Consider the following 48,836-nt stretch of genomic DNA (forward strand, 5'->3'; position numbering starts at 1 on the left):
AGATAACTCCAAATTAATTTTATATTGATTTGGAGTTTAGTTTTTTTATTAACCTTATTCCATTGACTAAATCGATAAGATATTAAAATATTTTGAATTAAATTAATTGGATATTCATTTTTTTTGCTTTTCTTTATAAATCATCATCTACGTTTATTGTGATCTCTATTTAAAATTATAAATGACCTTTTTTAGCTTTTACTGCGTTTGTCTTGCGAGTTGATATTATTTATAAAATACATTTGTTATGATGAGCATATTGAAAATAAATCGCTTCTAACGATTAAATTTTTCGTTAAGTTATATTATAGATTTGTCACTTTAGAATAAGGTGTTATTCATGAAACAAATAAACAAAAAATGGATTGTTATTGCAGTTGTGGTTGTTGTTATTGGTTTTATTTTGTGGCAGCAATTTAAGCCTGATGGCTATGGTGCTGATTTTACTAGTGGCAACGGACGTATTGAAGCTACTGAAATTAATATCTCTACCAAATTAGCCGGTAGAATTGAAAAGATTAATGTTGAAGAGGGCGATTTTGTCACTGCTGGCCAACCGCTAGTCATTATGCAAACTGATACGTTACAAGCGCAATTAAATGAAGCCCAAGCTCAACATCGACAAGCTATGAGTAATGAAGCGACATCAAAAGCACAAGTAGCTTTAAAAATGAGTGATAAAGTTGCTGCTTTAGCCGGTGTTACACAAAGAGAAAGTGACTTAGATATAGCCAATAAGCATTTACAACGTACTGCTGCACTTTATCAAAAAGGAGCGATTTCAGTACAACAATTTGATGATGATACGGCTAAAGTAAATAGTGCCAAAGCTGCATTAGATTCAGCTAAATCACAAGTTACCGCTGCTGATGCAGCGATTGAAGCTGCTCAAGCTGGCGTAGAAAGTGCTAAATCAGCGATAAATGTAGCGTTAGCGAATATTAATCAAATTCAAGCTGATATTAATGATAGTACCTTAACCGCTCCTGTTGATGGCCGTATTCAATATCGTATAGCCCAACCAGGTGAAGTTTTATCTTCAGGTGGAAAAGTATTAAATCTAGTCAATCTATCCGATGTTTATTTGACTTTCTTTTTACCAGAAACAATTGCGGGGAAAGTGGGTATTGGTGATGAAGTTAGACTTGTGTTGGATGCTCTTCCAGATAAAGCTATTTCAGCCAAAGTTTCGTTTGTATCTAGTGTGGCACAATTTACGCCTAAAACAGTTGAAACCAAAGATGAACGTCAAAAGTTGATGTTTAGAGTTAAAGCACAATTAAGTCCAGAATTGTTAAGATGTTATATTACTCATGTTAAAACCGGTCTTCCAGGCGTTGCATGGGTTAGACTTGATCCTAATACGGAGTGGCCTTCAGGTTTATCTGATGTTGCAAAATGCCAAACAAAATAATTGGAGATAGCATATGTCAGAATCGGATGTAAAGGATTTGAGGTTACTTGCTGAAGGTAAAACCATTGAAGATGCAGTTGTCAATGTCAGTAATGTAACATTACATTATAAAAAAACTTGTGCACTCAATGATGTCAGTATTGCTATTCCACCAAGATGTATGGTGGGATTGATCGGTCCCGATGGGGTGGGTAAATCGAGCCTATTGTCTTTGATCGCCGGCGCGCATGTTATCCAAGAGGGATTAGTTTACGTTTTAGATGGGGATATGAAAGATAAAACCCATCGTCAAAACGTATGTACCCGTATTGCTTATATGCCACAAGGATTAGGCAAAAATCTTTATCCAACACTGTCAGTCGAAGAAAATTTACAATTTTTTGCCCGTTTATTTGGTAATGATGCTGCCGAAAGACGGCGACGTATCGATGAGTTAACCAAAAGTACCGGCTTATATCCTTTCTTATCTCGGCCTGCAGGTCGTCTTTCTGGTGGGATGAAACAAAAGGTAAGTTTATGTTCGGCTTTAATTCATGACCCCGATTTACTGATCCTTGATGAACCAACAACCGGTGTTGATCCACTTTCTCGTGCACAATTTTGGCAACTCATTAATAAAATCCGTGAGCAACGTCCACAAATGAGTGTCATTGTTGCTACCGCGTATATGGATGAGGCACAAAACTTTGATTGGTTAGTGGCAATGTATGGCGGTAAGATCCTCGAAACAGGTACACCGCAAGCGTTGTTAGCCAAAACAGCAAAAGATAATTTAGATGATGCTTTTATTCAATTAATGCCTGAAGATGCTAGAGAAGGTTATCAGGCCGTTGAAATCCCTCCATTAGATTTAAATCAAGATTTAAAAGTAGCAATCGAAGCAAAAGGATTAACTAAGCAATTTGGCGATTTTATTGCGGTTGATCATGTTAATTTCTCCATAAAACAAGGTGAGATTTTTGGCTTTTTAGGATCAAATGGTTGCGGTAAATCAACCACCATGAAGATGTTAACTGGTCTATTACCAATTTCGTCAGGTGAAGCGTGGTTATTTGGTAAACCGGTTGATGCCAGTGATATTAATGTAAGACGCCATTTAGGTTATATGTCGCAGGCGTTCTCACTTTACAGTGAATTGACGGTTGAACAGAACCTTGTATTACATGCTCGTTTATTTGGTATTGAAGAAAGTAAAATACCGGCAAGAGTTGAGGAGTTAGTTAAGCGTTTTGGTCTGGAAAATGAATTGAAAAGTTTGCCAGATAGTCTACCGTTAGGCGTTAAGCAAAGACTTTCTTTATCGGTTGCTGTGGTGCATAATCCTGAAATTCTTATTCTCGATGAACCTACCTCTGGGGTCGATCCGATTGCTCGTGATGACTTTTGGCGTTTAATTATTGAACTTTCTCGAAAAGATAAAGTCACCGTATTTATCACTACCCACTTTATGAATGAAGCGGCGCGTTGTGATAGGATTTCATTAATGCATGCTGGTAAGGTTTTAGCTAGTGATACGCCAGATAATATCATTCATTCTAAAGATGCGAAAACCCTTGAAGAGGCCTTTATTCGATATTTAGTTGATGCCGGAGCAGATGATACTCATAGCGATGAAAAAATCAGTGAAGAGCCGAAAACTGTTCCGAATAAACCAGTTCAGACAGGTAATCAACATCTACAAGGATTTAGTCTAACTCGTTTGATTGGTTGTCTATGGCGTGAAACACTTGAGTTATCCCGCGATCCATTGCGCGCTTTATTGGCACTGTTAGGTTCAGCGATATTAATGTTGGTGATGGGCTATGGTATCACGATGGATGTTGAGGACTTAAATTTTGCAGTATTAGATCGTGATCAAACGATCACCAGTCAAAACTATATTACTAATTTATCTGGCTCCAAGCGTTATTTTATCGAGAAACCGCCAATCACAGATTATGATGATATGGACCATAGGATGAGAAGTAATGAGATAGCGTTGGCGATTGAAATTCCCCCTAATTTTGGCCGTGATATTCAACGCGGTGATCCAGTTAATATCGGTATCTGGATTGATGGCGCCATGCCGTTACGTGCCGACACGATTAAAGGATATGTACAAGGTATGCACCTTGCGTGGTTAAGTGACAAAATAAAAACCACTACCGGCACCGCATCTAGCTCATTGGCAAATATTGAGACCCGCTATCGTTATAATCCGGATATTAAAAGTTTGCAAGCGATGGTGCCAGCGGTCATTCCTATTTTACTCTTAATGATTCCGTCAATGTTAGCAGCATTATCCGTAGTGCGTGAAAAAGAGATGGGATCAATAATTAACTTATATGTAACGCCTGTTACTCGAACTGAGTTTTTATTAGGTAAACAGGTTCCTTATATTGTTATTTCCATGCTTAGCTTTTTATTGCTGTTGCTTATGGCGGTTACTATATTTGGTGTACCGATAAAAGGCAGTTTGCTAACTTTATGTTTAGCCGGATTAGCTTATTGTATTATTGCTACTGGTTTTGGTTTACTTGCTTCGACAGTAACACGTAGCCAAATTGCGGTTATCTTTTTAACCTGTGTTGGTACCATGTTACCGGCGATACAATTTTCGGGATTACTCAATCCAGTAGCATCATTAGAAGGGAGTGGGCGATATATTGGTGAAGTCTATCCAACTACCCATATGCTTATTATTGCTCGGGGTGTTTTCAATAAGGCATTAGGATTTTTTGATTTACATAACTCGATATTTACCTTACTGATTACTATTCCGATTATACTTGGTGCAAGTATATTCCTCCTCAAGAAACAAGAAGGATAGATATTATGCAAAGTTTTATTAATATTTATCGCTTAGGTATTAAAGAGTTATGGGGATTGATTCGTGATCCAATCATGTTATTGTTAATCGCCTACTGCTTTACGCTGGATATTTATACCGCAGCTACCGCAACTTCAGACTCACTTCATCATGCTTCAATTGCGGTGGTTGATGAAGATGATTCGCCTTTATCAAGGCAAATTATCGCAGCGCTTTATCCGCCAATGTTTAATAAACCAGTTAAATTAAATTCAATGGATGAAGTTGATCGCGGAATGGATACTGATAGTTATACTTTTGCATTAAATATACCACCTAATTTTCAACGTGATGTGTTAAATAACCAAAGTCCAGAAATTCAACTGAATATTGATGCAACCCGAATGGGGCAGGCTTTTGTAGGTAATGGTTATATTACGCAAATTGTCACCAGCGAAATAACTAAATACTTTAATCAAATTGATAAACCAACCAGTTTGCCGGTCAATATTGAGGTTCATGCAGCCTTTAATCCTAATTTAACCCGTTCTTGGTTTGGTTCTGTCATGGAGATTATTAATATAGTTACCACATTGTCGATTATTTTAACCGGTGCAGCGTTAATGAAAGAGCGCGAGCATGGTACTATCGATCACTTGCTATCAATGCCTGTGACACCATTTCAAATTATGATCTCAAAAGTTTGGTCAATGGGGTTGGTGGTACTAGTTTCGACTTGGGGTGCATTGTTAGTCGTTGTTCATGGTTGGTTAAATGTGCCAATTGAGGGCTCGATTACCTTATTTTTAGTTGGTGCTGCTTTGCATTTATTCGTGACAACGTCACTCGGTATCTTTATGGCGACGGTGGCTAAATCAACCGCACAATTTGCGATGCTATTTATTTTGATTCTTTTACCGTTACAGATGCTTTCTGGTGGTAGTACGCCAAGAGAAAGTATGCCTGAAGTGGTGCAAAATATTATGTTATTTGCGCCAACTACTCATTTTGTCGAATTAGGACAGGCAATTTTATATCGTGGAGCTGGTTTAAGTGTGGTTTGGACCTCGTATGCGTGGTTATTAGGAATCGGTAGTGTGTTTTTCCTTATTGCACTGAAACGCTTTCGTAGTTCAATTGTTAATATGGGCTCTTAATTTTATTAATAATAATGTGCAAAAATTAACTTTATTTGTACTTAACAATTTAGATTATTGAAGTTTTTTATGAAAAAGATTCATTTACAAAAATATATTATCGCAATTTTAGCTGTTATTGCTATTCCTTTTGCAATGGCTGAGTCTTCAGATAATGTTGATAGTAATACAACTGAAGCTATTCCTGTCTATGATTCAAGAACTGAATTTTTAGATATCAATAACAAGGCAACTGAATTTATTACCGTTTATAACAAAGAACATCATACTAATTTACATACTGTCGAAGTAAATGGAAAATATTATTTACCTCGTTGCCTTGTACCGTTAAAAGCTGGTTGGAAGAAAGCTGAAGTTCATGGTGGTAAAATTCCTTTTCGATATGTTATTTCTATTTCTTGTGAAAAATCGAAGGATGATAGATATAGAAAAAAATGGGATATTGATGTGTATGTTCGCAATGAACAAGGTAATTCAATTCAATCAATTGATTAAATTATTATCTTAGCGGTTAATCGGTTATCTATTTTACAAAAGGTAATTCATCCCAACGAGTCGTATATCGTTGGCTAAGTCGCTCTCGCTTGATTTGCCATGCAGCAGTTTGTCTGATACCACCTAAGTGAATAGTGTTTTTTCCCATTTTCTGATTAATGTAATCCATGGTTTTCATTAATTGTTCACTTTTGTGTTTTTCAGTTGCTGATGTTTCAGTGGTAAATAAATCCGATTGGTAATAATTATCTTTAGTTTTTAAATCAAGTAACATCACACCTGATTTCATAAATAAAAAACCTGGTTTATAAATGGATCGTAATCCTTTTTGGGCCGCATGAATAATAACTCTTGAATCATCGCTCGCCGACAATAATGGCACCACAACTGACGGATTATATTGCGCTAATTCAGGTCGAAATCGATTAGTTTTTAAAAACACTAGTACGGCATTGGCAACGGATTTTTGCTTTCTCAATTTTTCTGCGCCACGGCTTGCATGCACACGAATTGCTTCTTGTATATCAAATAGATCATTGGTTAAATGGCCAAAACTACGTGATGTCATAATATTTTTTTTAGCTGTATGCAGATCATCTAATTCAATACAATTTATACCACGTAGCTCAAGTACGGTACGCTCAAGGACAACTGAAAATGACTGCCTAATTTGTTTTATATCTGCTTGATATAAATCCCAAGCGGTATGAATGCCTAGTTCTTTTAATCTTTGCGCAATTCGCCAACCAACGCCCCATATATCTGCAACTGAGAATTGTTTTAAGATAGTTATTTTTTCTTCCTGAGCCGTCGGAAAACAATAAACACCTTGATGAATAGGGTGTTTTTTGGCGATATGATTAGCTAACTTTGCTAGCGTGCGAGTTGCGGCAATCCCGATACTGACTGGGATACCTGTATCACGTTTTACTATTGCTTTTAAATTTTGACAATGATTTAAAGCATGGCTAAACCCGTTTAGATGAATGAAAGCTTCATCGATCGAATAGAGTTCGATATCCGCAGTATAATGACGAACGGTATCAAATACTCGCTGACTCATATCACCATAAAGTTCATAATTAGAGCTTAATAAGGTAATTTTTTTTTGAATATGGGAGGGGATTTGATAGGCCGGCATGCCCATAGCAACTAACGGTTTGAGTTCATTAGAGCGTGCTATTACACAACCATCATTATTTGAAAGAATACCAATTGGTTTTCCTTCTAATTTTGGATTAAATACCCGCTCACAAGATGCGTAAAAATTATTACAATCAATTAAGCCAATCATGAGTGTCCCCGTTTACGTAGGGAATGAATGGTATGTATTACCACTCCCCAAATATGCACGTCTTTGCCGACTAATGAAATCGGTGGGTAAAGTTTATTGCCAGACAATAAATGATGTTCGCCGTTAATAAAACTTAAACATTTGCAGGTTAATTCACCGTCCACAGCAGCAACAACAATATCATCTATTTTCGGTTGTAAAGAACGGTCGACAACAAGGAGATCACCACTATAAATACCATAATCAATCATTGAGTCACCAATCGCTTTAATATAGTAAGTTGCACTAGGATGCTTCACTAAATGACTAGTTAGATCTAGTTTTGTTTCTAAATAATCATCAGCAGGAGATGGAAATCCAGCTCTTACTGGTGTATCAACTAAAGGTAAATAAACAGTGAGCGAACTATTAGCTTGCCCAAGGACAACACAATATTTATTCAAGAAAAGACTCCGAAAAATTAATAAAAACGAATAGTGCTGGATAATTCGTATTAAAAAACAATATATGTATAAATATACAGTATAAAATTCTTAATTCAATAAAAATGAGTGTAAAAAAATAAAAATAGATGATTAAAATAGGTATTAAATTACTATCAATAAGTAATATTCACTGATAAAAATAATCATGATTAATGTTGTTATTTATACGGCTAATGACTAGTATTAATAATAATTAGTTTTGGAAATTATATTTTTTGAGGATAGGAAAGAGGATATGATGAAATACAGTTTATTATTTTTATCGGTGTTAAGTTGTTTAGCATCTTCTGCTTATGCGAATTCAGAGAAAGCTAATGTCGAAGAGCGTTGTCACGCATTGGCAAATTTGGAATTAGATAATGCTAAAGTAGTAAATAGCGAAATAATTGCCGATCGTTTCTCACCAAGTTCTAAATTGGCTGATACTTTAAGAGGCGCTAAAGCTAAAGAAATTATGGATTTACCGCAGATTTGTCGCGTCGAATTATCCATTGAACCGGCTATTAATGTCGAAGTTTGGTTGCCTACTAATTGGAATCAGCGATTACAAGCAATAGGTGGTGGTGGATATGCAGGATTTATACCATTTGATAAATTAGCCGTAGCGGCTAAAAATGGTTATGTTGCAGCCGCTACAGATACTGGACATACAGGTAATTTAGTGGAAGGCAAATTTGTCTTTAAAGATGGTAAATTACAGGACGATTCGATAACTGATTTTGCTTATCGTAGTGTACATGAGATGACAGTAAAAACCAAACAAGTCATCGCCTCATATTATGGTCAAGCTGCTAATTATGCATATTGGAATGGTTGTTCAACTGGTGGAAGACAAGGGCTAATGGAAGCACAAAGGTATCCGGCTGATTATGATGGTTTGTATATTGCAGCACCAGCAATCCATTGGGATAAATTTGTACCAGCAGAAATATGGCCACAAGTTGTTATGCAACAAGAGCTAGGTAAACCGATCGATAGTGATAAACTGGAAAAAGTTAGAAAAGCGATTATTGAACTGGCTGATGAAAAAGATGGTATTAAAGATGGCTTAGTTAGTGATCCAGCAGCAGTAGAAATCAGTGATGAATTGCTAAATAAAGCAGGACTTGATAAGGACGAAGTTCGCACATTAAGAAAAATTTGGCAAGGACCAACAGATCAAAATGGCAAATCTTTATGGTTTAGCATTGAACCGACTGCACCACTTGATGTTTTAGCTAGTAATAAAGGGCCTTTTCCTATTCCAGAGGATTATTTAAAGTATTGGATTAAACAAGATCCTAATTTTGACTGGAAAACATTAGGTTACAGCGGTTTTGATAACTATTTTAATGAATCAGTAGAGTTATTCCGTCCAATAATGGGAACTGATAATGCCGATTTGAGCCAATTTAAAAAATTGGGTGGCAAAATGATTATTTGGCATGGTTTGAATGATCGCCTGATCGCACCAAAAGGAACAATTCAATATTATAATAATGTATTGAAGATTATGGGCGGTAAAGATTCAGTAGATGATTTTGCAAAACTCTACCTAGCTCCTGGTGTTGACCATTGTAATGGTGGCGATGGCCCAGATAAAATTAATGGTTTTGAGTCGCTCGTTAATTGGGTTGAGAAAAAACAAGCGCCAAACAGATTAATTGCTCAAAAAGTTGAAAATGGTCAGGTCATCCTAAAACGTCCTTTATGCCAATATCCACAAAAAACGATTTATCAAGGTAAAGGGGATACTAATAATCCTGAAAACTTTGTTTGTCAGTAATTAAATCATTAGCTAACCAATATATTTGGTTAGCTTTTTTATCCTTGCAAAAATAACTATTCAAATAATGACTAATTTTGCCGTTTTCTCGCTCGACAAATCGCTTGATGATTCTCATCGGCCCACTGTATTAATGTATTCATTGGTTTAAGAAATGATATACCAAGCTCAGCTAGAGCGTACTCTACACGAGCAGGGACTTGTGCATAAACGGTTCGAGTAATATAGCCATCTTTCTCAAGTCTTTTTAATGTCCGTGACAGCATTTGCCGTGATATATCACCAATTTCTCTATGTAACGAATTGAATCGCATAGCATTATGTTCTAATGATTTTAGAATTAACAGACTCCATTGATCGCCAATTCTATCGAGAACATCACGAATAGGACATGGATGGTCAAATTCAAATAGTTCACTTTTTGTCGTTTTAGCCATTGTCATAATTATCGTTATCTCGTTTGCCTAAACAGATTAAGTCACATTGAGTTGACCTAGTCATATTTATGTTACTTATTGTTTAATTTGATTTTTATTGTTACTATTCAAGCAGTCTATATTATAGACTAATAACGCATTATAGATAGAGTTTATCTAAATTAAAATAGAAATTGGAGTTGGTATGAATGTAATTAAAAAAAGCTTTGTTATTGGTATTTGTTTGTTGAGTTTTACTGGTATTGCCGTTGCAAAAGATCTAAAACAAAGAAATCTCGCTCAAGAGGAAGAAAATCGTACACTGGTTATCAATTTTTATAATAACTTCTTTAATAAGCATCAAGTGGCTGAGGCAACTAAAACGCTGGCTGAAGATTATAAACAACATAATCCCTATGTCGCTAATGGTAGGGCACCTGCGATTACGTATTTCGAAGGCTTCTTTAAACAAAATCCACAATCAAGTAATACTATAATTCGTTCATCAGTAGAAGGCGATATTGTATGGTTACATGTCCATTCTAAAATCAATAATGATGATCTTGGTAAAGCGGTAGTTGATATATTCCGAGTTAAAGATGGAAAAATAGTAGAACATTGGGATGTGATCCAAAATGTACCAGAGCAGGCAGAAAATAATAATACGATGTTTTAATGATTGATTCGATAACTTATAAGCGCCTTAATGGCGCTTTTTTATATTCAATTGAATTAAATTAATAGTCATCACCTTAATTGTTATTAATCTAGATATTTTATGCTAATCAATGTTATTGAAATTAGCTTTTATAAAGCCCTTATAAAGAAGGGCTTTGTTTTATATGTTTTATTATTCGTTAAGATAATTTTCAATAAAATCGAATTTACGAGCTACATAAATCATATCTTGAAATTGTTGTTGTGCTGGTTGGTCCGTTTTTTCGATCCATGCCTTAACTATAGGGTTATCTTTAAACGTTGGGTCAGATGCGTAGGCATATAAATAGGTTTCAATGACCTTAATTTCAGTAAATTTTAAATCAACTAAATAATGATAAGCCGCCAATAATCGCTGAAATAATTGAGTTGAGTTTTCATTAGGTAATGAAATATGCTCACTTTGTATATTGGTAATTAATTCATCGATATAACTATTCGCATCAACATGATAAATTGTTCTATTTAAAAATAGTGCTTCGGCTAATTTATCAGCGGCATCTTGAGTTATTTTTGCCTTTTGTTCTGCCGTTAATCTTGAGTTGCTTTTAATTGTTTGCGGCCCATTTTTAATCGCTTTCTTGGCTTCAATTTCACTTCGTGATGGATTGACATCAGGGTCATATTTTATTACAGCTATAATCGCCGCTGTGTTAACTAGAATTTTAGTTGCATCTAACAAAGTAGATTTATTGTTTATCATTTCAACCATTTTAATTCTCAAATTTTTATATTAATGTTATAGATTATAAATCGTTTTTCATAGGTAAAAGATCTGCTTCACGCAATTTCAATTCCACATTATTCATAGTTTTAATATCATTAATATTTTTTTGTATATTAGGAAAATGATCAAATAAAACAATGACAGTACCAACATGCTTATTCTCTTTTATAATTGGTATTAATTGATAAACTTCTGGATAATCTTTATGTTGTAATGGACTAGGTATGTAAGCCATTAAAGATAAGTTTATACGTGGCGGAAAGATATAAATTGAACTAGGAATTTCTCTACTATTCATAGTAATAAAGTTATGGCTAAATTTTTGTGCTAATCCAGTTATAAACGATGCCATTTTATCAATAATTTGTTTACTTTCAGGTAAATCAAAAGAAAAACCAACGGAAGATTTACCCGCCTGAAAACCTCCGATAGCTTTGTATCCGGAATAGAACATCAGATTACAATTAGATAATTTTTGACTATCGGCAAAACATAATAAAACACTGCCTCTTGTGTCGATTTGTTTACAAGCACGTGATAGTTTTTTTAATCCATATTCGGTAAATCCTTCAGGACTATAAATTAAAGCTTTAGGCTTACCTTTGGCTGTACTTCGAGTTGGATACCAGTGGGCATTGTCATCTATACAGTGTTGATAAATATTTAATATGTCATGTAGTTGTTGATTAAGATCGGTAAATACAATTTGCTGCTTTCTGGGAAGATGAATCTTAATATCAAATTGCGTCATGTTTATTTCCATGTAAACATCCTTATTTTTTATCTTTCATTTTTACAAATTAATCATAACATTATTTATCTTTAAAAATGAAAGTAGTTTTACTTATTATTTTTTAATTTAAATAAGCAAAAATTTAACGATTAAAAAGATTTAACTAGACTATTTAGTCTGTTTCTAATTGCGTTTGTAGTAGTCAATATTGATATTGCTAGCTTACTTTTAAATCTTCTATAAATAATATTTAACTTTTAAAATGAAAATATATTTTTATATTTTTGCTTTTATTTTGAAAATTTGAGAGCTTCGTCACAATAAAATTTGTTTCAAAAACTATACTAATAATACGTAGCGTAAAGTTACGAATATTGCAGTAAATAGAGAAAAATTATGGTTTCAAATCTTTTTAAGAATATTTTTCTTTGTATTGTATTTTGATAGTTGCATGATGATAAAGAATAAAAGATTGGATGATTTATTCTTTCCTATAAGGTTAATTATCATGCTTAAAATTAAGGAGCTCTTTCTATGAAAAAAATATCTAAACTCTTTTTTGTGTGTTTTCTATTTTTTTTCACTTTCGGCGCACATGCTAAGCAATATCATATAGGTGTTTCATTATTAACCCAACAACATCCTTTTTATATCTCATTAGCAGATGCTATAAAACAAAAAGCTCAACAGGAAAATGTTGATTTATCACTATCCATCGCTAGCCAAGATCTTAATAAACAAATTTCAGACATTGAAGATTTTATTATTAAAAAAGTGGATTTAATTATTTTATCACCGGTTGATTCAAAAGGTGTACAAGCTGCGATTATGAAAGCTGAAAAGGCGAATATTCCAGTTATTACTGTTGATGTTCCAGCCATTGGCGTCAAAGTAGTTAGTCATATTGCGACCAACAATTATGCTGGTGGTGTTACTGCCGGTGAGTTAATGGGGAAATTATTAAACGGTAAAGGAACGGTTGGTGTTATTGATTATCCTATGGTGCAATCGGTTGTTGATCGTGTTGATGGATTTAAAGAAGGATTGTCTAAAACTCCAGACGTCAAGATAGTGTCTATTCAAACAGGAATTACTCGTGCAGAAGCGCTTGTTGTTGCACAAAATATGTTACAAGCATACCCAGACTTAAATGGAATTTTTGGTTTTGGTGATGATGCTGCATTATCAGCGGTTATCGCGGCGAAATCTGTTAAAAATAATGATATAAAAATCATTGGTTTTGATGGCATGGATGAAGCAAGAAAAGCTGTAGATAAAGAAAAGACATTCGTAGCTGTAATTCAACAATATCCAAATAAATTAGGTGAAATCGCTGTAGCTACTGCAATTGACTATTTAAATGGTAAAAAAGTCGATGAAGTAATCCCAGTCACCCCTGGTGTATACACAGGAAAAGAATAATTCATAATAAGGGATAGGGTAATATCTATCCCTTCCACAAGGAATCAACTAATGAATAATATCATTTTATCTGTGGATTCTATTGCCAAAAATTTTGGTCCGATTCAAGCTTTGAAAAATGTTAGTTTAGATATCTACCAAGGTAGAGTTCATACGCTATTGGGCGAAAATGGCGCAGGAAAATCTACATTAATGAAAATTCTCGCCGGAATTTATCCGCCAAGTAGTGGAACAATTACCTATCAAGGCAATGTTATTACTATAAAGAATCCAACAGAATCAAGAAAGATAGGGATTGCTATTGTTTTCCAAGAATTGAGTTTAAGTAATAACCTAACGATTGCTCAGAATATTTATGCCAATAATGAACCAAATAAATACGGCATTATCTCTGATAATCAAATGATTAAAAATTGTAATGCATTATTTGCTGAGTATGGAATTAAGTTAAATCCAGCACAAATTGTTGGGACCATGTCTATGGCGCAACGGCAATTGGTTGAAATAGCTAAAGCACTTAGTTATGACGCAAAAGTATTAATCATGGATGAACCGACTTCATCATTAAGTGATAATGAAGCAGAACTACTCTTCAATATAATAGAGAAGCTTAAACAGAAAGGTGTTGCAATTATATATATTTCGCACCGGATGGATGAGATCATGCGTATCTCTGATGATATTTCTGTTATGCGTGATGGTGAGTATATTGCCACCCATCAAAAAAACGAAACCACCATCGATGAGTTGATTGCTGAAATGGTTGGCCGTGAAGTACAAAATATTTATCCACCAAAATTACCACATCAAATTCAGGATGATCCACCTTTATTAGAAGTTAGAAACTTAGATCATTCTAGAGAATTCAAAAATATTAGCTTTAAGGTGCATTCTGGTGAAGTAGTTGGCTTTTTTGGTTTAGTTGGTGCCGGTAGGTCAGAAGTGATGAAAGCGTTGTTTGGGGTAACTAAATACCAAGGTGAGATTTTTATTTCAGGTAAAAAAGTCCATATTAATTCACCAACTCAAGCCATTGAACATGGCCTTGCTTTCGTTACCGAAAATCGTAAAGAAGAAGGCTTGGTTTTGATGCATGATGTTCATTCAAATATTAATCATATTGCCTTTCAATATGAGCCATCTTTTATCATCAATAATAGAAAAGAATTATTAAATTCGACTAAATATATAAAAAAGATGGCTATCAAAACCAATAATCCATTCCAAGTAACCGGTAGTTTAAGTGGTGGTAACCAACAAAAAATCGTTATTGCCAAATGGTTAGTGAAGCCACCTAAAATTTTGATTTTAGACGAACCAACTCGGGGAATAGATATTGGTGCCAAATTGGAAATTTATAAATTAATAAGAGAACTATCATCAAAAGGTACTGCAATCATTATGATCTCATCAGAACTACCCGAGGTGATGTCTATCAGTGATCGTCTATTTGTTATGCGTAATAAAAAAATTGTAAAGGAATTTAATACTGAAGGGTTAACTCAACCAGAAGTAATGAATATAGCAACAGGAGCATCTGCATGAATACTAAAGAAAATACCTCGATGAATAATAGTAATTTTAAAGAATCTTTTTTTAAAGTATTCCGTCAATATGGGGGAATTGTTATCGGGCTAATTGCTTTATTCATTCTGTTTTCATTTATGAATAGTAACTTTTTAACGAGTACCAACATTATGAATATCGTCTTGCAAGTATCAATTATTGCGATTACTGCATTTGGTATGACATATGTATTGTTACTTGGTGATATCGATTTATCAGTTGGTTCAACTATAGCGTTAACAGGTACATTAGCGGCACTTGCTTTACTTTGGGGATTACCATTTTATCTTGCTATATCTATAGCCTTGCTACTTTCAATTGCTGTTGGTTTTATAAATGGTAGTTTAACGGCTCTTGCTGGTATTCCTTCGTTTATTGTTACTGTGGCAACCATGGGAATTTTCCGCGGAATTGCTTATATCATTACCGATGGTAAACCCGAGATGATTATGGATGATGTATTTCTTGAATTAGGTAATGGTGATATTTTTTCAATACCTAATCCAATATGGGTGCTATTAATATTATTATTAGTCAATCATTTTATCTTATCTAAAACAACATTTGGTCGAAAAATTTATATTACTGGTGGCAACAAAGAAGCTGCCGTTTATTCAGGAATTAATGTTAAAAAATTAAAAATACAAGTATTCATGATAACTGCATTAATGGCAGGGATCAGTGGGTTATTGTTAGCATCAAGACTCTATTCAGGTCAACCAAGTACCGCGCAAGGATATGAATTAGATGCTATTGCTTCAGCTGTTTTAGGTGGAACAAGCTTAAATGGCGGTCACGGCACAATTATTGGAACAATGATAGGCGCTCTAATCATCGGTGTTATTAATAACGGCATGAACTTGATGAACATTCCTTATTTTTATCAACTAGTTGTTAAAGGATTAGTCATTCTATTAGCTGTATATATTGATGTTCGTAATAAGAAAAATAGAGTTTAAGTGGAGTTGAATTAATATGAAAAAAGTATTTACACTAGGTGAAATTGTTGTCGAAATTATGGCTAACCAAAAAGGGCAATTATTTACTCATGATGGACTATGGAAGGGCCCATTTGCCAGTGGTGCTCCAGCAATTTTTATCGATCAAGTGGCGAAATTAGATGAACCAGCAGCGATGATAAGTTGTGTTGGTAATGATGGCTTTGGTGAGTTAAATATAAAAAAACTGGCTGATGATGGTGTTGATATCTCTCATATTAAAGTTATGGATGACCAAACTACCGGAAGCGCATTTGTAACTTATCATGAGGATGGTAGTCGGGATTTTATTTTTAATATAAAAAATGCTGCTTGTGCTCTGATTAATGAAGACATGGTTAGTCAAAAAATTTTACAAGATTGTGATCATCTTCATATAATGGGATCTTCATTGTTTTCTAAACAAATTCTTGATACCGCTAAAAAAGCTATAGCAATAGTTAAACAAAATAAGGGTATTATTTCCTTTGATCCTAATATCCGCAAGGAAATGTTAAATCTGCCTGGCGTGAAAGATGCGCTGTTAGCAATATTACAACAAACCGATATTTACCTACCAAGTGAAAGTGAAGTCACATTATTAGCCGATACGGATAATGAGAAACAAGCAATCGATTATTTTTTAAATAATGGTATATCGTCTATTGTTATAAAAAAAGGTGATAAGGGAGCGAGTTATTATTCAGCAAGTGAATCTTTTGATGTGCAACCTCATTTAGTTACCGAAATAGATCCGACTGGAGCCGGGGATTGCTTTGGTGGCGCATATGTTGCTTTAATTCATAAAGGTTTTACAGCCAAAAAAGCCTTAACTTATGCTAATGCTTGCGGTGCATTGGCGGTGACAAAACAAGGACCAATGCAAGGTACGTCAACATTAGAGCAGCTTGAAAAATTCCTACAAAAATAGTTTATTTCAATCATGATTAAGCCCCTAATAAGGGGCTTTTTAATTAACTTTTCAATAGAAAACAGTATATTATATTAATAATAATCAATAATTTTTATATATTGTTTTACGCCTTCAGCAATCAATAATATTGAAAGTAGCTACCAAAATTTCTGTTTATTTGAGTGACGTTGTCACTAATTTTAGGGCAAATCTTAACTAAAATTAGCTTACAATATCAAATAAAAAAATCTAACTAAATAATAGTTGATATCAAAGTATTCAAGGTATTACTGTTTCTAAGAAAATCAACAATAAACTCCTTGTATTAATGATATTTTTAGTAAATATATTATTGAAATAAATTACTTAACTACTAATAACGCTCAGCTAGTCAAATAAGCATGACTGATATCATATTTAGTTGCAGGAATTCTAAATTAATTTTAGTTTTTCATTGAGTTTTGATAGATAACGCTATCTTTATTGACACTAGATTGTTTAAATGAACAATTAGTTATCTGCTGATGATATTCTGCCATTGTTGAGTTAGAAAGAATGATGACATCAATTTGTTGAAGTGGAGCGAATCCAAAAGTATCATTTTCTTCAATTCGACTTGGTAGAAGTGCGATGCGACAATGAGCGTTGTTTAATAATAATTGATATCCTTCCATCAATTGACCATTAGATATAGCAATTTCATCATCGATGTTGATTGCCTCTATTTCAAATATAACAGTAGTTAATTCATATTTAGTTAAGATCGTTTGCACATCTTTTTTATCAAAGTTGGTATATTTTTGGTTAAATACTCCTCCAATTAATACTATTTCTCCTTGAATATAATCTTTTGCTAACATAGCAAAACTTAAATCATTTACAAGCAATGTGAGATTTTTCTTATTATATAAATATGGTATGAGTTTACTGGTTATCCTACCATTTAATAAACATACTGTATCACCATCATTAATGAATGATAAACATCGCATAATCAAACTAATATCTGAGTAAGAGTTATTGGCTTCATTGTTTGAGTCGAGATGAGATTTATCAAAATTGTCTTTTGGCTGTAAATATATAGCTCCGCCGAAGGATCGTTTAAGATAACCTTGTTGTTCTAAATAATTTAAATCTTGTCGTATTGTGACACCCGATACATTTAATAATTCAGATAATTCATCAACTTTAACTTCACCTTGTTTTCTAACTATTTCGGCAATATCTAATCGTCTTTTTAACAGTGAAGTATTTACTTTAGCCAATTTATTTACCTCTTTAAAAAATTATGTATTAATAATTTCTGCAAAAGCAGATGATGAAATACTTTTTCTAATAAAACTTAAATTTATGATCTTTTGCTCATTACTAAATCAGCGATAATCCTTATTGTTAGCATTATAATGAATTGTTTATAATGATGTTTCTATAAAATAATATAAAACAGATTATCTTACTTATATTACTTATATTATTATGATATTAAATATATACTTAGCTTTATTATCTGCCTTATTCTTTTTTTATAAATGTTGAACTAACGTTAGTTAGGGGCAAATAAAAGTAGCTGCTTTATGATTAAAAAATTAACCAATATACAAATCCATAACAATACAATCATTATTGATGGCCATGACAGTAAAGTTCATATAGATGGAACTTGCTTAGAGGTAGCTCTATTAACAGCTGAAAATAATATTTTGTTATTTGTTACTTTTGATTGTCCATTTGAAGAAATTTTAGCTATTTATTTATTCGATTTACAACAAAATCGAATAATTGATAAAGCGATGATATATCAAATGTATTATACAGGTTTTTTCAGTGATTTAGTGATTGTTTCAGAAAAAAGTCTGTCTTTTGAATTTATGATCGAAGGCGGTTGGACCTTAGCGTTATTTGATAAACCCAAAAAATCGCTAAGTCATTTATTACCCATGTCAATGGTGAAGCGTCCTTTTTCATTAACAAGATACTTTAGTCTAAAAAGAAATGTTTAATTCTATACTAAAATTGTTAGCCTCCAGTTCTATGCCTATTTATAAATAAAAATCATGCTCTAATCTAATTTGTCTATTAACCATTTCGATGAGGACATCGAAATTATCCATTAGCATAAAATAGATAATCTTTTAATAATATTGCTACGCTTTAAAAGATGATAGTACTTATCTGGTTAGGTTAATAAATTCAGTTAAGTTGATAATGGAGAGAATCAAATGCCAAGTATTACAATTTATACTTCAGAAAATCATAAGATTGAAAATGAAGCTTTTTCTGAATTTTCAATTTGTTTAAAACAGTTAACCCAAAAAGTGTTGAAAGCCAAAGATGATAATATACACATAGCTTATTTAACAACTGATATCGGTTATGGAAGACCGATCTATTTTGAAGCCAAATTAAGAAAAGAAGTTTTTCGTAATGAAGAGGTGATGAAAACCTATTTACATCAGGTTGATTTATTAATTGAAGAAAAAATGGCTGTTAAAGCCAGAATTCGTTGTTTTATGTATGACGTCGACTATATATTTGCTAAAAATTAAAGGTTTCTAACTATGAATAACGAATTTTCAAACAAAGAACTAGGAAATATTTTAGTTACAGCAATTAGTGATGGTTACTTGGAGGTTAACTTTGATTTACTGGCAAATATTGATTTTGCAGAGTGTGAAAGAATCCAGCGAAATGCTCATCAAAAAAAACTAAATGCCGTGCATATCAATACATTTTTAGTTCAAAAACAAGGAATGAATATTCTAATTGATGCTGGTGCTGGTGGAGTAAAAGGTTGGGGAGGAGAATTAGTTAATAATTTAACTAAGCTAGGTCTTAAAGCTACAGATATCGATGCTATTCTATTAACTCATGCTCATCCAGATCATATTGGCGGTTTGCTTACTTCAAATGGAGAAGTTGTTTTTCGAAATGCTAATTTATTGATTAGTGAAGATGAGTATAATTATTTGCAAGATGAAAAATCTTTCCTTTCCGCTTCAGAACGTGTAAAAAATAATATTATTTTAGCTCGCAATGTTTGCAAACAGTATCAAGATAGATTGAGTTTCATTAATAAAAATCAGGTATTTCCTAATATATTTGCTATTCCTCTACCAGGCCATACACCAGGACATACGGGTTATAAAATTGTTGGTAGTAAGCAAAGTTTATTAATTTGGGGGGATATTGTCCATTTCCCATATATTCAATTATTAAAACCAAATGTCTCTATTGCTTTTGATTATGATCCGAAATTAGCAACAGAAACACGTTCCCAAGTGCTAAAAATGGTTTGTCGCGATAACATGCTTGTTGGTGGTATGCATTTTGGATCCAAAGGTTTCGGTTATATCAAGAAAAATCGAACAGGATATGAAATAGTTATAGATGATTGATTAAGTATGGTTATTTATCAAAAATGATTTTTTCATTGGATTAATAGGTTAAGTACTTTTATATTAACTGTAATGTGAATTAGCGTTATTTTATAAATTCATATCCATTGCAAGTTATATCTTTATCATATTTCTTAAATAAAAGTTATTATCAATAGCCTATATAGCTTAATCGAGGATCTTGAAAAACTGAAGTAATCATATTAATCAATTTGTTGATGTCAAAATAAGAATAGTTTGTGTGATGGACCAATTCGATTTTGAACTCATTAAATTGTTTGTCTAGCTTATGTAGTTTAATTTTGTTTTTTATCTCATTACTAATTGAACAACGTAATACTAATGCGATTCCTTTTCCTAATGCTATATTTGAAAAAAGTACAGGATAAGATCCACATTCAATTACTCGTTCTGGTTTAATATTACAGGCATTAAATAACATTTCGAAGTTTCGTTTTGATGTTGCGCATTGTTTACTACTGACCAAAAAAGTTTTGCCATCAAGATTAGCAATATTGGTAATTGTTGGGTGACTTTTATCTGTTGCTATAACGAGTTCAGATGCAAGTAGTATTTTAGTTGTATGTTTTTCGTTTGAAAAGCCAGAACCAATAATTACAATATCAAATTCATTTTTATCATAAGCATTGAGTAAACTGAGAGTATTGCCGATGGTAATATTAATATTTAATCCGAGTTCTTGCCCTAAATTAATTAAGGACGTAATGATATAAGGAGGTAGGCATTCAATTATTCCAACATTTATATTTGCATAATTTTCTTTGCTATTGGCGATATTTTTTTTGCAATCGTCCGCTAACTTTAAAATTTTGAGTGCATATTCATACAATATCAATCCTTGTTTAGTTGGAATGCATCCTCCAGTTTTTCTGTCCAACAAAAGGGTATCAAGATTGTTTTCAAGACTTTGTATTCTATGAGAAATACTCGATTGGACACGATTCAAACGCTCAGCAGCTAAGGTTATATTACCTGTTTCTACAACTGTTACGAACGCTTGAAGTTCACTTATTTTCATTTAACACCTTATGTTATAAATCAATTTGATATAGGGACTAATAGATAGTTTTTGGATTTGTGAATAATTTTCAAATAATTATATTTAAATAACAATGTTCGAATTAAGAATCATATTGTAGTCAAACTAATATGTACTGCATTTTCAGTTTAGAGCCAACACTATTACCGAATCAATTATCTAAAATTGGATATGATTAAGGCATCTATCTTTTCGATAAGGTATTCGGTTTTATTCATTGGTTTTCTTGTATTGTAATAAATATAATTTTTAGTAATAAATTCATTTAATTACTTTATAGCAAAATGGTTACACAATCAAATGACTGAACATGATTATAGATCTTCTAAACAACGCGTATCGTTTGTTAATGTTGTGTATCCAAATAGGCTATTGATAATACGGCAATTCAATATAAATACTTATTAAAAAGATAAATTAATATGATAAACAACCATACACAAGAATTTGGTAGTTCAAGACCTTATTTTGCTACAGCAGCAATTTTAATCGGCGTCGGGATGTCGGCATTAGATGGTTCAATTGTGAATATTGCATTACCTTCTATTGTTAATGTATTAGATATTGAGGTGTCATCAAGTATTTGGATTGTTAATAGTTATCAGATCGCTAGTGCTGCAACTATGCTAATTTGTGCATCATTATCTTCAAGGGTTGGAGAAAAACTTTTTTTTAAATTAGGCATGTTGTTGTTTACGCTCTCATCTTTGGGTTGTGGTCTTTCGCCCAACTTCTCAATTCTTGTTGTTATGCGAATGATGCAAGGAATAAGTTATGCAATGATGATAAGTGTTGGGTTAGGTTTGTATCGAACTATTTTACCGGCAAATATGTTAGGAACAATATTAGGATTAAATGCAATGGTCTTTGCAGTAGGTACCGCCATTGGGCCTGCATTGGGAGGCTTTATTATTTCATATTTAACTTGGCCTTGGCTCTTTTATATCAACATTCCGCTAGGTATCCTCGCTATAACACTTTCTTTTGTTTTTTTAGGCAAAGATAGCGAAAAAGGAAAAGGATTTGATTGGTTAGGCGCTATAAGCTCGGCAACTGCATTAGGGTTAACCGTAATTGCGGTTGATCAAATAGGACATTGGGATAATAAAACCCTTATATCTTGTATTTTTGTTGCGATAATTTTATTTATCATATTCATTAAAGCTCAACATCATGCAAGATATCCATTATTGCCTTTAGATATATTTCATTCGAGGATATACAGTTTTGCTGTAATTTCTTCAATTTTAATTTTTATCGCTCAAGGTATAGCATTGGTCAGTTTACCATTTATATTACAACATACTTATGGTTACTCAGTACTTGAATCCGCATTTATGTTTACTCCATGGCCTGTAGCTGTAGCCTGCTGTGCACCACTAGCTGGAATACTTTCTAATCGTTTTAATCCAACTAAAATATCTTCAATTGGTGCAGTGCTTTTTTGTTTAGGGTTAAGTTCATTAGCTTTTTTATCTGAAACTGTATCTACAATTAATATCCTATGGCGAGTCGCTGTTTGTGGAGTTGGCTACGGTCTGTTTATTCCGCCAAATAATAGAGAAATGTTTACTAATGTTAAACATAATCGAACTGTTATTGCCTCAGGAATGTTGTCTACAGCCAGAACAAGTGGCCAGTCAATTGGTGCTGCTATTGTTATGGTAATAATAATCTCATTAGAGGGTGATAAAGGAATAGATTTTAAACGATTTGTTTTTTATGCTTTTAGTTGTGCCAGTTTTATTGCCTTATTTTCATTTATTGCTAGTATTTCACGCATCCACAAAATAAAGTAATCAAACAATGAACACTATTATTTATTTCTAATCATCAGGTTAATAACAATAATACTTATTAGAGCCAATAAAAAGGCAATTAAATAATTAAAGTATTCTGCAATTGTCATTGAAATAGAGGAACCAATTATTTCAGAGAATAATAAGCTGCTCTGAAAAATAGCATAATCTGTAGCGGTTTGTTTTCCTTGCTTGGCAAAAATCATCGTGATGGTATAAATACTAACATTAATCGTTCCTATACCAATACCTAAAATAGTCATCATAATGGTAGTCGTCATAGGATTAATATAATCAGGCATATAGTAAAGTAAACACCAAAACAGAATTAGGAAAAATAATAAAGAAAAACCAAGTTTAAGCGTCTGATAAGGGTGTTTAGTTTTTAATAAATAGGCTGCAATGGCACAACCTAAAAGCATAGTTAAATAACCACCAATACCGGTATAGATACCAACATCACTCACAGAGAACCCATGATCCAGTAAAATAAATTTAGTTGTGGTTAAAATTACCGAACCAGCAAAAGGTATCATTATCGCAAGCAATAGCATATGGTAAGCATTTTTTCGTTTAAAAAAATTGTTGATTCTTGCGCGTGAATTGGATCGTGAATTGTGGCCTAAATTGGGCTCTGTCCATATAGTGAGTTGTAGAATCGATACAAAAATAATCACAACTAACAATAAGATACTATAGGTTTTTCCTAAATAATCATAACAAACGGTTACACCAGCCCCACCGATAAGCATACCAGTAATATTGCCCATCACTTGAATACTATTTATCTGGCTAATCGTATTGTTTTGCGATAAATCAGCTGCCAGTCCATCAGTTGCAATATCGAGTGTTGCAGAAACGATACAGGATAAAATAATAACTAGAAGAAGATAAGTAGTAGTTTCTGATGTAAAAGGGGTGAAGGCGATGATGGTTATAAGTATTGCTAATAAACATTGCATTGGCAGTAACCAGCTTTTCCGATAGCCAATTTTATCTATCCAGTGATTTTCAACTATTGGCGCCCATAAAAATTTAACGACCCATGGTAAACCAGCTAGCGGAATCATTGCTATTACAGCTAATGAAACACCTGAATCACGTAAGAGGATAGGGTAGGCGTCAAAAGCTAATCCGACGGGAATTCCTTGTATAATATAGAGCTGTGCAATAATAAATAAAAAATAGTTTTTTTGTTTATCTGCGGAGATGGTTTTATATTCCATGAGGTGTTTTATAAGCTTCTATAAATAAATATATTATAGATTCTATGCTCCAAAGAGTATTAGCTGATAAATGGTAGCTTTATTTTGTTGTAAACGCAAATGATATTTGTTATCGTTTATTTGTTTGGAGGATATATGCATTTGGATAAATTACCCAATAATAAAAAAAACAGTTCATTCATTGAGTTACAACATGGTTTAGCGGTATGTGTGAATAGTGCCGATGATCTAAATGCCATCGATATCAGTAAAGCATTTCCTAGTAGTGATAAATGTTTATGTTTTAATTGTCAGTTACAAGGTAAGTTGAGTTTGCAAGTTAAAGATAGGAAACTTGTTACCCATAAAGGGGATTTGACTTTCGGCTTTGCTGATGGCGAGACTTTTCATCTACAACACTCTAAAGATTTTTGTAACATTGAAGTTATGATAATGCCTGAATTATTGGATGTTTTACTCGGCGAAATGGATTTTCAATTTTCTAATTTGGATAAGAAAGTGAATTTTTTCCTGCATCATCATCCTATTCATCAAAATAGCAATGTATTATCTTGTGCTCGCGAGCTATTCTACTTGATGCAAAACACGGACCAATCAAATCGATTATTAGTCTATGCCCATGTATTAAAATACTTAAATTGGTACTTCAAGTCTTTTGATAATCATTTAGGGCGTCAAGAATTTACCCAATGGGAGTATAAACAATTTAATGATGCACGTGACTATTTAATCAGTGATTTAACCAATCCACCAACCATTGATTGGTTAGCCAAGCAGGTTGGTCTTAATCATAGCAAGTTAAAAAAAGGATTTAAGCAGATTTTTGGTAAAAGTATTTATGCCTATTATTTGACGGAAAGAATGAATAAAGCTAAACAATTATTAATCGAAAATAGTGTTACTGAAACAGCTATTATGCTGGGATATAGTAATATTAGTCATTTCAGTTCAGCATTTAGGAAACAGTTTGGTGTGTTACCTAAAGAGATGCGCCGCCAGCATTCATATAATAATGTTAAATAGTGGCAGCACAGATCAAAGTTACTAATATTATGTTGTTACATAAAACATGTTAATAGTTATAAATGAAACCAACGCCGATTGTTCTCCCTCTGCCTGGTGATCCAATGGTTGCATCTGGACCATCATGAGACAGCGCCGGAATATGATATCCCCATAAATCATAAGATTTATTTAATAGATTATCACCCCATACATAAAATTCAGCATTTTCAGTTTTAACGGCAATTCGAGCATCAAGTTTGTTATAAGCTTTTAAGCCAAATTTATTTTGCACATCAGCTTGGCGAGAACCAATATAGCGATCGGTTATTTGCGTTTCCAATGAAATTCCTGAAGCTAAATTAAGCGGTATAGAGTGCAAAATGGTTAAATTAGCATTCCAATGCGATGTATCCGGTACTTGGTTATGTTTTTTCACATGAGCTAAACTTTGGCTTGGAGTGCCGACGATTTTAGCATTGGTGTAACCTATGCCGCCGGTAAAGTCCAAGTTTCCAGGCGCTTTCCAAAAACCATCTAGCTCTACACCATAACTTCGGATATCATAATTTTCAACCACAGAGACAAATGTTGCTGGATTATAAGCCATTAAATGTTCACGTTTAGTATCGTTATAAAATAATGCCGTATTTAATCCTACAGTATTATTTTCAGTCTTTAATCCAATTTCATAAGTGTTTACATAAGCTGATTTATAGGCTTGGTCTGAATAACCCAATGTGGCAAAATCGGTCCCTTCATCATTAAAACCACCAGTTTTATATCCTCGTGAATAAAGACCATACAAGGTTGCATAATCATTAAGTAAAAAGTTCAAACCTAGTCGGCCAGTGGTAAAATTATCGGTTATTTTTTGCTTATCAAAAGCCAAGGTTGGTTTATTTTTATTATTTTCAGCATAAATTGAGTTAGCTAGCCATTTTGCATGATAATTCTTCTTTTCGTAAGATTGACGAAGACCGGCTGTTAATTTGAGTTTTTCTGTAACAGGGTAGGTGACTTCACCGAACACACCGACATTATCTGTTTCAAATTGTCTTCTAATGTTAGCATTCAATGCATTACTTGGATAAAACACATCCATAACATCATAAGTATTTCTATGACGATCATTGGTATAGTAGTTTATACCTGCTACCCAAAATATTGGTGCTTCAGGTTTAGATGAAACTCTAAATTCTTGATTGAAAAGATTTTCTTTGGTTAAATAAGACCAATTAGATGGTGGTGACATACCGCTCAAATGGTGGTACAACCTACCTTCATAAATTGGTGATCTTTTGTCATTTTTACTATACGAATAACCGGTAATAGAACTCAATAAGCTATTATCCAACTCATGTTCCACTTTAAAATTGAAACGATAAATATTTTTATCATTCTTATCGCTGCTATTAGGAATGTTAATTTTTGGATGGTGACCGTATGGACGCATCATATACATATCGTCCATACCCATAGCCTCTTCTATTTCGGTAATAAATGAGATAGATGTGAGTTCGGAAGCTTCCCATAATAATGTACCTCGAGCGATTTTATTTCTAAGAATACTCACCGGTTTATGGTCATTAACATTTTCTAGAATGCTATCTGCTTCATCATAACGGACAGCAAAACGGCCACTTAACTGCTCGGTTAAAGGACCACTGATGACACCTTCCGTTAATATTTGATGGTCTTGTCCAAATTCGGTTCTAAAAGCTGATTCAAAATAGCGAGTTGGTTTTTTCGAAATAACGTTGATTGCACCTGCCTCGCTATTTCGGCCAAATAATGTACCTTGAGGGCCTTTTAGTACTTCGACACGCTGAACATCAAGTAAATTTAAGGTCGTATTACTTTTTGATTGAGGCATCCCATCGACATTAATACTAACCGAGCTGTCATCGCCACTCATAGGTAATACAGAACCGACACCACGCATTCGAATAGATTTCGCTGCTCCCATATTACTAATTACTTGTACGCCAACGGTATCGTTTAAAGCTTTTTCTAAAGTTGTTTCCCGTCGGTCAACTAGTTTTTTATCGTCAACAATATTGACCGTAAATGGAATATCCTTGGCAGACTCTTTTACATGCCTAGCAGTAACGATTAATTGTTCTACTTGATCACTATCGTCTTTTTTTTCAACTGTATCTGCCATTGTGTTGAACGATAAACAGAAAATACCGGCCATTAACCACGGTGAATTAATAATGCTTTTGTTAGAATAAAGTAAAGCTTTATTCGTTATTTTATTGGTGAAAACTAATTTGTATCTCATACTTTTTTCCTAAATTCAGCCATAACCCAAATAACCAATAGGGGTATATTTTTGCTTCATTAATAAATTGATTATTTAACGTGCTACTTAGTTAGCAGCATTGATATGTTTAAATAAGAATAATTATCATTTATAATGTAAATGTTTTGCTAGGAAAGGACTCCCCATATTGGGCAAAAATAACCGAATCAGGTCTGTTTTTTGCTAATTTCACTGTTTTTTTATTTAATTAATTGATTTATATATGAAATATTTTGCTGCTATTTTCTGAAATTTTGTGCTTATAAGCATGATATTGCGAAATGTTAGGTTGAATAATCGCATCATTTGAAACTATCATTTAAATAACAAAAAATTATCTCTCATATCTAATATTCTTAACTTTGTCACTATATGTTATTTAGCATTTATATCGTTATTCTAAATTAGTTGTTAATCATTCTCTGTTACAAGGTGATTCTTATAAATTATTTAGTATCTATAGCTATATTTGATTACTGACCTCTGATATGCCAGCCTCATGATAAACGTCTTGCATCAACTGATTTAAATATGGCTATGAAATATGTAAATAAGTGATCAAAATCAAAATATTTAATATTTCAATTAATAATCTAAATTTGCACAAAAAAACATCTTATTAACCTTTGGTAATAAAGGTTAAGCATATTGTTTAAAAAATGGCTCAATACAAATGTTATTTTCCTTAATTCATTTAATATCAATAAATTAAATGAATTTCTCATGATGAAAAAACAAATGTTTGATAGGTTTGACAATAAGTTTGCAATATGATAAAAGATCACCGTTGATAATGATTATCAATATCATTTATAATCAATTTTATCTATATAAGGATAAATAGCATTCTGTTTAAAAAGTAAAAAATAGCTGTTTAACAGAATGTTATTTCATAAAAAACGACAAATAAAAACATTGAGGATGATGTTTTTGGGACGTCGGTAACAATTCAGAATTGTCTAACATATTTCAGCGAGAGTTTCACACTTATTTTCGACTGATTGGAATATACGGTTGTTTTGTTTTACTCAATAAAACGAACACACTAACAAACCAAAAATCGGAATTTTGGGTTTGGTACCAGCTGGTCATTAATATGCAGCAATATGTGAATAACATTGTAACAGGGTTTGTATATGAAAAGTTTGAAGTCTAAATTAAGTTTATTTAGTTTGTGCATGATTAGTGGCTACAGTGCAGTTAGTATGGCAAATGAGACTAGTAATAAAAAAGAAACACAACAACCTGATGATATAATCATTGTCGTCGGCGAAAGAGTTGACCGCAGCGAGGTTGAAACCGGTTCAAGTGTTAACATTATTACCAATAAAGAACTAGAGCGTCGTCCAGATCTGTACTCTTTAAATCAGGTATTAAAGGAAACACCTAATATCATAGATACAGGACTGGGAAACGAATTACCCACAATCCGCGGTATTGAAGGTTCGAACTCGCCTGGTTCTATGGCATTCTTTACCGGTGCGCGCCCTCGCTTTAACGTTTCAATCGATGGCCGTACCTCAAACTATAACGAATTGGCTTACGGTAATAAATCATTATGGGATATGAAGCAGATTGAAGTGTATCGCGGTCCGCAAAGCTATGCGCAGGGGCGTAATGCTATTGCCGGATCGGTGGTTATGCAAAGTAACGACCCAGTCAATGAATACGAAAGTGCAGTAAAGTTTGATTACGGTAATCAAAACCGTCGCCAGTACGCAGCGATGCTTTCCGGGCCTGTAGTTAAAGATGAATTATTATTACGCCTGAGTATGGATCGACAAGAGCGACAGTCATCTGAACATCTTGCTGATTATTATCCGGCAGGTAACTCGCGTAAATTTGAAGCAACTACAGTGAGAGCAAAGCTTTATTGGTTACCATCAACACTCCCCGATTTTTATAGTCGCTATACGTTTTCCCATATTGACTCACGAGCGCCACAGGGCGAGTTCAAGCCACGTAATAAGTCTGAAACTTACCGGGCAGTATTTCAAGTACGGTCAGCGAGTAATATTTGGGATATTGGTTATCAAATAAATGATGCTTTAGAATTTGAAAATAAAGTTATTTATTCAAACTATATTCAGGATCGTTATGCGCTTTCATCCGGAGGGCCAGCTCGGGTTGAAGGTCATGAAGTTCAGGTTGAGCCAATATTGAGATTCAATTCTGGAGATTATCGCGGTTTAGTCGGTTTGTTTTATTACAACTCACCTCAAGATGAATCGGTACTATTACTTAAGAAAAACAATTATCACGATAAAACTGAAACTAAAGCGATATATGGCGAAGTAACGTTTAACCCTCTAGCATATATTGAAGTAAATATGTCTGCTCGCTATGAACAAGAGGATCATAAACGTAACGGAGGAAAACTCTTTGTTGTGAACTACAAAAGTAAAGAAAAGGAATTCCTGCCTAAACTTGACGTAGCCTATCTTTTTAACGACGCTCATCGCATAGGTGTCAAGGTAGCACGCGGTTATAACCCAGGAGGTGCCGGAATCTCATTTATTCCACCTTTTGCAACATATGAATACGATACTGAATATGTGTGGAGTTATGAGTTGTATCATCGTTGGATTTCACCAAACAAGCGACTAAAACTTAGTACCAATCTATTTTATAATGACTATAAAAATTTACAGCTTCCTTATTATAATATTTTTGGTAGCCCAGTAATTGATAATGCCGATAAAGCAGTGACTTATGGTGTAGAGTTTAATCTTAATTGGCAAGCAACAAATGATTTAAATCTTTTTGCAGGCGTAGGGTTGCTGAAAACTAAAATTAAAGAATTTTCAGGGAATCCAAATTATAAAAATAATAAACTCAGCCGTTCTCCCGGTTATACATTCAATATAGGTAGTTATTATACATTGCCTGCGGGCTTTGAAATTGGAGCTAACTTAAATTACACCGACTCTTATTACTCATCCGTATCGAATAGTAAAGATTCAAAAACTAACGGATACTCACAGGCAAACGCGTATATAACCTATAACTTCAAACATGGCAATATAAAGCTCTATACCGAAAATGCATTTAACTCTGATAAAAAAACTAAAATTATTGATGGTGGGTATACAACTTATCAACAGCCTCGTATGGTGGGGATTTCTACTGAGCTGAAATTTTAACACTGATAGTCACTATATTACTATCAGTGTGATTTAAGGTTAAATTATATGAACAACTCAAATAATACTGGATTTCTCCTGTATTGATATAACTGACTAGATTCTATTAATGGAACCGTTATGCCTACTTTGCCAGTATAGTTCGCTTAGCAAAGCAAAAAACTTAATCAAAGAAAAAATTTTCAGTAGTAAAAAGATTAGCCTGTTGCAAGTGTAGGCGAAGACATTCGAGATTGATGTGTTATGTTTGGATGCAATAACCTAGAGATTATATCTTATTGCATGATAAATATGGACTAAGGAGACACTTAATTATGAATCACACGGATATATTTCTGCCAGTAAAGAATAAAGTATCTCATTCTATATTTTTGGCATCAATTGCACAGGTGCTTAAACTGAGTATTTGGCTAATGTTGATCTGGGTTTTACACCAATTGATGTTGGATACCAGCGTCTTCCCGGGATTGCCGATTGTCTCTCTACTTGTTCTGAGTATTCTTTTTTATACGCTGAGAACTTATGCTCATGATAAGTCTCACTATGCGGCATTTGAACTAGAAAAAATATTACGAACTAGGCTTATCAAAAAGATCAATCAATTACCTATTGAAACGGTTAGAAACATGGGCAACGGGAATCTTGTTAAAACATTAATCGATGATATTAAAGAATTACATGCCTTTGTGGCTGATGCTCCGCCCTTAAAAGCCGAGGCATTCGTTACGCCAATTTTTACCTTGCTGGTTTTATTTATCTTTAATTGGGTCTTTGCAAGCATTGTATTTGCCATCACTTTAGTTACTTTTCTACTGCTGAGTTTTATCATGAAAAAAGCTAAGCTTTTAAAGGAAAGCTATAATAATGCAACTATTCAAATCAACAGTAAAATCATTGAATATATTCAGGGAATGAGTGCGGTAAGAACATTTGATGCCGGGGAGGGAGCATTCGGTCAATATCAAAAAGCACTGGAAAACTATAGCCAGGTGGTCTTTCATTGGTTGCAATCTATGCGATTGTCTACAAAAATTGCTCGCAGCCTTTTCTCCGCTATGCCGATGAGTATCATATTAGTTGTTGGATTGAGTTTAGCCCAACTAAATGACCAAATCTCATTTATCACGACGTTCTGTTTTTTATTGCTGGCGATCGGTATTGCAGAAAGTGTTCATCCAGTGATGAGTCTATTTCAGATATTACAAAAGTCAAAGGCAGCAATAGAAAGGATATTTGAAGTTGAAAATCTACCAATTTTAGAGGCGCCTTCCAACCCGCTATTACCTGATAATAATGAGATAATTTTCAAAAACGTTGGGTTTTGTTACCAGAATTCTGACACTGTTTTATCCAATATCAATATTAAAATTCCTGAAAATTCATTTACTGCTCTTATTGGTACATCTGGTTCTGGCAAGACGACGCTAACCAATCTCATTCCACGCTTTCTTGATGCAACCTCTGGAACGATAACTTTAGGTGGAGTTAATATAAAAGAGATTGAATACGCTGAACTTATGTCGAGAATCTCATTTGTTTTTCAGGATAACTTTTTATTCTCATGCTCGATCGCAGATAACATACGCTATGGGTTAGAGGATATCTCTGATGAAGATGTTATTGAAGCCGCCAAAAAAGCGGAAATTCACGACTTCATTTTGACACTTCCTCAACAGTATAACACTCTGGCAGGAGAAAGAGGGCAGCTATTATCCGGTGGTCAAAAACAGAGGATCACCATTGCCCGAGTTTTTTTACAAAATCGACCGATCGTTATTTTAGATGAACCGACGGCTTTTTCTGATGCCCGAAATGAGGCCTTGTTGTTAAAAGCCTTTAACCGTTTAATTGATAAAAATAAAACTGTCATTATGGTAACCCACCGCTTATCGACGATTGTCAATGCTGACCAAATAATATTATTGGATAAAGGAATGATTAAAATTCATGGGACACATAATGATTTAATCGAAAATTCAAGTGATTATAAATTGTTATGGCAAGAGTATAACAAAGCAAAAGATTGGTCGATTCCAGTCAATAATTTGGCTGATGGAGAAAAGTGATGAAAGAGTATATTAATACAGACACACGCACAACAAAATCATTGCTGAAAACGTATATTGGCTTAATCAATGCGGCTGGAAAGCAAAAAAAAATATTGATCCGCAGTCTGATTTATACTGTGATCTCCTCTTGTCTGTTTGGCGTTTCGTTGGTTTTACTATATCCCTTATTTGCAGCGCTAGAAACCAAAAATGTTACTGCAACAGTTACTCATTTAATTATTGTCGTTGTTCTATTAATGGGTAGTTTTATTTTTAAGGTGCTTTGTGAACGCTATGATGCGGATGGTTATTCGACATTGGCAGTTACCGAGCTAAGGGAAAAATTAGGTAACAAGCTAAGACATATTTCCTTAGATTATTTAAGTCAGTTTAGATCTGGGGAAATAAATTACCTTATGATGCAAAGTGTCAATGAAGCGGCAGTATTTACATTTATGCTACTCAATATCATCATTACCGGCGTGGTTATACCTCTATCAGCTGCAATAGCCTTGTTATTTTACAGTTGGCAACTTTCTTTGATGATGCTTTTGGTCTTTCCAATGGCAATTCCACTCTACCTGTGGCGTAGGAAGGCCTATCGCAGAGGTTTTAGCATTCTGGCAGAAGCCAATGCCAAATTAAAAGGGGAAGCTGTCGAGTTTGTACAAGGACTTGATGTATTAAAATCGACAGGCCAAACCAAAGAGAAGATGACAGAATTTATTAAGGTAACAACAGATGTGGCAAATATACTGCGTATTGGCACGAAAAAAGGCGAAAAACCTAACTTAATTATCACCATTGTAATTCAAGTTGGTTTGATCCTTATCATCTCGTTAGGTGCGTATTTGGTGAATGCTGGAAACATTTCCTATCTCTTACTAGCCAGCGTGTTATTAATCGTTGCTCGTTCCACGGATGTATTAAACTATTTTGTACAAATGTCATCGATGCTTGAATCATTGGTTATAGGGTATGAAAAATTGCAGGAACTGTTGAATGCACCATCATTACCTGAAAAAAAGGCAGAGATTATGCCTGATCACTATAATATTGAATTTGAACGAGTTAACTTTTCGTACCGAGGGCAGGACAAATATGTGCTTAAAGATATATCCCTTCAGATCCCAGAAAAAGCATTAACTGCTTTGGTTGGTGCCAGTGGTTGCGGTAAGACTACAATAACCAAGCTTATTCTTCGGTTTGCTGATGTTAAGTCAGGCAGTATTAAAATCGGTGGTATTGATATTCGAGATATGTCTCAGAGTCAGTTAATGAGCCTAGTCTCTGTAGTATTTCAGGATGTTTATTTGTTTCAAGACACCATAATTAATAATATTAGAATGGCAAAATTATCCGCTAGTGACGAGGAGGTCATCGAAGTTTGTAAACAGGCAAATTGCCACGAATTTATCCAGAATTTCCGCGACGGTTATCAAACACAACTGAATGATATTGGCAAAAGTCTCTCTGGTGGGGAAAGGCAACGTATCTCTATTGCCAGAGCTATTTTGAAAAATGCCCCTATTCTTATCCTCGATGAGCCAACTGCCGCACTCGATACTGAGAATGAACTGGCAGTGCAAAAGGTGATTAATAAGTTAGTACAAGGAAAAACGGTATTAGTTATCGCCCATCGAATTTCAACTATAATCGGAGCTAAGCAAATTGTGGTTATTGATAAAGGCGAAATAGTGGAAAGTGGTACTCACCAGCAGTTATTGCAACATAATGGGATTTATAAGGAGTTTTGGCATCTTCAGCAAAATTAAACTCATCTGTGGCATTAATGTGCTGTTACCCATAGCGAGTTACGAAGTGTAAACAGTCTGGAGCTCATAAAACGGTACATAACCGGTAAGTTGTTATGGGGAGCATGTTGGGGCATGGTCAGTAAGTACAACAATCATATTGTACATACTCTCTTCATTGCTCACCAACTCAGGTACCCGAAACGTCCCTAAGTGAGCCTTTAGAGAAATATCAACGGAATATTGTTACCCTTTTAGTATCTATATTAAAGTGTTTAAATAGGATTTTTTTCTTTTTCGATTAGTGCGTAAAGTACATGCTTAATCTGCTCACCAGGATTGCTAGCATTTTGTAAGATGAGTCCCTCCGTGAGGGCTATAAATATTTGAGCCAAAGATTCATTGGGTAAAGAGGGTTGTACTCCTTCTGATTTGAAAACAGAACATATGATTTCACCTAGCGATTCATTGTTTTCTCGTTGCAGTTGGTCGTAGTACTGTTTGAAGTTTTGATCTCTGCTAGCAATAAGCTGCATTTCTATGTCTAAAATAACACAAATAGTATTGTTTTTTATTTGATCAACATAGCTGTTTAATCCATTTATCGAGATGGTGTTATGTTCATTATTAATAGCAAGCGCTGATTTTAAGTTGAATCTTTCTTCTGATTTAAGTTTGTCTGTGAGTTGTAGTAACAAATCGTATTTATTTTTAAAATTTGAGAAGAAAGCACCTTTTGAGAAACCAGCTCCTTCACTTATCGAGTTGATACTTGTTTTGTCAAAACCAAATTTCATAATTTGTTCTATTGCAGCTGCAAATAACATTTCTTTGGTTTCTTGCTGTTGTTGTGTTCTCGTTTTCCTTTGCATGCTTTATGTACTTAGTTACTTCACAGATTCCAAATATTTACGTATTTTAAAAAACGTTTAAAAAACGATAAATTTATGACTAAAAAATATTGCCAATTATAAAAGTTGAGAATAACATATGTTTGTTGAAATACCAAAAGGTATCTGAATACCGATTGGTATTTTATGCCAAAATAGAGCTATTTAATGGAGGATTTTAGCAATGAACGTAGTGTTTGTAACAGGTGCAACAGGATTATTAGGCAGTAGTATTGTAAGAATTTTGATTGATCGCAACATTAAAGTAAAAGTGTTGGCAAGGTCGGTAGAAAAAGCTAAAAAGCAATTTCATAGTCCTTTGGTTGAGATAATTGAGGGCGATATATTAAATATAAAAGGCTTCAGTTCGCATTTAAAAGGATGTGATGCATTATTTCATTGTGCGGCTTTTTTTAGAGATAATTATAAAGGTGGTAAGCATTGGGATGAACTTATTAATACGAACGTAAAGGGTACAGAACAAATATTAAAAGCGGCCTATGCAGCAGGAATCCGTAAGGCAGTATATACCTCATCCATTGCAACTTTATGTGGTAAAAAAGGGGAATTAATTAATGAAACCATGCGACGCCCTATAGAAGGTAGTGATAATTATTATAAAAGCAAAATTTTAGCAGAAGAAAAAGTTAAAGAGTTTTTAAGTAATCATCCTGATATGTTTATAACCATTGTATTACCTGGTTGGATGTACGGTCCTTTTGATATGGGGCCAACTTCATCTGGGCAATTAGTATTAGATTATGTTGCTGGAAAAATGCCAGGTATATTACCTGCAAGTTTTTCAGTCGTTGATGCTAGGGATGTTGCAGAACATCATATTGCTTCTTTAGAAAAAGGTAGAAGTGGTGAAAAGTACCTTGCAGCAGGGCGTTATATGGAAATGAAGGATATTTTTAAATTACTTGAAAAAAGCACTGGTGTAAAAATGCCAACTAAGCGGATCCCTTTATGGTTATTAAAGGGTATTGCAATGGGGCAGGAAATTTATCACGTATTTACACGTAAACCTATTTTATTAAGTTATTCGTCCGTGAAGTTGATCGGAAATGAATACAAGCGCACACATTTTAGTCATGAAAAGAGCGCAAAGGAATTAGGCTGTAAATTTAGACCGTTAGATGAAACGTTTAAAGATGTTGTCACTTGGTACAAAGAAAATAATTACATTTCCTAATAATCATTAGGTACCGTTATGACGGATATCATTTCAGGTGGCTTAATTCATCAAACAATTTAGATACCGATGATATATTAACCTGCAGCGAGCTGATGAAGCTTGCTGAAAGAAAATGCTATATTTTGAAGTCATTACGCATTTAAAAAAGGTGGTTATGTAGCTCTTTGTTTGCCAAACGGTAAAGAAATTGTGAGTTTTTATATTGCTTCGTTGGGCGATGAGTTTATTCCTGTATTACTTAATCATAAGTTGATGGAACGTGAGTTGGTTAAGTATTTCTATTATTGGTCACTGATAGTGCTACATTTGATGCACGTCAGAAGGTTATAAAGAATAGAAAACCTCCGCCACTAGCCAAAAATATGATGATGGATTATGGTATAAAGGTGGTGGAAACCAGATTTTCTTTTCTCCAGAAGCAAATAAAGTATTTGCCTGAAAAGTATCAGTATAGTTGTATGTAGGTATAGATGAACACTTACTAAATGAAAGGGTATTAGTTGATCTTAGTGGCAAAAAAATATAAGTTAACACTATCTATAAGAATAAACCATGAGTAAAAAAATAGAGTTATTATTAAATCCTTACCGTCAATTAGAAGCATGGTATTTATATTATTTGTATTCTTTAGAGTATGGTGAACGCTGTTTGTCGGCCTTGCAGGCGGTTCATGACAAAATGATAGAGTATGATAGGTTAAATAAAAAACACTATGCCTTTACCTTACAAAAGAGAGCCCTTTATAAATTTTGGATGGATATCCCTATAACCCAATTTATTGATCCCTATTTATCCAACCTCAAAGAAAAGGTACTGTTTAAACGTAAATATCCTAATCAACCAGTAAACTTCATTTCTGGGTTAAGTGATACTTTCATGAGATTTAAAGATGAAAGCCAACATTTTTTTGATGAAGCACAGCCTCAAGGAATAGACCCTGATGCGGTTGGGGAAATTAACGATCTATTAGAAAAGGCTAATACATTAGATAATCGTATTAAACAATTAAGAAGTGATAGAGGTGGCGACCCTGTATTATCTGTTGTTAGAGATTTATTTGATCATAAGGTGCGAGATTATTGGGATGTATTTGTTGCAAAAGATGCCAATAACTCTTTGACCCAATCTTGTTTAATTGAACCAGAAGTTTATCCCAATTATTTAATTCATTGGGCAGAAACCTACCCTACTGGTAGACCTATCACTCATACAGGGGTATGGATGCCTGAACACAACTATATGCCTATGTTTTACTACGATGAGCCTTTAGATGAACTATTAGAAATAGACTATCCGCAAGAAAAAATTATTCTTGGTCCAAAAGAGTATGGTTTAAAACCGACGTTTAACTATAAAACAGAAACTAGTACAAGCCAAGGGAATATGAGAAGCCCTACTATTTGGACCTTTATAGAAGAAATCCCTCCTAATACAGAAGGTATTCCTAATAATCCATTAAGGCTAGAGCACTTGCGTATTCCTCAGCCACAGCAGGATTCATTAATAACTTTGTTGGGTGGCGAAGAAGCATCAGAAAGTGGACTATGGCATTGCCCTAATATGGACAATAACCTATCGGCAAAGCAATATTTTAAGCGTGGCGATATTTTACCAAAAGGCTTCAATAGGATACATGAAGCTTATGTTTGGCATTATCGTCCAGAACAAAATTATAATTGCTCTGAAACCTATCAGGATGTTGTCGAACGGTATAAAAAATTCTATTTCCAATTTAAACAACAGGTTAAATGATAGAGTTGTTTTTTATGAGTGCAATTCCTTAGAAGAGCTACTGGAAGTGAATTACGTTTAGGTTTGCTTCTTTGAGGTAGATATCAGGATATTATCCTAATGAAACACGGTTACATTTACCCTCAAGGGGATACCGGTAATGCCATGCTTTGTTACCGATAGGGGAGATATATAAGGATAAACCTTGAATACCTTTCTTTTGCTTGAGGTTTACTGTTTCGTACCATTGTATCAGACAAAGCCATAGACAATTTCCCCAAACAACAAAACAGAAAAAAGAGTTCAATTATTAAGAGATAAAACTAAAAAATAGTCAAAAATGCAATGTAGCGTTTGTTTATTTCTGTACTATTTAGGCGTGGACTTATAGTACTGATTTATGTCATTGTAAGGATATAGTAACGGCGATTATTAACTGATTTTAAAAGAGAAAAATTCGCAAATTATTTGATTATAAAAGACTAGACATCGTAAATTGGAGCGGGAAACGAGACTCGAATTAAACATATAACCTGCTGTAATTACATAATATTTTTTGCGCTATAAAATTTGATGTACTGAAAAATGTACTCAATTTTTAACACTGTGAAATAGTAACAGATACAGCTTAAAAAACAAGACAAACCGTGATTAAGATATTTTTAGATATCTCTTTAACACAAGAACACAAGGTACAGTTAATGATTACGTTGCATAATATTGTATGATCAACATGAGTTGATATTATACCGATAAAAAAATAGCACGTTTTGCCTAAATTAAATGGACGAATCACTTATTCAAAGATAATATACTGTTTCAAAATGTTAAATAGGGAATGTGTCTTTTAGGTTGAAGCATGGATAATTCATTTAAAAGAAAGACATTATGGCTAAGTTCGTTGGCCTTATTATCTCTAACGTTAATGGCCGATCCTGCTTTAACTTCTCAAGAAATTAGTGATAAACAACTAATCCATCAACAAGAACGACAGAAAGCATTACAAGAAACGTTAACACCAGAAGCCCCCGATATTCGTTTATTACCCGTAAGATCTAAAACAGGTTCTATTACCTTTCCAGAAGAGTCACTTTGTTTTAACATTTCACAGGTTGAATTGTTAGAACGGGATAAATTACCTTGGTATATCCCATTACAAACACTCGCTGATCAAGCCCAAGTGCACTGTTTAGGTTCTGAAGGCATCAATGTCTTGATGACTGAATTACAAAATCGCTTAATTAACTACGGCTATATCACAACTCGCGTGGTTGCACCAGAACAAGATATTACCAGTAGCAAATTAATAGACGTAAATGACTTAATGAATAACTTTAAAAGTGGTGTAAATAAAAAAGACTATTCTTATCTGAATTTACTAGAAAATTCGCCTATTGCTACCGACAAAGATATTTCTAAAACATTTATGTATCATATAAATAATGGTAATTTACCATCACAGTACTATTATATTCTTGGGCATGGAAACTCGGATATACTAGCAGGTTATAATGGAAGTGGAGCACCGATACGCTATCTAAAAACATCTATGCAGCTTTTAAAGTCAGATGTACAAAGTAAAGGATATAATACTGATAAAACGATTATTTTTTTAGCATGTCATTTAGGCAATGGTGTAAGCTCATTTGCAGAACTTTTTAGTCAACTACCTGATGTTGGTACTGTCTATGCCTTTACTGGGTTTGGATGGTTCGGTGGTACACGCCCATTTTGGACGGCAGCGGGTTATAATGTATCTTACAAAGAAACCGATGCGAGCGGAAAAGTTATAAATACTACTATATCGGTATATTCTAAGGCAGTAAAAGGATATTGGAGAATATTTAATAGCGCAACAGCGGTAATAAAAAGCTAATGTATGAGGGAGTAAAAATGGCAAGATTGCTAATATTTCGTCTTTTAATAGTATATATAGCTACTGTACCAACAACTTATGCAGAATATCAACAGATAGTGAAGGAAATACCAATGACCCAAGCAAATACAAAATATTGGACGATAGCTTATGCAATGAAGTTGGTAAAAGAGTCAGCTAATATTTCTTACGGAATAGAGAAACCAGATGCCATCGCTGATCTGGTTGCCCAAAAAAATAAAGGCGATCCTAATGCTCTTTTCGCTTATGCGTATCTATTGCAGTATTACAATACTGCATATGAAAGTTTTCATCTGTCTTATGATGAAGCACATAAAGAGGCTTTTGATATTTTTTGGAAACTGTCAGAACAAGGACACCCGCAATCTTGTGATGAAATCTTGAATTATCGTTTTATTGATATAAAAATCTATAAAAAAATAACCGATCAGCAATTAATCAATAAACAGCTAAATTGTACTGAAGTCGCAATAAAAAATAATTTGGAAAATTATAATAGATATGCAGATATATTGTTATTTGAAGAAAATGCGGATAATGCTTATTCATTTCTAATCACAGAGAGCAAAAATCAAAAAAATTTAGATGCAATGCAGCAAGCGGCTAACTTATATGAAAAATGTGCAAAAGAGACTGGAATTACCTACTGTATAGCTCGTACAGCCGAGTTTTATTATGATGGTATTGGCGTAGAGCAGGATAACATCAAGGCTGCCGCATGGGTAAAGTTAGTGACAGATAGAGAAAATAAAGGCGTTTTTAAAACAATAGATTATGCATATAAAATAAATGATAAATTAAGTCATAATGAGCAAATACAACAATCAGAAGAGTTTCAAAAACTCTATTTAGAACTTCAAAAAATACATAAACGTTTTTAAAATTTCAGACAAACTAAGTAAAGCTACTAAAAAGGAATAAAATAGAAATGGTACTTAAAAAAAACATTTCTATTTAAATGTTTTTCCTAGTCACCCAGTAACCCCACCATTTTTAGTATCAAATATCCAAAATTTAAGATAGGGTCAACAGGTAATTTAAACGTACCGTATCTATGGATTGTTTATACATTCTTGTGCTTTTTGTTGTCCTTGTTGTTCCCACTTATCCAATAAGTCAGCCCATTCCTGCATCATTTTACGCCGTTGACTGACATATTTAGCATGATTATAAGCTCGCTTTACTTCATTCTTTTCTTGATGTGATAACTGTGTTTCAATCCAGTTATCGTTATAATCCATATCATATAAAGCGGTTGAAATGGTGCCTCTTATGCCATGAGAAGTTAGTTTTTTGTGATAACCAATGCGTTTTAACGCCATATTTAATGTGCCGTCAGAGATTGGTTGATCCAGCTTTATTCGTCCACACAATAAATAAGGTTGATGCTGTGAAGCCATTGCAAGTAGCTCTTTGACAATAGCTACGGCTTGATTGGAGAGCGGAATAATATAATCAGGAACATTTTTCCCCTCTCTTACCAAACGCTTAAATTGCTTAATTTCCCCGGCTGGGATGAGCCATATTTTTTTATCCAGATCAAATTGATGAGGCTTTGCAAAACGAACCTAACCCGGCCTAACGCATGTCAACAATAACAATTTAAGTCCTAATTTAGTTTGAATATCACCGGGGTAATTTGCCAATGCAACTAATAATTGAGGAATATCTTCCTTTTCTAAATGTGGATTATTCTGTGCTGGCGGTTTAGGTGACGCAAGATAGCTCATATCAAGCGCAGGATTAACATCAATTAAGCCCTCAAACACAGCATGACGAAATATCTGCGTCAACCATGAGCGAACTTTTTCAGCAATAGATAACTTACCTCGTTTTTCAATTTTACGAATAATTGAAAGTACATCAGCCCTTATTATTTGTTCGATTGGAATAAAGCCAATAATAGGTAAAATATCTTTTTCTAAATAACGATCTATTTGAGTGCGAGTAGAGCCTTTTTTATGGGGTTCATCAGGCCCCAACCTTTTATAATTTAACTCTTTCCATTGGGGAACAAACATTTTAAAGGTCAATGACGCCCTATCTTCTGATTGTTGGGCTTGACTTGTACGACGATGCAGTAACCGAGGGTCTTCACCTTTGGCGATGACGGAACGATATTCATCCCGTTTGATTCTGGCATCTTTAAGTGATAGTTCCGGATATTGACCTAACGAAATGCGAGCTTGTTTGCCCTGCCAGCTAAATCTAAAATGCCAACCTTTACTACCAGAGGGTACGACAAAAAGAGCTAAACCATCGTAATCGATAAGAGTATATGGTTTTTTTGTGGTTTAGCATTACGAATAGCCAATTCTGTTAAAGGCATAATAACACTTCCTTATAAAAATTAGATTAAAAGGCAGAATTATTATATAAAATAAGAACTTCGTTGAATAGTAAAAATGTACTAGCTCTAACTCGTGATGTACTAAAAAATGTACTAATTCTTTGTAGCTGTAGGTACATTTAGGTATATCTTAGTACACTTAAAACAGCACATAACTAATTAAAAATCATCTAGTTATACACTTTAGTACAGTTCCATATATCTTGAAATGGAGCGGGAAACGAGGTTCGAACTCGCGACCTCAACCTTGGCAAGGTTGCGCTCTACCAACTGAGCTATTCCCGCATGAGAGGTGTTTTAAATGGTGCCCGGGGCGAGACTTGAACTCGCACGGCCAAAAAGGCCGAGGGATTTTAAATCCCTTGTGTCTACCGATTTCACCACCCGGGCTCAAAACTTAGTTCTGAAAGGTAACTGCGTTTTGGATGCTGTGCATTTTACCTATCTTATCATTTCAGTCAATAAAAATTTCAAATTAATCGTTTGATTGCTCAATGTTTGACTGATTAGTCGTTAAATTAGGCTATTTTGTCTATTCTTACAAAATTATTTAGCAAACTTAATTATTAAGGCACTGCATAGATAATTTTGCCATCTTTATAAATATGTTTAATCTTCGTCTAATAAATCACTTTGCGCGATCCAAAGATATTGCAACATAGATAATAAAGTTAAGACAGTTGCAATAAGTAGGGCTGCTAGCCCTGCATATATAACCAGATCGCAAGGACGCCAAAGTAACCAAGTTAACGCTGTCATTTGGGCAATAGTTTTAATTTTGCCAATTGAAGATACCGCAACATTATTGCGTTTGCCAATTTCAGCCATCCACTCTCTTAATGCTGAAATGATGATCTCTCGAGAGACGATGATGATCGCTGGAATAGAAATCCACCATGCTTGATAATACTGAGTAATAAGTACCAATGCGATCGTCACCATTATTTTATCGGCGACAGGATCTAAAAAGGCGCCAAATTTGGTGGTTTGACCTAATCGACGGGCGAGGTAACCATCAAAAACATCTGTAACTGCGGCAATTAAGAATAATAATGCCGAAAAAAAGCCAGACCATTCATGAGGAAATAAATAGAATGCCAACACAAAAAAAGGAATAAGTATTACTCGAAATAATGTTAAGAATGTAGGTAAGTTGATTTTCATGTGACATTAGCTCATTTTGTTTTATTAATCAATTGGTTAGTGATAATTAAAAAAACAGTGTTTTCTTACTGATTATGTTGCCTGAAAAATGTTAATTTTTCAATGTGTTATTGCTGTAAATTTAGATAAATTTTTTCAGCTAACGATTTGGATATGCCTTGTACTTGGGCTATTTCATCTATACTAGCATTTTTTAGCTCTCTAAGCCCGCCAAAATGTTTTAATAATGCTTGGCGTCTTTTTCCACCAACGCCTTCTATATGCTCTAACGCACTATCAGTTAATTGTTTAACACCTTTTTTACGCTGACCTACAATCGCATGGTCATGTGATGCGTTACGGATTTGTTGAATTAATAATAGAGCAGGGGAATGATCATCTAAATAATAACCTTTGCCATGAGCTTCAAAGAAGAGTGTTTCTAAACCTTCTTTACGCTCAGCACCTTTAGCCACCCCAATTAAAATAGGATGATGTTTATCCCAGTTTACTTGTAACTTCTCAAATACTTGTAAAGCTTGATTAAGTTGACCTTTTCCACCATCAATAAAGATAATATCAGGGATTTTGTCTTCAGGAAGATCTTTTTTACTATAACGACGAGTTAATACCTGTTCCATTGCTGCATAGTCATCACCAGGTGTGATACCAGTAATATTATAACGACGGAATTCAGATTTAACTGGTCCTTTATCATCAAACACAACACAAGAGGCGATAGTGTTTTTGCCCATAAAATGGCTGATATCAAAACATTCCATTCTATTGATTTTCTCAATTCCCAAAAAGGCTTTTAAAGCATCGTATCTTTGTTTAATAGTTGAGTTTTCTAATAGTTTATTTTTAACTTCTGTTTGAGCATTAACGGTCGCAATATTTAATAATTTAAGATTATCACCTTTCGGTTCATCAACTAATTTAACTTGATGTTCAGCAACAATAGATAACGTCTCTTCCATTGCTTGTTTATCGGACAACGAAAAATTCAGAAGAATTTTCTTTGGAATATTCCTGTTTTGATTACCTTGTAGATAAAATTGTCCTAAAAATGTCTCAATAACTTCTTCAAGTTCAGTATTAGAGGGAACTTTAGGAAAATAAGAACGATGGCCAAATGTTTGTCCATTACGAATAAAAAGTACATAAATACAAGCTAAGCCGAGTTCATAATGAAAACCAATTACATCTAAATTATCATTATTATTGTAGATAGCTTGTTTTTCATTAATGTGTTTGATTGCTTGTAACTGATCACGCAACGCTGCTGCTTTTTCAAAATTAAGCTCACTACTGGCTTTCAACATATCAGCAGTGATTTTTTTTAAGATTTCATCTGACTGTCCAGATAAAAATAACCTAACATAATTCACTTGTTCGTTATAATCTTCGTCGCTGACTAAACCCGGTACACAAGGGCCTAAACAACGTTTAATTTGGTACTGCAAACAAGGACGTGTTCGATTACGATAAGTACTATTAAGACATTGCCTTATCGGAAAAGTTTTTTGTAATAATGCGAGAATTTGTTTAACTGCATAGCCACTCGGGTAAGGGCCAAAAAACTCATCTTTTTTACGATTAACTGCTCCGCGGTATAAAGATAATTGTGGATGGCGTTCTTTACTTAATTTAATAAACGGATAGCTTTTGTCATCTTTAAGTAAAACATTATATCGTGGTTGATATTTTTTGATATAAGTCTGTTCAAGCAAAAGAGCTTCGGTTTCGGTATTGGTGATGGTAAATTCTACTCGATGAATATGACTCACCAATCGATCGGTTTTAATGGTTTTTTTACTACTGTTAAAGTAACTTTTTAAACGATTATTGAGGTCTTTCGCTTTTCCCACATAAATGATGGTATCTTTATCATTAAACATTTGATAGATACCTGGTTTATGTGGGACAGTTTTTAAGAAAGATACAGAATCAAATTGGTTCATATTAATTTTCAAAGGTGAGGGCTTTTTTCTCTATTATCCTCATAATGGTGCTTAAAATACCATTTATCAAGAGGTAGATGAGCCCAGCAACAACAAAAATTGAGAAATCATAGTATTCACCATTTAGTGTATTACTATATCCCATGAGATCCATAACAGGAATCATTGATGCTAATGCGGTTCCCTTAACCACGAAGACAACTTCATTAGAGTAAGTAGACAGTGCACGTTTTAATGCATATGGCATTACAATTTTGAGTGTTTGTCTTTTATTCATGCCTAATGCACTACATGCTTGCCATTGTCCTTGTGGAACAGCTTTTAAAGCACCATAGAAAATTTGAGTAGTGTAAGCTGCACTATTAAGCGTTAATGCTAAATAAGCGCAAAACCATGGCGATGAAATAAATTCATAAAAAGCGGGTACTTTACTTAAAATTTCGCCAAATTGTGAAGGTCCATAATAGATTAAAAAAAGTTGTACCAATAAAGGCGAACCAGTAAAAATAACAATATACCCACGTATCGTTTTAGTTAAAAACTTTGAATTTAAAGATAAAAGGCAAGAAAAAACGATAGCTAAAAAACCAGCTGATAATATGCCTGCGATACTTAAGCTTAAAGTATCAGGTAGACCTTGAAGAATGATTTTTAGATAGTAAATAAAATTATCAGACATAAAATGACCTTACTGACTATTAGCTGATGAAGGTTGTTCAAATTTGGTAGAGCGTTTTTCAATATGAGCAATAACGCGTTGACTTAAAACTGATATTACTAAATAAACAAGCATAGCAATAAAATACCATAAGAAAGGTTGGTTGGTTCTTGCAACAATTGTTTTGGTTTGCATCATTAAATCATCAATCGCTATCGCAGATACAAGGGCGGTATCTTTTAATAAAATTAACCATTGATTACTCAAACCAGGTAATGCATGGCGCCACATTTGCGGCATTATTATGCGGAAAAAAGTACGAGATTTACTAAGACCTAATACTTGAGCTGCTTGTTTTTGCCCACTTGGTATCGCTTTAAATGCTCCACGTAAGGTTTGAGATGCATAAACGGCATAAAGTAAGGATAAAGCAAAAACACCGCATAAAAATGGATCCGGTTGAGTATTTTCAATATTCATTTTTACGGTAAATGATGTAAAGCCAAATGGAATGGTAAAACCATCATCTAATGCCATCAATAACAGCGGTAAACCGGTATAGATTGCCACCACAATTAATAATTCGGGTAAAGCTCGAATAGTTAAATTAAATAGTGACATTAACCATGCAACGGGTTTGAAGGGTACTGATTCTAAAATAGTAAAAATGAACGCAAAAAACATGCCGACAATTAACGATACAAATGCTAATGATAACGTTATTGCGGTTGCTTTAGTTAGCGGCAAAATATACCCATCCATAGAAGAAAGTAACCAGTCGATACCGTGTGCAAAAAAGTCTGACATAAAAAAACCGTAATTAAATTAAAAAAATAAACTCGCCGCAGAGTATGCGGCGAGATCTCAATATACAGATTTTAGTAAATAATATTATTTACTAAACCATTTTTTATAAATAATATCTAATTCACCATTTGCTTTTAATTTATCAATTGCTTGGTTGAATTGTTCAAGTAATTGATCATTGCCTTGACGTAAAGCGATACCTAAGCCTTCACCGAAGAATTCATGATCGGTAATTTTGTCACCCAAAGCAACAATCTCAGCATCCTTACCTAACCATTCTCCAGCAACAAATGAGCTTGAAACAATAGCATCAATACGTTTTGCTTTTAAATCTAGAAAAGCAAATTGATAGCTATCATAACTTACTGCTTTGACATCAGGGTACTTTTCATTTAAGTATTTTGAATACGTTGTACCTTTTTGAATACCAACTTTTTTACCTTTCAATTGATCAAGACTGGTTAATGAGTCTTTCAAAGTAATAAATTGAATTGAGCTATCATCATAGTAGATTTTAGTAAATGCAACTTGTTTTTGACGCTCTGGAGTAACATCAATACCAGCAATTGCCGCATCAATTCGACGAGTTTTAAGGCTAGGAATTAAACCATCAAATGATTGATTAACAATTTTGCAAGATACTTTCATTTCTTCACAAAGCTTATTCATAACGTCAATATCGAAACCAACAATTTCATTTTTATCATTAGTAAATTCGAAAGGTGCATAGGTTGCTTCGGTACCAATAGTTAATGTTTCTGCTGCTTGAGCTGCAAAAGCAGAGCCTGCAAGTAAAATAGCTAGTAATGTTTTTTTCATATTTCCACCCAATCTGGTTTTAATTAATGTTAATGTGATAAGTAAGCTTTAAACTCTTCGGTTTTTGGATGAGCAAAACACTCAAGTTGTCCCTGTTCAATAATCTTACCTTGTTCCATGTAAATCACTTGTGAAGCAACTTTACGTGCAAAATCGACTTCATGAGTAACAATAATTTGTGTAATTCCGGTTTGTGACAGTTCATTAATAATCTCAGCAATTTGTGATGTAATTGCTGGATCTAATGCCGCTGTTGGTTCATCAAATAACAAAATTTTCGGCTCCATCATTAATGCTCTAGCAATAGCAACTCGTTGCTGTTGGCCTCCAGAAAGATGGAGAGGGTAGCGATGCGCCATTTCATCAATTTGTAGACGAGCTAAGATTGACATAGCTTTATCACTAGCTTCTTGTTTTGATAATTTTAATACTTGGCATGGCGCTTCAATCAAATTTTCCAAAACGGTCAAATGTGGCCATAGGTTGTAATTTTGAAAAACCATACCGACATTTTTACGTAATGTTCGAATTGTTGATTCACTTATTTTTTGCGAAAAATCGAAATGCGAATCAGCAATGGTCATTTCACCTGATGTAGGAATTTCAAGTAAATTAAAAACTTTCAACAAAGAACTTTTACCTGCACCGCTCTGACCAAGTAAAACAATTGTTTCACCTAAAGGGTAACATAAAGAAACGTCGTTCAATGCCTGATGTGTACCATAAAAACAATTAATATGGCTTAATTCAATATTCATTAGTATTAGATAAATTG

General features: G+C 33.9%; 40 protein-coding genes, 2 tRNA genes and 1 pseudogene. 22 read left to right on the forward strand and 21 right to left on the reverse strand.

The genetic code is table 11. The features are described 5' to 3' along the window. Positions 1-340 precede the first annotated feature (340 nt). The 4 genes from B6C84_RS08855 (at position 341) to B6C84_RS08870 (ending at position 5,854) form a co-directional block, all read left to right on the forward strand. Positions 341-1,414 (forward strand): HlyD family secretion protein, encoded by a 1,074-nt coding sequence (locus B6C84_RS08855; protein ID WP_086354153.1) that lies wholly within the window; start codon positions 341-343, stop codon positions 1,412-1,414. 13 nt (positions 1,415-1,427) lie between these two features. Continuing rightward, the gene (gene rbbA / locus B6C84_RS08860) at positions 1,428-4,223 is read left to right on the forward strand and encodes a ribosome-associated ATPase/putative transporter RbbA (RefSeq protein ID WP_086354154.1); all 2,796 of its coding nucleotides are present in this window, start codon (positions 1,428-1,430) and stop codon (positions 4,221-4,223) included. 5 nt (positions 4,224-4,228) lie between these two features. Then, complete coding sequence (locus B6C84_RS08865; protein WP_086320648.1) at positions 4,229-5,359, forward strand: ABC transporter permease; 1,131 nt, start codon at positions 4,229-4,231, stop codon at positions 5,357-5,359. A 69-nt stretch (positions 5,360-5,428) separates the two neighbouring features. Then, complete coding sequence (locus B6C84_RS08870; RefSeq protein ID WP_086320647.1) at positions 5,429-5,854, forward strand: hypothetical protein; 426 nt, start codon at positions 5,429-5,431, stop codon at positions 5,852-5,854. Between the two features lie 28 nt (positions 5,855-5,882). Here B6C84_RS08870 and B6C84_RS08875 read toward each other — a convergent pair whose 3' ends face one another. Then, positions 5,883-7,148 (reverse strand): Y-family DNA polymerase, encoded by a 1,266-nt coding sequence (locus B6C84_RS08875; RefSeq protein WP_086320646.1) that lies wholly within the window; start codon positions 7,146-7,148, stop codon positions 5,883-5,885. Beyond that, on the reverse strand, positions 7,145-7,591 hold the full coding sequence (locus B6C84_RS08880; protein WP_065612920.1) for a LexA family protein: 447 nt from the start codon (positions 7,589-7,591) through the stop codon (positions 7,145-7,147). The genes B6C84_RS08875 and B6C84_RS08880 overlap by 4 nt, the downstream gene beginning before the upstream one ends. 277 nt (positions 7,592-7,868) lie before the next feature. On the opposite strand from B6C84_RS08880, the gene B6C84_RS08885 reads away from it, so the two are divergent. Further along, on the forward strand, positions 7,869-9,398 hold the full coding sequence (locus B6C84_RS08885) for a tannase/feruloyl esterase family alpha/beta hydrolase (RefSeq protein WP_086320645.1): 1,530 nt from the start codon (positions 7,869-7,871) through the stop codon (positions 9,396-9,398). Between the two features lie 71 nt (positions 9,399-9,469). On the opposite strand, the gene B6C84_RS08890 is transcribed toward B6C84_RS08885, so the two are convergent. Continuing rightward, entirely contained in the window at positions 9,470-9,835 is a 366-nt protein-coding gene (locus tag B6C84_RS08890) for a winged helix-turn-helix transcriptional regulator (protein ID WP_086320670.1), read from the reverse strand. 184 nt (positions 9,836-10,019) lie between these two features. Between B6C84_RS08890 and B6C84_RS08895 the strand changes: the two genes are divergently transcribed. Next, complete coding sequence (locus B6C84_RS08895; protein ID WP_086320644.1) at positions 10,020-10,490, forward strand: nuclear transport factor 2 family protein; 471 nt, start codon at positions 10,020-10,022, stop codon at positions 10,488-10,490. A gap of 174 nt (positions 10,491-10,664) precedes the next feature. On the opposite strand, the gene B6C84_RS08900 is transcribed toward B6C84_RS08895, so the two are convergent. Then, on the reverse strand, positions 10,665-11,243 hold the full coding sequence (locus tag B6C84_RS08900; RefSeq protein WP_086320643.1) for a hypothetical protein: 579 nt from the start codon (positions 11,241-11,243) through the stop codon (positions 10,665-10,667). Between the two features lie 34 nt (positions 11,244-11,277). Further along, entirely contained in the window at positions 11,278-12,021 is a 744-nt protein-coding gene (locus B6C84_RS08905) for an Imm52 family immunity protein (RefSeq protein ID WP_082205075.1), read from the reverse strand. 504 nt (positions 12,022-12,525) lie between these two features. Between B6C84_RS08905 and B6C84_RS08910 the strand changes: the two genes are divergently transcribed. From B6C84_RS08910 to B6C84_RS08925, 4 genes are read left to right on the forward strand one after another with little or no spacing between them, the layout of a single operon-like run. Then, positions 12,526-13,413, forward strand: a complete 888-nt coding sequence (locus tag B6C84_RS08910) for a substrate-binding domain-containing protein (protein WP_065578795.1) — start codon at positions 12,526-12,528, stop codon at positions 13,411-13,413. A 51-nt stretch (positions 13,414-13,464) separates the two neighbouring features. Continuing rightward, entirely contained in the window at positions 13,465-14,958 is a 1,494-nt protein-coding gene (locus B6C84_RS08915) for a sugar ABC transporter ATP-binding protein (RefSeq protein WP_086320603.1), read from the forward strand. Then, entirely contained in the window at positions 14,955-15,938 is a 984-nt protein-coding gene (locus B6C84_RS08920; RefSeq protein ID WP_198192066.1) for an ABC transporter permease, read from the forward strand. The genes B6C84_RS08915 and B6C84_RS08920 overlap by 4 nt, the downstream gene beginning before the upstream one ends. A 16-nt stretch (positions 15,939-15,954) precedes the next feature. Next, the gene (locus B6C84_RS08925) at positions 15,955-16,887 is read left to right on the forward strand and encodes a sugar kinase (RefSeq protein ID WP_086320602.1); all 933 of its coding nucleotides are present in this window, start codon (positions 15,955-15,957) and stop codon (positions 16,885-16,887) included. 425 nt (positions 16,888-17,312) lie between these two features. On the opposite strand, the gene B6C84_RS08930 is transcribed toward B6C84_RS08925, so the two are convergent. Then, positions 17,313-18,134: a DeoR/GlpR family DNA-binding transcription regulator gene (locus B6C84_RS08930; protein WP_086320601.1), complete on the reverse strand. Its 822-nt coding sequence runs from the start codon at positions 18,132-18,134 to the stop codon at positions 17,313-17,315. Between the two features lie 309 nt (positions 18,135-18,443). Here B6C84_RS08930 and B6C84_RS08935 point away from each other — a divergent pair, with 309 nt between their 5' ends. The 3 genes from B6C84_RS08935 (at position 18,444) to B6C84_RS08945 (ending at position 20,264) form a co-directional block, all read left to right on the forward strand. Next, a complete protein-coding gene (locus tag B6C84_RS08935) occupies positions 18,444-18,869 on the forward strand; it encodes a hypothetical protein (protein ID WP_086320600.1) in 426 nt (141 codons plus the stop codon). 219 nt (positions 18,870-19,088) lie between these two features. Beyond that, positions 19,089-19,415, forward strand: a complete 327-nt coding sequence (locus B6C84_RS08940; protein ID WP_065651153.1) for a hypothetical protein — start codon at positions 19,089-19,091, stop codon at positions 19,413-19,415. A gap of 12 nt (positions 19,416-19,427) precedes the next feature. Further along, positions 19,428-20,264 (forward strand): MBL fold metallo-hydrolase, encoded by an 837-nt coding sequence (locus B6C84_RS08945; RefSeq protein WP_065651152.1) that lies wholly within the window; start codon positions 19,428-19,430, stop codon positions 20,262-20,264. A 151-nt stretch (positions 20,265-20,415) separates the two neighbouring features. Here the strand turns inward: B6C84_RS08945 and B6C84_RS08950 are convergent, their stop codons facing one another. After that, the gene (locus B6C84_RS08950; protein WP_086320599.1) at positions 20,416-21,303 is read right to left on the reverse strand and encodes a LysR family transcriptional regulator; all 888 of its coding nucleotides are present in this window, start codon (positions 21,301-21,303) and stop codon (positions 20,416-20,418) included. A 443-nt stretch (positions 21,304-21,746) separates the two neighbouring features. On the opposite strand from B6C84_RS08950, the gene B6C84_RS08955 reads away from it, so the two are divergent. Next, the gene (locus tag B6C84_RS08955) at positions 21,747-23,123 is read left to right on the forward strand and encodes an MFS transporter (RefSeq protein ID WP_217332147.1); all 1,377 of its coding nucleotides are present in this window, start codon (positions 21,747-21,749) and stop codon (positions 23,121-23,123) included. Positions 23,124-23,140: 17 nt separating this feature from the next. Here B6C84_RS08955 and B6C84_RS08960 read toward each other — a convergent pair whose 3' ends face one another. Beyond that, positions 23,141-24,349 carry an MFS transporter gene (locus B6C84_RS08960; RefSeq protein WP_086320597.1) on the reverse strand — a complete coding sequence of 403 codons (1,209 nt, stop codon included), beginning with the start codon at positions 24,347-24,349 and terminating at the stop codon, positions 23,141-23,143. A gap of 135 nt (positions 24,350-24,484) precedes the next feature. Between B6C84_RS08960 and B6C84_RS08965 the strand changes: the two genes are divergently transcribed. Further along, positions 24,485-25,372 (forward strand): helix-turn-helix transcriptional regulator, encoded by an 888-nt coding sequence (locus B6C84_RS08965; RefSeq protein ID WP_165754910.1) that lies wholly within the window; start codon positions 24,485-24,487, stop codon positions 25,370-25,372. A gap of 49 nt (positions 25,373-25,421) precedes the next feature. Here the strand turns inward: B6C84_RS08965 and B6C84_RS08970 are convergent, their stop codons facing one another. Continuing rightward, a complete protein-coding gene (locus tag B6C84_RS08970) occupies positions 25,422-27,638 on the reverse strand; it encodes a TonB-dependent receptor (protein ID WP_086320595.1) in 2,217 nt (738 codons plus the stop codon). A 1,157-nt stretch (positions 27,639-28,795) separates the two neighbouring features. Between B6C84_RS08970 and B6C84_RS08975 the strand changes: the two genes are divergently transcribed. From B6C84_RS08975 to B6C84_RS08985, 3 genes are all read left to right on the forward strand, one after another. After that, a complete protein-coding gene (locus tag B6C84_RS08975; RefSeq protein ID WP_086354155.1) occupies positions 28,796-30,802 on the forward strand; it encodes a TonB-dependent receptor in 2,007 nt (668 codons plus the stop codon). A 314-nt stretch (positions 30,803-31,116) separates the two neighbouring features. Next, a complete protein-coding gene (locus B6C84_RS08980) occupies positions 31,117-32,868 on the forward strand; it encodes an ABC transporter ATP-binding protein (protein ID WP_086354156.1) in 1,752 nt (583 codons plus the stop codon). After that, positions 32,868-34,625, forward strand: coding sequence for an ABC transporter ATP-binding protein (locus B6C84_RS08985; protein ID WP_086354157.1), 1,758 nt, complete (start codon positions 32,868-32,870; stop codon positions 34,623-34,625). The genes B6C84_RS08980 and B6C84_RS08985 overlap by 1 nt, the downstream gene beginning before the upstream one ends. 254 nt (positions 34,626-34,879) lie before the next feature. On the opposite strand, the gene B6C84_RS08990 is transcribed toward B6C84_RS08985, so the two are convergent. Continuing rightward, a complete protein-coding gene (locus B6C84_RS08990) occupies positions 34,880-35,476 on the reverse strand; it encodes a TetR/AcrR family transcriptional regulator (protein WP_086354158.1) in 597 nt (198 codons plus the stop codon). 202 nt (positions 35,477-35,678) lie between these two features. Between B6C84_RS08990 and B6C84_RS08995 the strand changes: the two genes are divergently transcribed. The 4 genes from B6C84_RS08995 to B6C84_RS09015 all read left to right on the forward strand — a co-directional run bounded on the left by B6C84_RS08995 (position 35,679) and on the right by B6C84_RS09015 (position 41,201). Next, complete coding sequence (locus tag B6C84_RS08995; RefSeq protein ID WP_086354159.1) at positions 35,679-36,689, forward strand: SDR family oxidoreductase; 1,011 nt, start codon at positions 35,679-35,681, stop codon at positions 36,687-36,689. 555 nt (positions 36,690-37,244) lie between these two features. After that, a complete protein-coding gene (locus tag B6C84_RS09005) occupies positions 37,245-38,444 on the forward strand; it encodes a hypothetical protein (protein ID WP_086288211.1) in 1,200 nt (399 codons plus the stop codon). An 880-nt stretch (positions 38,445-39,324) separates the two neighbouring features. Continuing rightward, entirely contained in the window at positions 39,325-40,299 is a 975-nt protein-coding gene (locus tag B6C84_RS09010; protein WP_217332148.1) for a POTRA domain-containing protein, read from the forward strand. Positions 40,300-40,316: 17 nt separating this feature from the next. Beyond that, on the forward strand, positions 40,317-41,201 hold the full coding sequence (locus B6C84_RS09015; RefSeq protein ID WP_086361340.1) for a hypothetical protein: 885 nt from the start codon (positions 40,317-40,319) through the stop codon (positions 41,199-41,201). Between the two features lie 171 nt (positions 41,202-41,372). Here the strand turns inward: B6C84_RS09015 and B6C84_RS09020 are convergent, their stop codons facing one another. The 11 genes and pseudogenes from B6C84_RS09020 to artP all read right to left on the reverse strand — a co-directional run bounded on the left by B6C84_RS09020 (position 41,373) and on the right by artP (position 48,819). Then, positions 41,373-41,858 carry a tyrosine-type recombinase/integrase gene (locus B6C84_RS09020; protein ID WP_086288217.1) on the reverse strand — a complete coding sequence of 162 codons (486 nt, stop codon included), beginning with the start codon at positions 41,856-41,858 and terminating at the stop codon, positions 41,373-41,375. A gap of 30 nt (positions 41,859-41,888) precedes the next feature. Further along, complete coding sequence (locus tag B6C84_RS11715) at positions 41,889-42,341, reverse strand: tyrosine-type recombinase/integrase (RefSeq protein WP_244893531.1); 453 nt, start codon at positions 42,339-42,341, stop codon at positions 41,889-41,891. A 69-nt stretch (positions 42,342-42,410) separates the two neighbouring features. Continuing rightward, positions 42,411-42,590 (reverse strand): annotated as a pseudogene (locus B6C84_RS11835) (Arm DNA-binding domain-containing protein); the annotation flags it as partial. A gap of 289 nt (positions 42,591-42,879) precedes the next feature. Continuing rightward, positions 42,880-42,955: transfer RNA gene (locus B6C84_RS09030), tRNA-Gly, on the reverse strand. A gap of 17 nt (positions 42,956-42,972) precedes the next feature. Continuing rightward, positions 42,973-43,060, reverse strand: a tRNA-Leu gene (locus tag B6C84_RS09035). A 219-nt stretch (positions 43,061-43,279) separates the two neighbouring features. After that, a complete protein-coding gene (gene pgsA, locus B6C84_RS09040; protein WP_065578773.1) occupies positions 43,280-43,834 on the reverse strand; it encodes a CDP-diacylglycerol--glycerol-3-phosphate 3-phosphatidyltransferase in 555 nt (184 codons plus the stop codon). A gap of 107 nt (positions 43,835-43,941) precedes the next feature. Then, positions 43,942-45,777 (reverse strand): excinuclease ABC subunit UvrC, encoded by a 1,836-nt coding sequence (gene uvrC / locus B6C84_RS09045; RefSeq protein WP_086354160.1) that lies wholly within the window; start codon positions 45,775-45,777, stop codon positions 43,942-43,944. A 1-nt stretch (position 45,778) separates the two neighbouring features. Then, positions 45,779-46,456: an arginine ABC transporter permease ArtM gene (gene artM / locus B6C84_RS09050; protein WP_086354161.1), complete on the reverse strand. Its 678-nt coding sequence runs from the start codon at positions 46,454-46,456 to the stop codon at positions 45,779-45,781. Between the two features lie 9 nt (positions 46,457-46,465). Further along, positions 46,466-47,242, reverse strand: coding sequence for an arginine ABC transporter permease ArtQ (gene artQ, locus B6C84_RS09055; RefSeq protein ID WP_217332149.1), 777 nt, complete (start codon positions 47,240-47,242; stop codon positions 46,466-46,468). An 84-nt stretch (positions 47,243-47,326) separates the two neighbouring features. Further along, on the reverse strand, positions 47,327-48,061 hold the full coding sequence (locus B6C84_RS09060) for a transporter substrate-binding domain-containing protein (RefSeq protein WP_065612946.1): 735 nt from the start codon (positions 48,059-48,061) through the stop codon (positions 47,327-47,329). Between the two features lie 29 nt (positions 48,062-48,090). Continuing rightward, entirely contained in the window at positions 48,091-48,819 is a 729-nt protein-coding gene (gene artP, locus B6C84_RS09065; protein ID WP_065578769.1) for an arginine ABC transporter ATP-binding protein ArtP, read from the reverse strand. Between the last annotated feature and the right edge of the window lie 17 nt (positions 48,820-48,836).

The sequence above is a fragment of the Gilliamella apis genome (genome assembly GCF_002142155.1).
GTDB classification, from domain to species: Bacteria; Pseudomonadota; Gammaproteobacteria; order Enterobacterales; family Orbaceae; genus Gilliamella; species Gilliamella apis.

Coding starts and splice junctions, on each gene's coding strand:
- B6C84_RS08855 (WP_086354153.1), top strand. CDS start 341: ATGAAACAAATAAACAAAAAATGGATTGTTATTGCAGTTGTGGTTGTT.
- rbbA (WP_086354154.1), top strand. CDS start 1,428: ATGTCAGAATCGGATGTAAAGGATTTGAGGTTACTTGCTGAAGGTAAA.
- B6C84_RS08865 (WP_086320648.1), top strand. CDS start 4,229: ATGCAAAGTTTTATTAATATTTATCGCTTAGGTATTAAAGAGTTATGG.
- B6C84_RS08870 (WP_086320647.1), top strand. CDS start 5,429: ATGAAAAAGATTCATTTACAAAAATATATTATCGCAATTTTAGCTGTT.
- B6C84_RS08875 (WP_086320646.1), bottom strand. CDS start 7,148: ATGATTGGCTTAATTGATTGTAATAATTTTTACGCATCTTGTGAGCGG.
- B6C84_RS08885 (WP_086320645.1), top strand. CDS start 7,869: ATGATGAAATACAGTTTATTATTTTTATCGGTGTTAAGTTGTTTAGCA.
- B6C84_RS08890 (WP_086320670.1), bottom strand. CDS start 9,835: ATGGCTAAAACGACAAAAAGTGAACTATTTGAATTTGACCATCCATGT.
- B6C84_RS08895 (WP_086320644.1), top strand. CDS start 10,020: ATGAATGTAATTAAAAAAAGCTTTGTTATTGGTATTTGTTTGTTGAGT.
- B6C84_RS08900 (WP_086320643.1), bottom strand. CDS start 11,243: ATGGTTGAAATGATAAACAATAAATCTACTTTGTTAGATGCAACTAAA.
- B6C84_RS08905 (WP_082205075.1), bottom strand. CDS start 12,021: ATGGAAATAAACATGACGCAATTTGATATTAAGATTCATCTTCCCAGA.
- B6C84_RS08910 (WP_065578795.1), top strand. CDS start 12,526: ATGAAAAAAATATCTAAACTCTTTTTTGTGTGTTTTCTATTTTTTTTC.
- B6C84_RS08915 (WP_086320603.1), top strand. CDS start 13,465: ATGAATAATATCATTTTATCTGTGGATTCTATTGCCAAAAATTTTGGT.
- B6C84_RS08920 (WP_198192066.1), top strand. CDS start 14,955: ATGAATACTAAAGAAAATACCTCGATGAATAATAGTAATTTTAAAGAA.
- B6C84_RS08925 (WP_086320602.1), top strand. CDS start 15,955: ATGAAAAAAGTATTTACACTAGGTGAAATTGTTGTCGAAATTATGGCT.
- B6C84_RS08935 (WP_086320600.1), top strand. CDS start 18,444: ATGATTAAAAAATTAACCAATATACAAATCCATAACAATACAATCATT.
- B6C84_RS08940 (WP_065651153.1), top strand. CDS start 19,089: ATGCCAAGTATTACAATTTATACTTCAGAAAATCATAAGATTGAAAAT.
- B6C84_RS08945 (WP_065651152.1), top strand. CDS start 19,428: ATGAATAACGAATTTTCAAACAAAGAACTAGGAAATATTTTAGTTACA.
- B6C84_RS08950 (WP_086320599.1), bottom strand. CDS start 21,303: ATGAAAATAAGTGAACTTCAAGCGTTCGTAACAGTTGTAGAAACAGGT.
- B6C84_RS08955 (WP_217332147.1), top strand. CDS start 21,747: ATGATAAACAACCATACACAAGAATTTGGTAGTTCAAGACCTTATTTT.
- B6C84_RS08960 (WP_086320597.1), bottom strand. CDS start 24,349: ATGGAATATAAAACCATCTCCGCAGATAAACAAAAAAACTATTTTTTA.
- B6C84_RS08965 (WP_165754910.1), top strand. CDS start 24,485: ATGCATTTGGATAAATTACCCAATAATAAAAAAAACAGTTCATTCATT.
- B6C84_RS08970 (WP_086320595.1), bottom strand. CDS start 27,638: ATGAGATACAAATTAGTTTTCACCAATAAAATAACGAATAAAGCTTTA.
- B6C84_RS08975 (WP_086354155.1), top strand. CDS start 28,796: ATGAAAAGTTTGAAGTCTAAATTAAGTTTATTTAGTTTGTGCATGATT.
- B6C84_RS08980 (WP_086354156.1), top strand. CDS start 31,117: ATGAATCACACGGATATATTTCTGCCAGTAAAGAATAAAGTATCTCAT.
- B6C84_RS08985 (WP_086354157.1), top strand. CDS start 32,868: ATGAAAGAGTATATTAATACAGACACACGCACAACAAAATCATTGCTG.
- B6C84_RS08990 (WP_086354158.1), bottom strand. CDS start 35,476: ATGCAAAGGAAAACGAGAACACAACAACAGCAAGAAACCAAAGAAATG.
- B6C84_RS08995 (WP_086354159.1), top strand. CDS start 35,679: ATGAACGTAGTGTTTGTAACAGGTGCAACAGGATTATTAGGCAGTAGT.
- B6C84_RS09005 (WP_086288211.1), top strand. CDS start 37,245: ATGAGTAAAAAAATAGAGTTATTATTAAATCCTTACCGTCAATTAGAA.
- B6C84_RS09015 (WP_086361340.1), top strand. CDS start 40,317: ATGGCAAGATTGCTAATATTTCGTCTTTTAATAGTATATATAGCTACT.
- B6C84_RS11715 (WP_244893531.1), bottom strand. CDS start 42,341: ATGTTTGTTCCCCAATGGAAAGAGTTAAATTATAAAAGGTTGGGGCCT.
- pgsA (WP_065578773.1), bottom strand. CDS start 43,834: ATGAAAATCAACTTACCTACATTCTTAACATTATTTCGAGTAATACTT.
- uvrC (WP_086354160.1), bottom strand. CDS start 45,777: ATGAACCAATTTGATTCTGTATCTTTCTTAAAAACTGTCCCACATAAA.
- artM (WP_086354161.1), bottom strand. CDS start 46,456: ATGTCTGATAATTTTATTTACTATCTAAAAATCATTCTTCAAGGTCTA.
- artQ (WP_217332149.1), bottom strand. CDS start 47,242: ATGTCAGACTTTTTTGCACACGGTATCGACTGGTTACTTTCTTCTATG.
- B6C84_RS09060 (WP_065612946.1), bottom strand. CDS start 48,061: ATGAAAAAAACATTACTAGCTATTTTACTTGCAGGCTCTGCTTTTGCA.
- artP (WP_065578769.1), bottom strand. CDS start 48,819: ATGAATATTGAATTAAGCCATATTAATTGTTTTTATGGTACACATCAG.